This is a genomic window from Flavobacterium sp. LC2016-12 (assembly GCF_015351595.1).
Taxonomy (GTDB): domain Bacteria; phylum Bacteroidota; class Bacteroidia; order Flavobacteriales; family Flavobacteriaceae; genus Flavobacterium.
The window spans coordinates 1-57,671 of sequence record NZ_JADKPT010000008.1; the positions used below are offsets into that span (position 1 = coordinate 1).

Genomic DNA, 57,671 nt, shown 5'->3' on the forward strand with positions numbered 1-57,671 from the left:
GCTATAAAATCGTTCCAATATTTGTATATATGCTTCTACATTTTCTGGAATAGTATACATAAGATATCTTCTTGTGATACTGGTAATTTTACTTTTCAATATTATAAGCTTAGCTGTATTCTTTATCTCGTAAATATTACGAGAGAAATCTACTATATTTTTTAAATTCATTTTATAATTATTCAATTATCTATGGTAACCAGTTTTGCATAACCAATTTACAAAAAAAAAGAAGGTAATATTATTGAATTGATTTCCATAAAAAAAGTGAAATTAATGCTTATCGGATCATTAGCTTTTTTTAATTTTTCGAAAAGCTAGTTTTTGTATCATGTAAAAATGTGTTCGAGCACATTTTTTTTGTTTTTTTGTTATGAAGTGTGATTATTTTAATTATGTTTGCGCATATTTCGTAAAAAAATATACTCGTAGTTAATTTTATTAAATGAATCTACTCTTTTATTAAAAGATAAATGGCTCATGAATTGAGATGTATCGACTTATCCCCATCAGATCTTAATTGATTTGGGAAGTATTAAAAATATAGCGGAATGAAATTCCTTCACCGGCAAGATTCCCCTAATGGACGAATTAAAGATTACTAGGTCTTTATGAGCAATAATCTTTGTCCAGGAATATAAGTGTGAGAATATTTAATTATAAAAATTAAAAGGCATTATGCTTAAAATCGCGTACTATTTATTTGTATTGAATATCTTTTTTACTGTTTATTAGATATATATTAAAAAGTGGCCTCCTGTAAAGCTCTTAAATCTGAAGAAAATTCAACTTAATCGAAACCATATAAATCTATGAAAGCAAATACACGTCGTTCTTTTCTAACAAAATCTATTGTGGGTGTAACCGGAGCTATGGCGGCAAGTGCATTGCCTTTATCTGCTTTTGCAAATGAGACAGAGGTAGATTTTTCCTCTATAGAAGGATCTCATACTTTTTTGACTAAACCTTATTTACAGGCGCCAGGAGTTGACAGCATGACGATTATGTGGCTCACCAATTTAAAATGCCTGAATTGGGTAGAGTTTGGTGAAACTGAAAAGTTAGGCCAAAAAGCACAACAAGTTATAAACGGAATGCTTAATACCCATTCTAAGATAAATTGTGTAGAATTAAAAGATCTTAAACCTAATACACAATATTTTTATAAAGTTTTTTCAAAACAAATTATAAAGTTTCAACCTTATAAAATGACTTTTGGAGAAATTATCACAAGTGAAACTTATTCTTTTACAACGTTGGATCCTAAGGCCGAGAAAGTAACCTGGCTGATTTTAAATGATTTGCACGACCGACCGGAATCATTTGGAGAATTGATGGCAATCAATCAGAACAAACCGTATGACTTTGTTTTTTTAAACGGAGATATGTTTGATTATCAAATTGATGAAACTCAGGTTATCAATCATTTGCTGAACCCTTGCAGTTTGTTTTCAACTGAAAAACCATTTTTATATGTTAGAGGTAACCATGAAACCCGAGGAGAATTCTCCAGGAATCTTTATGATTATTACTATAATTATGATGACAGGGAATATTATTCTTTTCAAATAGGACCCGTCTTTGCAATGGTTTTAGATACTGGTGAAGACAAAGAAGATTCACATCCTGTTTATGGTGGGGCAGTTGATTTTGATCACTATAGGGAAGAACAAGCGATTTGGTTAGAGAGCCAAATGAAAATGAAAGCTTTTAAAAAAGCACCTTTTCGGGTAGTGATGATGCATATCCCGCATTTTCATTCTGATGATGCGCACGGTACTGTGCATTGCAGACAACTTTTTCAGCCTTTATTCGAAAAGTATAAAATAGATTTATTTATAGCGGGACATACACACGAATATGGATTGTATGCCCCCAACAAGGAGCATTCGTACCATTTTGCTATTGGAGGAGGTCCTGAAACCGGAACAAGAACATTGACCAGAATTGAGGCTACTTCAAAAAAATTGAATTTAACCATGTTTAAAGATGATGGAACAGAAATCGGTCAGTTTAATCTGGATTCGAAAAGATAGAACCTCTCGATCTCCTTTGATAATATCGAATTAACAATATAAATTAATTTCTCATCGAAATTAATTTTTGTAAGTGATTGATTTCTTAGATTTGTAGTATGCACCAAAAACTCTTTTTATCATGCCAATAATTGAACAATCAGAATATGATTCTCCTTCTATTATGCATCGTAACAGGCATATTTCTACTATTTATGCTGCTTTGTTTAAAAAGTTTGACGCTCCGGGATATATTAGGAAAAAACATGAGTTGAATGATGGAGATTTTATCAATATCGATTTTATTATAAACGATCCTAAAAAAGCAGTGATTTTATGTCATGGTTTAGAAGGAGATTCTCGTCGAACTTATAATAATAGCTGTGCGGTTTATTTTCAACAAAAAGGTTTTTCAGTTTTCGCATGGAACAATCGTACCTGCGGCGGAGAAATGAATCGTCTGCCGAGACTTTATCATCATGGAGCTGTCGATGATCTTGATGAAGTGGTTCAGTTTGTTTTGAAAAAAGGATTTGAAGATGTTTATTTGATCGGATATTCAATGGGAGGTGTGCAGCTTCTGAATTATTTGGGATGGACAAAAATCGATACGCGTATAAAAGCAGCAGTTTCGATTTCAGTGCCAACTCATATCGCTACAAGTGCAGAAGTACTTAAGCAAGGCTTTAACAGAGTCTATTTAAAGAACTTTACAATTGATATTAAGAGAAAACTCAAATACAAGGCAGAACAGTTTCCTGATTTTATAAACAGCGATCAAATTGATAAAATTTCTTCTTTTGATGAAGTTGATCATTATTTCACTGCGCCGTTGCATGGTTTCGCAAGTCGTGATGATTATTATCAGCGTGTCTCTCCGGAATTTTCCCTTAAAAACATTACAACTCCGGTTTTAATTATTAATTCTCTTGACGACCCTTTTTTAGGCGAAAGATGTTACCCCAGAGCTATAGCGCAAGATAGTGCCTATGTTTATCTTGAAACTCCAAAATATGGTGGACACTGCGCGTTTCCATTGCGTGATTCAGAGTATTCGTATGCTGAGAAAAGAGCTTATGAATTTTTTAAATCTTGTTGATCAAATGAGAGATTTTTAAAACTTAGTTAAAAAAGTATTGTACTTTTTAATTAAGATGCTCCGAATTTTTGAATCTTAGATAATCGTATCTATAAGGAGGGTCTGAAAAATAAATAAAATCAGGAATTTTAGTTAAAAAAATAGTAGTTATATATTTTTTTAAATTGTTATTAATATGTTGATAAATAATGGTTTATAGTTTATTTTGATGAAGGATTCAAAGTAATAAATATTTATATTTGAAATTAATTAACGGCTTATTAATTTAAAATATTTATTATGGAAAAAGCTATACAATTAAAAGTACGCAAGGAGTTAAATGGACAGCAGCAATTGAATATAATTAGATTGAAAGGGAGCTTAATTTCCAAAGGTTATACAGAAATTATACATATTCTGGATCAGGATGATGAATTTCATATCAATTCATTTGAAACTCCGGTTGAAACTACTAATGAAGTGCAAGAATATATTAAAGCATTCATAACAAGAGAAAATCTGATGGATACAATTTCACTATACAAATGATTATCAAAATAATTAACCAATCAAAAAAATAATGATTAAAGCAGTATGCGTTTATTTTATTTGAGACTCTATTGTAAGTATTTAAAATGTTAATTTATTAAAGAATATATAATTTTCTTATTCAAAAATATTATTATTTAGAATAGATAAAAATAGTTTTGTTTTGTAGGTGTTCAACACTTACATTTGCACAATTAAAATCAATTCTAAATAAAAATGAAAGTAAAATTTTTACTCCCGCTATTGAGCTGTTGCTTAATATTGCTTACTGCAGTAAGTTCCTTCGCACAGACAGGTACTTTAAGAGGTACAGTTTCGTTGTCTAATAATGAAGCTGCAGACAATGTGACAATAATTCTTAGAGGGACTCACATCGGGACGACTACAGATGCTCAGGGAAATTATGAAATCAAAAACATCAAGCCAGGTAATTATACTGTAAAAGCTTCTGTAGTTGGATTTTCATCAAAAGAAAAAAACATTACCATAACGGCAGGTAGTGAAGTTGTAGAAAATTTTACATTAATAACGACATCTGAAGCTCTTACTGAAGTTTTTGTGAAAGGAAATGCGAATAAGTATACCAAATCAGAAAGTCAGTATGTATCAAGAATGTCTGTTAAAAACCTTGAAAACTCACAAGTATACAATGTTGTAACTAAGGAATTGATCAAAGATCAGTTAGTTACAAACCAGGATGAAGCATTGAAAAATGTTCCAGGTTTATACCAGTTATGGGGTGCTACAAATCGCGCGGGTGATGGTGCTTCCTGGTATTCATTACGTGGATTTACTACTCAAAGTTTAGTGAGAAATGGTCTTGCCGGAAAAGTAAACAGTAATACTGATGCTGTCAATCTTGAAAGAATTGAAGTTATAAAAGGACCATCTGCTACACTTTTTGGAAATGTAGTTTCTTCATACGGAGGATTAATCAACCGTGTAACTAAAAAGCCTTATGAAAATTTTGGTGGAGAAATCTCATACCAAAATGGAAGTTATGGCTTTAACCGTTTAACAGCTGATATCAATACAGCAGTTAATGACGACAATACAGCATTGTTTAGATTAAATGCTGCTTTCGGTAATGCAAATACTTTTCAGGATTTCGGTTCTTCAAGAAGCTTTTTTATAGCACCATCTTTCTCTTATAAAGTGAACGATAAACTTACAATCTCTATTGATGCCGAAATAGGAAATCAGGACAATTCAGGTATGTCTTTGATTTATCTTCCTTACGGAGTTTCAATCGCTGATTTAGGAGTTAATAATGCTAAAGATCTTGATATTAACTTCAAAAGATCATTCTTAGGAGATGAATTTCTGACAAATACTAAAACATTGAATGTGTTTGCACAGGCTAACTATCAAATCTCTGAGGAATGGACTTCACAGTCTGTATTTAGCAGCAGTTCTAATAAAGCTGCTGGTTTACAAACATGGTTTTACCTAATGCCAAATCAAAAATTATCAAGAAATGCATGGGATGCAAATGGAAAAGATAATGCTATTGAATTCCAACAAAATTTTAATGGTGATTTCATGATTGGATCAATGAGAAACCGCTTTTTAGTAGGTGGTGATTTATATTACGGTTCAAATAAATTAGGATACCAAAGTTTACCAGGTTATGCTGCTTTTGATGATGTAAATTATACTGGAACAGCAGTAAATTATTATGATTTTAACCCAACCAATGTAAAGAATGCACTTGTTGGAAAGGGTAATTCTCCATATACTACTAACAGCTCTATATCAACATATAGCGCATATGTTGCAGATGCAATTAACGTAACAGAAAAATTAATCCTTTCTGCAGCAGTACGTTTTGATTATTTTGAAAACCAAGGATCATATGACGCTGTAACAAACACAAAAGCAGATACATTCTCTCAAACTGCATTTTCTCCAAAATTTGGTGTTGTTTATCAAATCGTAAAAGATCAGGTTTCTGTATTTGGTAATTACCAAAATAGTTTCACTAACAAAGGATTCTTGAATGCAAATGTTGACGGTGCTCTTCAAATGAAACAATTTGATCCGGAAAAAGCGAATCAGTTTGAAGGAGGAGTAAAAGTAAATGCATTCCAAAATAAAGTAAGTGCTACAATTAGCTACTATGATATTAAAGTTAAAGATATCGTAATCGCTGATCCAAATTTACCAAATGCAAGTATTCAAAATGGCACACAATATAGCAAAGGTTTTGAATTAGAGCTTACAGCTAATCCAATTCCTGGATTAAATCTTCTTGTGGGATACTCAAATAATAATTCTAAATTAAACGGTTTGAGACCAGTAACAGCAGGACCTGAGAATCTAATCAACTATTGGTTTAGCTATAACTTGCAAACAAGTAAACTTAAAGGATTAGGATTAGGTTTTGGAGGTAATTATGGAGATGCAACTTATATTTACAACAATGGACCAGGTGAAACTTTTGAACTTCCATCATATACAGTAGTAAATGCCGCATTATACTATGATCAGCCTAAATACAGAGTGTCATTAAAAGTTAATAATCTTACTGACGAATTGTACTTTAATGGTTACACAACAATAAACGTACAAACACCTAGAACGTTTATGGGATCTTTGGCATACAAATTTTAATAGATCCATTAAAATACTAAAAGCACCTTTTAAAATATAAAAGGTGCTTTTTTTGTTTTTATATGAACGTTGGTTTTTCTTTTGCGCCCATAATAAGAAGCCATAAGCAGATTCCAATTTCCCCTAATGCTGATGGCATACTTACATATTGTGAAATACCAAAAGTTGAATAGTTGGAAATTAAAGTATTGCCAATAAAATTGATTAGATAACCAATACAGCCAAGCATCAATAAAATGCCAAAGAATTTCGGTAAGATACCAGATTTATAAACCAAATAACCAAAAGGAAACAACCATAGTCCCCAAAATATCGAAACCATTAGAATTCCATTGTCATATTGGTTAAGATAAAACATCACTTGATTTTGGAGCTGCTCATTTGCATTAGAAATCGGACTATTATTAATAAGAGAAAGAACGGCAAATTTATTTTGGATGTTAATGAATGAAATCGGAACGCTAATTACAGCTAAAAGTACCATCAACTTTGCGTAGAATTCGTTTACTGGGTTTAGGAGTTTATAAAGTGCAATCGGCAATATCAAAAAGAAACTATAACAGACTAACCCGCTTACAATTCCAAATCGAAAAAGGGTTTCAGATTCTTTTATAGCATTAAAAGTAGCTGTTGGATTATCCCAAAAGATAACTTTAGAAGGTACGTACGCCAAACTGAAAACTCCTGTAAGCACTACAACAAGATATAATAATCCTGCAATTCTCGCCTTTTTTTTATTTGATGTCATTTCTTTAGATGATTATGTTAAGTCGGTTTTTTTTGGCCATTTAATAGCTGTCCAGACAATTACAAAAGTTAATACACTTTCTAAGATCGCATAAAAAACATAAAATGCCCGCCATTCAGAGATTGATGTGATTGCTATTAATAACATAATAGCGGTGAAAAACAAACCAACTAAAATGTTCAGCAACTTGTTTAATCGAGGTTTTGCAAGAATAGAAAAACAAACCATAAGTGCCGGAATTGCCAGTAATAAAGAAGCTAGAAATAGTTTTACAGGGCTGTTTAGTAAATTGTTTCCATCAATTAAGCCCGCTGTTTTTCCAGGTATATAAAGCTCAAAATAGTCACCATACAGATAAAAAAAAGTTACAGACGCCCATAAAAATGCCAGTTTAATTTTAATATTGATTTTGAAATCTTCAAGAACAGCTTTTTTCATCTTTTTGAGGTTTAGCTTGTTTTAAACTTTTAGTAAGACGATTAGGCGTTGATAATGTTACAGTTAGTGTTAGGATTAATTTGAACTAGTAAGAAGGAGGGCTGGAGAAGGGGTTAGAATGTTTTGATGTAATTAATCGCAAAACTTTTTCCATCATATGAAGGCGAAATAAAAGAGGTCGATTTATCCTCTTTTTTGCCAAATAGTTTGCGTGTCAAATAAGGATTCATCCAATATGCTGCTTTGGTACATAGTATTCCAATTCCGGCTCCGGCCGCTACATCGGTTAGCCAATGTCTGTTATTATACATTCTGAATATTCCTGTTCCGGCCGCAATGGCATAACCAGCTACACCATACCATATCGATTTGTCTTTATATTCCTGATATAAAAATTCGGCACCTGCAAAGGCAATTGCTGTATGTCCCGAAGGAAAAGAATCATTTGAAGTTCCATCGGGTCTTTCAACATTGGTGATCGATTTTAATCCGAAAACAGTTCCGACAGTTAGAATAGTGGAGGTAGCTAAAATAACAGAACGATCTCTTATATTATTTTTTCCTTTTACACCAAAAACGTTAAGAGCATATACAGAAACAGCGGGAACATATCTTGTAAAATCGTCTATTGTTACCTTGGTATCTATGTTTTCGGTAATCTCGTCACGAATCTGAAAATTAAAACTTTTTATCTGTCCACTTTCGATTCCCCAAAATCCATATCCAATTAAAAGACCGGGTATAATAAGTTGTTTATAATTGAAACGTATATTTCTAACAGTATCAGTCTGAATACTGTCTGTTATCTTTGTGTTTTGTGAGAAAGCATTATAAGATATCAGTGGTAAAAGTATAAGAAGACTAATTTTTCTCATTTATAAATTATTATATGATGATGGAATTTGATCTAAAACTTTATAAACAAACGTTTTCTGTGGAGTGATTTATTTTTTAATAGAATAAAGATGCTAATTTGCTACTTGCTTTGGCTTTCGAACTTCTTTATTTTCTCCTTAAGTTCTAAATTTTCTTTGGTTAAGAAATCAATTTGATCCAATAGTCCAGTTGGAACTGTTAAAAGTTGTTTTGTAAAATTTGTGGATATGTAATCCTTTTTGGAATTATCTTCAAAAACTTCGCTTCTGTCCACACCTAATACTTTTGCTATTTTATTCCATTCGTCTATATTAATTTGCGTTAAACCACGCTCTTTTCGGCTGTAAGTGGCTTGGGTCATATCGAGCAGATTAGCCATTACATCCTGCGTTATTTCTCGCTTTAAACGCATTTCTTGTAATTTGATCTTTTTCAATTTTTAAAATGAATTATAATTTAGATTAGTAATACGATCCGTAATTATTGGAGATTATTTTGCTTTTGCGGTAAGTATAAGGGGATTATAAATACTAAAATAGAGAAAAAGTGTGCACAAAATATTGCCTATGCGATATCTTAAGCAAAAATTAATTTTTGACAGAACTAAAGATAATCGGTTTAAAAAAGTCTTTTTTGTGTAGTAGAAAATAATAATGTAGGTAGTGTAACTTGTTTTTTAGGTTTTTAATTGTACTGATTATTGTTTTTTTTGGGGTATAAATCTTACGTATAAATACGCAAATTTTAAAATTAAGTTATCGGAATGTAATTTCTTAAGCCTATATAAAAAGTAATTTTAAAAAGAGGTAAAAAGGTAAATAAAACAGGTTGTTTTGCTTTAACAAATGTTTAATACATTTAAGTTTTTAAAATTCTAAAAGCCCTATTAAAGCAGATTTGTTTTTTGTAAGAAATAATTTGGCATTAATTTTGTAAAGTGCTATTTTTTAAGTGATTTATGTAACATGTGTAAATTAATTTTAAAAAACAACTATAAATAAAAAAAATAAATGCATAAAAATTTAACTAAAAAAAGTTCCACAAATTTGATAATAATTGTTAATATTGTTACAAAGAAAAAGCCTGTGAGATGCTCAGGATTATTTTTTTGAGTCTAAATTTGATTTTATTATGCGTTCACAAATTCACTATATGTCTATGATTTAAGCTCAGTGTATTCAAGTTAGTTAAATTGCTAAAGCCCCTCAGATTATGGATTTATTCTTTTCAATAAAGTTTGTAAAATGTATTTCTATATCTGCTAATCTATCACAAACCAAAACAACAACCAAACTAATAACCTATGGCAAAACGACTACCCAAACTACCTCCTTTACTACAAAGTAAAATCTACAAAACCGGACAAACCAGAAGCGCAAATGATGATGTGATTTTTCAAAACAGGGCCAATAGAAATGGTACTGTTTTGATACCTTTCGAGTCAATTCATTTGTTCGATATTTCCGTTTTCACTTCTGACAGATTTGAAAGTGGTTTTATTGTTGTCCTCAGCCCTGAAGAGTACTACACAAATCCTGAAACATTAGTTTTAATGAAAGCCAGGAAGTTAAAACTTGGCGTCAATGCCATCTTGCTTTATGAGACAAGGGCACAATGGAATGAATTTAATCCTTATAAAAATAAGCTTGCTATAGCCGAAAAAAGAACATCTCCTATAGATGGTCATTTTGTTGCAAGAATTCTATCGTCAACTTCAAAAGACGAAGAAAAGATTGTTCTTGGTTTTAATACCAGCAGTTGCAAAGGTGCCGGAATCAGAGTCGCAGAATATGCCTCTCTTTTAACGATAAAATCTTCTCACTTACAATTAGAATATTTATTCTGGCTCTGTTACAATTCCAAAGAAGTAGCACTTGGTGCCGGAATGACAGAAAGTGAGATAGAAAATCGAATGGCAGCTATAAATACTGCTTGTAGTAATCAAAAATTATCTAATACGGACCGACTTTACAAGACCCGAATTATTGATAATTCTAAAAACACGATTTGTCCGCTTTGTTTAAAAAAATTAAGTGCAGAGGCTTTTCTACTTAATTTTTTTGAATCTGCTGAAAAGTCAGATATGGATAAAGAGATTAGTCCTATAAACCTTTTTTACATTAATCAGCTGAAGACTGGAGAATTCAATCATGTCCCTTATAATTTGGCGTGGGGACATCAGAACTGCAATATGATTTGTAAAGAAACTGGTGTAATCGAAACTATTAAATGGATGAAAGAAGTGGTGGTAAATACCATTATTTTCAACAAGGATTCATCTAATTAAAGGTTTAAAATGGGTTAAGGATTACTTAAACGGATATTTTGAACGAAAATATTACGTTCTAAAAATCGAAAAAATCCCGCAAATAATAAATCAAGCTATTTAGAAAAAAGCCATTTGTACTCAAAAGTAATTTTTAGCCATAGATAGAAATTACAGTTTTTTAGGCTTTTCTGTATTTAGATTATAAGACATTTTTCAGATCAATTATTCAGGATTATAAAATATAAAATGCAATAACGATTTAAAAAAGCTGTCTTTTTGATTTATTTAAAGTGGTATCAAATATTGAAAAAAAATCATCAAAAAAAAAGAAAAAATGTTTAGCGACTTAAGAAAAAAATATATAGAAAATTATAGTGGTTTTCCAAAAGAAATTTGGATTCTGGCATTAATAACCTTCATAAACAGAACCGGGACAATGGTTATTCCATTTCTCTCAAAGTATATGAGAGAGAACCTGCACTTTGAATATAATCAGATTGGTTGGGTTATGGTTTGCTTTGGTGTCGGTTCTTTTATAGGCACGTGGTTAAGTGGGGTGTTGTCTGATAAAATTGGATTTTATAAAGTAATGATAGGAAGCCTTTTTGGAAGCGGACTAATATTCTTTGCTTTACAGTATACAACATCATTTGAAGGGTTTTGTATTGCAATTCTTCTTTTAACAACTATTGCAGATATGTTCAGACCGGCAATGTTGGTTTCTTTAAATACCTATACCCGAAAAGAAAATAAAACCAGAGCACTGGCTTTGGTAAGGGCGGCAACAAGCCTGGGATTTTTATTTGGCCCTCCTTTGGGTGGTCTTATAATTATACTAATTGGTTATAAATATCTTTTTTATGTAGATGCGGCCACCTGTATTCTGGCAGTTTTAGTTTTTGTTCTTTTAGTTAAAGAAAGAAAACTACCTTTTAAACTCAAAACACACAATATTGGAGTAGACAAATATGCAATATTAAAAGATAGAACTTTTATAATGCATATGTTCATTTCGCTCATAACAGGGATTATGTATTTTCAGGTATTTACAACATTGACACTATATCATAAAGAACAATTTAATTTATCAGAAATAAACAGTGGTTTGCTTTTAAGTTTTAGCGGTATATTAACGTTACTGTTTGAGTTACCAATTGTTAATTATGTAGAAAAGAACAAAATGAATAAGTTGAATGTTATAATGGTTGGTTTGTCATTTATGGTGCTTAGTTATGTTCTTCTGCTCTTGAATGATAAGTGGTATGGAATATTGTATGTGATGATGTTTTTTATGACTCTTGGAGTAATGTTAACTTTTCCCTTTTCAAACTCATTTGCTATGACCAGATCACATAATAATCAAGAGGGTAGGTACATGTCAGTTTTTACCATGAGTTTCAGTCTTGCACATATACTAAGTGCTAAAACAGGTATGGAAATTGTCGCGTACGCAAGTTACAGAGCTGACTTTATATTTATGAGTTTAATTGGTTTATTGGCTATTACGCTTTGCTATTGGCTGGTGAGGGCGGTTGAAAAAGAAACAATAGAAACTAAAATAAAAATAGTGCAATCCATTTTTGTCGATAAAAGCAAGAAGAGATAATCTGCTTTGATACGAGAATGAATTTATTTAATTTTTTTTCAATGTTTGAATAAAAATGAGCTTCTCATAATTATTAAAAAAACACCTTAAGATGAAAAAATATATTGCACTAAAAGTCATAATTATTTTTATTTTTTTAGTTCCGTCGAGTTTGATTTCGCAAGAACTCTATGCCGGAATTGAGGTAGGAAGTAAGGGAGTAAAAATGTCTGTAATAAATGTCCAAAACATTAAAAAAGGAAAATATGAAGTAGTTGATTTTTGGACAGAAAATGTCGCCATCGCAAAAGGGATAGCCGTAGATGGAAAATTAGCCGCAAATGATATTGATACTGCCTTTGATGTAGTGGTGAAAAATTATACGAAACTTGTTAAGGAATACAAAATTGAAGAGAAAAACATCTTTATTGTGGTCTCTTCCGGAGTTGGAATGGCTCAAAATGTAGATATTTTACTTCAGAGATTGTATGTTTTTACTAATATTAATGTAGGGATAATTACTGCAGATACAGAAGCAAAGCTATTGTTAAAAGGATGTATTCCGCCAAAAGAGTATTCTGATTCCTTGATTCTTGATATTGGCGGAGGAAATACTAAAGGCGGATATGTGGAGAAATTTAATGAAGATGATATTTTGGTATTTTACCCTGTAACTTTAGATTTAGGGACAGTAACTTTTACAGAGAAAATAAGCAAGAAAGCGAAAACCAATTCAATTGATGAGTTTAATGAATTGTTGTTGACAGCTTTACCTGAGTTAAAAGAGCAGACAGATCGTTTGTATGAGAAAAGTCCAAAAATTTTCAACAAAGATAAAATATACATGTCCGGAGGTGCAGTTTGGGCATTCTATACGTTGTATAAAGGAAATAGTGCAATAGAAAATTTTAGTCCATTTGAAGTTAAGGATGTTGAAGCTTATAATACAATGATAAAAACGGATTATGCAAAATTTGAAGCCTTAGCAACACAAAACAAGGATGTTGAAAAGGTATTGAAAACCTATTCTCAAAAATACTTAATTGCGGCCAATTCACTATTACTGACCTTATTAGAGAAAATGCCTGACATCAAATCTAAAAAGATCTATTTCACAAAACAAGGACAAATGGCCTGGCTGCTTTCTTATATTGCTGATTCTGCAAGAAGAGCAAAAAACATCCATTAGGATTAACTTATTTTTTAAGTAATAATTTGTTCTTGAATACGCCGAAATAAGCGATTTAAAGTGTTGTAATTGCTGATTTTGACAACAAGAAGGGCTTCAATGTATGTGGGAAATAAATGAATCAAATAATCAATAAAAAACCAGTAATCTCATCGATTACTGGTTTTTTATTGATTATTTGTAAAGAGCAATCTGGTAAACAACGCTCTCTATTCGCATCAAACATATAATTCTAGGTAAGCAGATAGTTTAATTTTTAATTCTAAAATCGGGCTTTTTTCTCATAGATGTGCTGGCAAAAAGCTGATCATTTTTAAGTTTTATAAAGTCTATTCCGAATTGCTTGTCCTGATACCAATTACTGATAAGGGAATTGAAGTCTTTATTTTGAGTTATTCCAATAACCTTGGTGTCATTAATGAGGAGATCTTTTAAAATTATTTGATCTAAATATTCATCGGAAATTGAAATTGCATCAGCAAATACAATAAGGTGACTAAATCCTGATATTACCGAATTGGTTAATGTAAGAAAGGTATTCTCCCTAATTAATATTGCTTCGTGCTTAAGTCCTTCAATTTCAGTTCCAATATCTTCCGTATGCATCATGGTGAAATTCGTAGCATTTACCCTTGTCATTTCTTTTTTGCTGTCTAAAACCTCTCCTTTTCTTGTGTCGACAGTTTCCATTTCAAAACATCGGGATCCATAGCTATCTGACAAGAATGGGCTCCTAATTGCAATACTGTTAGAGATATTGCATTGAACACCCTGAGTAAAATCAAAGTCATCATCGGCTGATCGCAGAGATACTAAATGACTGGTATTTATATAGCCTCCATAGAACTGAAAGGAATCCTCATCAGATGAGGTAACCTGTATATATTCTATTTTTGTTTTTGCTCCAACCCCTGCTAATGATAATCCGTTTATAGGCTTATTATGACTTGTTTTTTTTCCTGAAAATTCAATTCTGATATATTTTAAAATACCAGAGTCACTGTCTTTGTTATTTCCACCATAAAGTGCTTTTTGTTGGTCAAGCTCAAAATCCAAAGTACCAATTCCTCCAGTTTTATTTATTGGAGCATCCCCTAAAATAATAATACCTCCCCAGTCTCCAGGATTTCTATCTCCGGAGTTTTTGTTGGAGGTAAAAACGATTGGGTCAGTTTCAGTACCATCCGCGATGATTTTGGCGCCTTTTGTAATTACTAATGTGGTCAAAATCTGAGTGTCACACCTTATCAATGTACCTGGCTGAATGGTCAAAGTTACATTTGGGGCAACATAAACGGTACCAACCAAAACATAAACATTTTCTTTTTTTAATGTCATGTTTGAACTGATTGTTCCCGTTAATATTATAGAGGCTTCGTTATAGCTAGTCGTTTTGGGATTGAAATTTGTCCACATGTTCAACCAATTGGTATCACCATTAATACCTTTAGTATTCTGTGCTTTAATTAATAGTGTGAAAGTAAAAAATACAAGTAATAGTAATTTCTTTTTCATAACTTCTTTTTTTAAAATTTATTTAAAAAAAAAGGCCAGCCACTAAAAGCCAGCCATTTTACGATTTCAAAGCCATTATAATTTAGAAGCAATTTCTTTTTTATACTTGTTAAGAATTGATTTCGTCATCCCTAAGTTAGCTTTCGTTGAGTCAACTGCCAGATAAATCATATACATGTTGTTATCAGAAATATCAATAATATGAATTTGAGATGTTAAGGTAATCATGATATCTGATACAATCTGATTTTTTAGCCCTAAAGCACTAATTGCATTCATTTTTGCTTTTACAACTTCAAGGTTGAAAGCAGATGCTAATTCAGGATCAAAATCTGCAACGTCAGAAAGTGAAAAGTAAGACATTCCACTTTGAATTTCAGCAACTGAAACTGCGATAAATCCTGGTACATTTTTTTGAAGATCTTCTCCGAATTGGTTTAAAAAGTCTGACATAGTTTTAGTATTTAATTGGTTTTTTTTAATTTTTTTCATTTTGTTTTCAACTGCAGTTTTGACTTTACAAATATATTTTGAAAAACATTTTGAATTCTTTTATGTTTGAATTGATTTCTTACTTTTTTTACATTTTTTTTGTAAAAACATTTTGTTTTTAAAACTTTTTTTTGAAAAACGTTGATAATGAGGTATTTGAGTTTTGTTATTTTGTAACCATTAAGTGGTTGTTTTTAGATATATTTGAATTATTTGCTTTTTTGATCTAATTTGTTTGTAATCAATTGTTTATGTTTTATTTTTTTTACCATACAATGGTGCTATAATTTTATATATTTATTAATTATGTTTTGTTTAAGCTGTTTATATTCTGTTAGTTGTGTTTTGTTTTGTTGTTTTTTACCCCTTTAATGGTTTTATTTTGTTAAAAAAAACTTTTTTATTCTTACAAATTATAGGATGAAAGTAAAAACGTTATTTTCTGAATGATTTTATGTAAAAAGGGACATAAATTTTGGGTTTGATTTTAATAAAATTGATTCCCTCGCAGAGAGAAAAAATAATTCAAAAAGCTTGTGATAAAAAGGAAATCAATGTTTCTATCCTGAAAAAGAATAATTATCATAAACTTCGCGTGCCATAATTTTGCCACGATGACTTTGGGGTTTGTATAAATATTTGCAAAGTACTTTAAATGAAAAAAAACAAGGAACCTTTATATTGAAAGGTTTTAGGTATCCTTTGACTCTTAAATTTTACTAATCTTTTTTTGATTGTTGTCATATAAATTCTGCACATTTGTAGTTATGTTACTACAAGCTTTTGAATTCAATTTTTACTTTATACCATTATATTTGTAATAGAGAGATTTATTACGGTTTATGGTAGAAACCCAACTTGTCGACGTGACAAGTTGGGTTTTTTTATTTTCACTTTTGCAATCGTGCGATTAGTTGACAATGTTGTAAAAAAAAATCCTAATGTAAATTAGGACTTTTTTATAGAGTAATCAGCATTATAGGTAGAATGGTAATTTAATTAATTTTAACCAAATGCGCTTCAATAGCAGCTCTGTCTGATTCATATTGTTCAGGAAGTTTTAAGTTTTTACCTAATTCTTCTAAACTTTCATCAACAGTAAATCCAGGATTTTCTGTGGCAATTTCAAACAAAACTCCTCCTGGCTCTCTAAAATAAAGAGAGTGGAAATAATTTCTGTCAATCTGTGGTGTAATAGACAATCCGTATTCCTCAATTTTTTCACGGAAATGCATTAAAATTTCATCATTTTGTACACGGAAAGCCACGTGATGAACAGATCCGTTTGCTAGATGGCCACGTTTTTCTTCAGCCAATTCCACTAAGTCAACAATGGCTGCATTCTCTACAGCATCAGTTGCGTAGCGGTAGCGGTTGACATCTTGTTCGATCAATTTGTAACCAAAAATATCAGTTAAGATGGCAGCAGTAGGTTTGATGTTGTTTAAAGTCAAAGTAATGTTATGAAAACCTCTTGTTGCTACATCGGCTTTTACTTCATCAGTTTCCCAGGGTTTTCTGTCATCACCAGTTTTAGATTCGATTAATTCTAATTTTAATCCATCAGGATCTAAGAAAGTAAGATATTTTTCTCCAAACTTTTCAGCAGGTTTATTGTAAATAACATTGTATTGCTCAAAACGTTTTTGCCAGAAATCTAAACTTCCTTTTGGAACAGAATATCCAATTTCTGTTGCCATTCCAGAACCTTTTCTTCCTTGTTGAATTCCTTCTCCCCAAGGGAAAAAAGTTAAGATGGTTCCGGCACTTCCAACTTCATCTCCAAAGTAAAAGTGGTAGGTTCCCGGATCATCAAAATTCACCGTTTTTTTTATGAAACGTAATCCTAATATATTAGAGTAAAAGTTGAAATTGCGTTTAGCGTCACCTGCAATTGCAGTAATATGGTGTAAGCCTAAAATTTTATTTTCCATGGTTTCTATATTTATTATATTGTTATTGATTTTCTTATACAAATTTACGTCTGTTATACTGCTGCATCGATTAATCTAGATTAAGAAATAAAAAGCCGTTCAATTTTCATTTGTCAATTAACAACCAAATAATATTTCAATTGGGCTTTATCCTTGTTTATTATGTGTTTAGTTGTTGTTTAGAGTTTCTAATCCCACGATATATCGTAATTTTAAGAATTGCATTCCCTATATTTAGAAAAGCTATAGTAATTTAAAAGACCCATTTCTGGTACTACCGTTTCTTTTTCCAATTTTATAATTTTATAAATATTGATTTTCTAAGTTTTGGTTCAATATTCTTTGTTTTGTGTCCTTTTCCTGTTTTGTCTTCAACCAATAGAATCGACCCTGTTTCAAATGTTCTTTTTTCTCCTAATGAAGTTTCGATTTCGACTCCCCCCTCCAATAAAACAATATATTGTCGGTCTGGGGCATTATGAAAATCATAATCATAAGAAGGACTGACTTCTCTAAAAACAATTGACTTTACCGGTTCATCATCAGATAAAAAACCAATATCACCATAGTTTTTCAACGGAACTTCAAAATCCTCAAAATGACTTTCGCCATTTGCATCGCTATAAACTCGAGTAATCGTAATCATTATTTTTTATTGAAAATCAATGCATTTGCACAATCTACCTCGTCCTGACTTATAGTATGTCCCATATTTGGGTAGATTTTCTTGGTTACATCTGCGCCCATTTTTTGAAGAAGTGTTTCAGTCTCATTTACTCTTTCAACCGGAACATGAAAATCAGGATCGCTTGTTCCTATGAAAATTGGAGTGTTTTCGAAATTTCCTGTATAATGGTTTTCATAAACTTTATCACCGATAAGCCCGCCTGTAAAAGCGACAACGCCTCCATATTTTGCAGCATTTCTGGCTGTAAATTCTAAGGCAAGACAGGCTCCCTGTGAAAATCCAAGGAAATAGATATTTTCTTTTTCAATTCCGTTTTGCTGAACTGCGACAACAACCTGATGAATTGCTTCTAAGGATTTTGAAAAAGAAGGTTCGTTTTCGTTAATCGGCACTAAAAACGAATACGGATACCACGTTCTATTTTCTGCCTGAGGCGCAACCAATGCAAAATCAGCGACCTTAAGATGTTTTGCAATAGAAAGAATATCATGGGCACCTGCACCACGTCCGTGTATCATAATTAAGGCCTTTTTTGCTTCGTTTAAAGGCAAACCGTCTGTTAGGGTTTCTATATTCATAGTAGTATTTTTTTAAGATTGTTTTTTCCAAATATCCTGATACTCATCCGGATGTCTTTTGAATTGTGCATGCACGTATGGGCAAAGCGGTAAAACCATCATATGATTAGCACGTACGTATGTTGTCATTTCTTCCAAAAGTTTCTTCGCATAACCTTTTCCTTCGGCTTCCGGTTCAACTCCGGTGTGGTAAACAGTCAATAAATCATCTTTGATGCTTACCGTCATTTCGCCTAATTTTTTATCATCCACATAAAGATTAAAAGCGCCATGTTTTTTTTCGTTTAATTCCAGTTTGATAGTTTCCATATATTTTTAAATTATATTATGCTTTTTAGCAGATAAAAGTGAACTATTTTTCTTTTCTTAAAGATAGTATGATTATCAGAAATCTACAATTTTAAATCTGTGATTGCTTAGTTTTCACGGTGGTAGAGATAACAAATTATCATAGCAGTTCCCGGCAGAACCAAAGTTCCTAATCCCAAAAATTTTCCGGCAACGGCTCCTAAAAAACAGCCCACAAGAAATCCCATAATAGTAACTAATTGTTTCTTAAAACTTAATAGAATTTCAGGATCTTTTGTTCCATTTTTTAATAAATTTCCTAAATCCAGTGATGCCTGAGTTACATTTCCGGTCATCATGGTTGTAGGGCCGTGTGTTTCTTTGGCATATAATTTTCCAAAAGCATTCTGTAGTCCCATTGCAAAAACAGTTGCCATCGCAATTCCGTATATTGTCCATTCTGAAAATATTTCCAGAAAACCAAAAGCATAAGCAGCAATACCACTTAAAACCAGTATAATACCTTCCCAAAATAAGATGGTGTAATGATTGGTATTTTTTAAGGCAATTCTTCCTCCCACAATAACGGCTACAATAAATACGGGAAATGTAAGTAGTTTTACCCATGCATGTATATCAGAACCTTTGATAATCTGATAGGCAAAGACAATAAAGTTACCCGTAACGTGTGCCGAAAATATAGAATCTGCAGCGACAAAAGTTACGGTATCGCAATACCCTGCTATCATGGTTAGAAGCAGGGTTACGTACCAAATGTTTTTTTGAATTTCCATAATTTGATTATTTCAGGTGTGCGCGAAGCATCCAGGCCATTTTTTCGTGGTTTTCTAAAAGACCGGTAATATAATCACTGGTTCCGGCATCGTGAAGTTCAGTAGAAAAATTGTTGATGTTTTCACGTAAGTGTATTAAAATACTTTCATGGTCAGCAAGTAGCTCTTTGATGTAACCTGTACTGTCATTTTTTTCTCTTGATTCTTCTGTAAGATGAGTCAATGCCAGATATTCTTTTAGAGTTGCCGGTGCATAATGACCCAAAGTTCTAATTCTTTCTGCAACGTTATCTACAATTTCATCCAACGCTTCATATTGCTGTTCGAAGAAAATGTGTTTGTTATAGAAATCAGGACCTTCAACATTCCAATGTGCTTTTTTTGTTTTGGTATAAAGTACAAATTCGTCAGCCAGAACTTTAGTTAATACGTCGACTACTTTTGTGATGCTTTCTTGTTTAATTCCGATGTTTGCTTTCATTTTTATATAAGGTTTAATAAATAATAATCAAGTGAATATTTTCCGGCGCCAAGTGCCAGAATTAATAATAGAGATAAGGTGTACATATATGGAACGTCTCGCACTTCGAGTGAATCTTTTCTGTGTACCACAAAATATCCTACGGCTGTAACGCCAATGGTTGGCAAGACAACAAGTCGGGTTCCAATTCCTAAAATAATTAAAAATGGCACTACAGTATCAGAAAAAGTAGCTACCAATCCGTTTAGTTTTTCAGGCAAATGCAGCGGATTCGGAACATGTTCTCTCTGACCGTTTTCAACTCTGAATTTTTTCATTCCATGTACCCGAAAAAGTTCAATAGCCAATAATACTCTAAAAACTAAAAACGCAGCATTATTGAAGGATGTTCCTAAATCAGAATAAAGGATTTGTTTAATAATTTCAGTCATTACTTTAAGTTTAAAAGGCAAAGCAGGAACAGCCTAGTGCGCCCCAAAATGCGTTATAGTTGTTTATTGGTACGTTGCTTAATCTGGCAACATCATGACTGTGAGCATGAACATCGCAGCTTCCGCTACAGCTGTGTATTTGAGAAGTCAGACCCGGTTTTGCATCTGCTTTTGAATTTTTCTCAATCGCACTCTGCAAATTATTTCTCACAGGATAGCCATTGTAAATATTAGTTGGAGACCAGTCTGGCAAAATTGGAATATGTGGCAGCGAAAAGGATGAAAAATCGCCATTAGCATACACAATTTTTCCATCGACAATAGTCAAATCAGCTTCAATTTTTTTGATGTCTTCATCTTTAATAGTAAAATAATCACGATCCAAAACCACCAAATCAGCAAACATTCCGGTTTTAATATCTCCCTTTTTAGCTTGTTCCTGAGAAAACCAGGCGCTTCCTCTTGTGTACAATTCTAAGGCGATTTCCCTGCTTAATCTGCTTTCATTGTATAATTGAAGACCACCAACCGTTTTTCCAACCGTCATCCAATACATTGAAACCCATGGATTATAACTGCTTACTCTTGTAGCATCAGAACCTCCACCAACGGGAACTTCCATTTCAATCATTTTTTTGATTGGTGGTGTGCTTTCGGCTGCCTTTGCTCCGTATCGGTCTGTGAAATATTCTCCCTGATACGCCATTCTGCTTTGTATGGCAATACCGCCACCTAAATTTTTAACTCGCTCACTATTACGTTCATCGATTGTTTCAGCATGATCAAATATCCAGGGCAATCCGTTAAACGGAATTTCCTGATTGATCTTTTCAAATACATTCAAAAATCTCGTAATACTTTCGTTGTAAGTCGCATGAAGCCTAAACGGCCAACGGTTTTCGACTAAAAGACGGACTACTTTTTCCAATTCTGCTTCCATAGTTTCAGGAAGGTCAGGTCTTGGTTGAAGGAAATCTTCAAAATCAGCTGCAGAAAAAACTAACATTTCACCAGCACCATTATGACGGTACATATCATCTCCCTGATATAATTTTACAGTATCAATCCAATCTTCAAAATCTTCAAATTCGTGTTTTGGTTTTTGAGTAAAAAGATTATAGGCAATTCTAACGGTTAATTGTTTCTTTTCATTCAATTCATTAACTACTTTATAATCGTCCGGAAAATTCTGAAAACCTCCTCCGGCATCAATAACACTTGTAATTCCGAAACGGTTCAATTCTTTCATAAAATGACGTGTCGAATTGATCTGGTGTTCGTAGGAAAGCGTTGGACCTTTTGCTAAAGTCGAATACAAAATCATAGCGTTCGGAGTAGCAATAATAAGCCCGGTTGGTTCACCATTGGAATCACGCTCAATTTGCCCTCCAGGAGGTGCCGGTGTATTTTTGGTATAACCAATAGCTTTTAACGCTGCTCTGTTCATTATTGCTCTGTCATATAAATGCAGAATAAAAACAGGAGTTTCTGGCGCAATAGTATTAATTTCTTCCAGAGTTGGCATTCTGCGTTCTGCAAATTGAAATTCTGACCAGCCCCCAACCACACGAACCCATTGCGGATTTGGTGTGCGATCCACTTGTTCTTTTAGCATTCTGAGTGCGTCTGCGAGAGAAGGAACACCGTCCCAGCGTAATTCTAAATTATAATTCAATCCACCGCGAATAAGATGAATGTGTGAATCGTTAATTCCGGGTACAACTCTTCTGTTGTGGAGGTCGATTATTTTTGTTTCTTCAGATGCAAATTCCATTACATTGCTATCACTTCCAACAGCAATAAACTTTCCGTCTTTGATTGCTACGGCAGTTACATTTGGTGTTTCAGCATTGAAACTATGAATTTTGCCGTTGAATAAAATTAGATCTGCTTTCATTAAATTAAGTTTTAGTGGGTTGAAAGTTTTCGAATCATTTCGGCAGAAACTGAATCGGCATAGATTCCAAAAGCGCTTGTTAAAACACCTTTTATATTATAAATCTCAGATATAATGCCGTAGACTATATCTTCATCACCAGGATCTGTATCGCCTTCAAAACGGAATAAATATTCAATTTTGAATTCTTCCGGAGACATGGTTTGTGTGTTATTATTGTAACGTATACAGTTTTCATCAAGATTAAAATTTTCTGTAAAACCTTGCTGACCGAGCCATTGTAGCGCTTCTGTAACGGTGTCAAAAGAGGGTTGTTGAAGTAAACTCATATTGGGAAGGTATTAACTGCCAACAAATAAGTCATTGGCAGTTTTGGTTACTTTTAAGAAAAGGTTGCCTACTTATGCTTTAATGAAAGCCAAAATATCGTTATTGATTGTTTCAGCCTCTGTAGTTGGCATACCATGTGGAAATCCTGGATATGAAATCAGTTTTCCGTTTTTCAAAAGTTTTGCTGCTCTTGGTGCCTGATCAAAAGGTACAATCTGATCATCTTCTCCGTGAAGAACTAAAACAGGAATGTCTAAACTCTTAAGATCTTCCGTGAAATCTGATTCCGAGAAAGCTTTAATCCCTTCATAATGAGCCAAAACAGACCCCATCATTCCCTGACGCCACCAATTGTGTTTAATTCCTTCCTGAACGGTTTGTCCTTCGCGGTTCCATCCGTAGAATGGTATTGGAAAATCATAAAAATACTGCGCTCTGTTAAATCCGGTTCCTTGTCTTATTTCATCAAAAATAGATAATGGCACACCTTCAGGATTTGATTCATTTTTTATCATGATTGGTGTTACGGCACTAATTATTATCGCTTTTGCAACGCGTTCTTTTCCGTATTTTGCAGCATAACGAATCACTTCACCACCTCCGGTTGAGTGACCAACATGAATCGCATTTTTTAAATCAAGAGCTGCTGTTAATTCAGCAATGTCTGATGCATAGGTTTCCATATTGTTTCCTTCAGCGCTTTGGCCAGAACGTCCGTGTCCGCGACGATCATGTGCAATAACTCTGAATCCCTGTTTAAGGAAAAACATCATTTGTGCATCCCAGTCATCACTAGATAAAGGCCATCCATGGTGAAAAACAATTGGCTGACCATTTCCCCAATCTTTATAATAAATCTCTGTTCCGTCTTTTACTGTAAATGTGCTCATTGTTTTATGGTTTTAAATTATTAATTTTTTAGTTGTTAAATTTCTTTTACAAACTTACTGAAGGTTCGAAAGTCTGTTGATTAATGTAGATTAAGAAAAAAAACAATCTGTTATTTTTTTAGAAGTGTAGTTTTCATATTGCGCCTCTTTTAATTATAATAGATTCCAAACGGTAGCCAAATAATATGCCTCAAATTAAAAGGTCAATTAAGTCAGGGGGTTAAGTATATAAGGCAGTATTTTTTGTTACGATATTTCGTGAATTTATTAATGCATTATTATTTTAACGTATAATTCCGGAGATTGAAGTTGTTGGTTATCAAAGAGACATCACGTTACTATTTCCAATTTTCTGTATACTTTGAAGACATTTTTTCTGGTTAAAGGCGGTACTTCTTCTTTTATTATTTCTTACTTTTAATGTAATAACTGCTTAAAAAGAAATAAAACCATGAATATAGATCTTAGACGTTTACTGTTTTATTTGTTGTTGCTCCTATTTCTTATGCCCAATAGAGTAGAAGCCCAGCTTCTAGGTTCGGGTAAACCCACAATTGAAGAACCTGCAAAAACTCCAGAAGATTCTTTGGGAAGAAGAACACCTCAGGGAACTGTTAATGGTTTTATTAAAGCCCTAGGCGATCAAAATTATCTTCGCGCCAGCCAGTATTTTGTTCTAAGTAAACGCTCCTATCGCAAATCAGCACAAAGGATAAGAATTGCCAAGACTTTTCAACAATTGTTGGACCAGGGAGGTAATTTCTCACCATCTTCTATTATAAGTAATAAAGAATCCGGAAAAACAGATGATGACCTACAAGCAGGCGAAGACATTGTAGGAAATATTACTGATGGTAAAACGAACCTCCAGATTTATGTAGAAAATCAGTCAGATGACAATGAGCCTGCATTATGGCTTTTTTCTGCTGAAACCGTAGAGTCAATTGCGTTAACTGATCTTTCAGGCGAAAAAACATTTTTGGACAGGGTACTGCCAGCCGCTTTAATAGAACGAAAACTAGGAAATGTTCCTATAGGTCATTGGGCTGTGGTGGTGGTCATGACGGTTGTGTCTTATTTACTTTCAAGGCTGTTAATTTTTATAATTGCTTTCATCATACAAAAACTGTGGAAAAAAGCAGCAACTGAAGAGGGGCAGGCAATTATTGATGCATTTACGCTGCCGGTCCATTTGTATCTTACTGTAATTTTATTTGTAGCACTAACGAAGAATATGGGAATTTCTATCGTAGTTCGACAGCGCTTTAGTATTATCATACTCACTATTGGTATCGTAGCTTTTTTAATACTCCTCTGGAGAATGACCGACTTTGTAAGTGGGTATACGCGCAGCAGAATGAACAGTCGCGGGCGCATATCTGCGGTATCGGCTATACTATTTTTAAGCCGAACCACTAAGGCGGCCATTGTTTTCATTGGTATTATTGCCCTACTCGGAATTATCGGGGTAGATGTAACAGCCGGAATTGCAGCTTTAGGTATCGGAGGTATCGCATTGGCGTTAGGAGCACAAAAAACCATAGAAAACTTTGTAGGAAGTGTGAGTCTTATTGCTGACCAACCACTAAGAGTGGGAGATTATTGCCGCGTAGATGAGATTAAAGGTACGGTAGAAGCTATCGGAATGCGTTCAACCACACTTCGCACCTCTGCACGTACTATAGTGACTATTCCTAATGGTCAATTATCTGCCAGTAAAATAGAAAATTATGCCCATCGTGACCGCTTTATCTTTAATCCGATATTTAATTTTAGGATGGAAACGACTCCGGATCAAATGCGTTATCTATTGGTAGAACTTAAATCATTATTGTATTCGCATCCGGCCATATTAAATTCACCACCGATCGTGCGTTTTACCGGAATCACAGCTGATGCCTTAAAAGTTGAGGTAACCGCCTATATTGAAGCCGTAACTTTTGAAATTTCTCAGGAAGTACAGGAAGATATTTTGTTACGAATGATGGATATAATAGAAAACAGCGGAACATCTTTGGCTTATCCTTCTCAAACACTTTATATGGCACGGGATACTTCGCTATCAGATGAAAAAAAGGTGGCAGTTTCAGAAACTGTTAAAAATTGGAAAGAAAATAACGAATTGCAGCTACCTCAATTTGATCCGAAACGCATTGAAGAATTAAAGAATAGTATAAAGTACCCTGGTGACGGTAGTTTTAAATCTAAAGAGGAGGAGTAGATCCGTTTGGACTTTTAAATCGAAATTTACCCATAAAAAAAGTCCTAATGAAAATTAGGACTTTTTTAAATAAAACCAACGATGTGTAAATTAGATTGGTCTTTTGTAGACAGTTACATCATCTACCCACATCATTGCGCTTGTAAATAAGTTAATTTTATTAGGATCAATGAAATTAGAGTCTTTAGATCCAACGTTCATATTTAACATAATCGAGTGTGGTCCGAAATTATTTAAATTAAGATTAGCTACGCTACTATTGGTATAGGTTGCAACTGTTACATTATCTACCATAATAGTAACTGTTACGACATTGTTTTTCATCTTCCAAAAAGATTCATATAAATGCCATCCGCCATTTCCGTTTATATCAAAATTACCCGGATAGTTTCTCTCTGCAGAATTTCCTAATTGATTTGCTCCGCTCGAAGTTCCATAAAAAAGATTTGAAGTAAAACGACTTGTATTAGGTGCAAAAGAGTAACCTTCCATGATATCAATTTCTCCTTTGGTTGGCCAGGCATTTCCTTGTACAGACCAAAAGGCAGGCCAGGCACCATAAGTATCTGTGAAAGATTTGTAAGTTGCGCCATCCATGGCTATTAATTTAATATTTGCAGAAAGCATATACTCTGTATTGTTTTCCGGTTTGTATTGGTAATTGGAAGTTATGAAGCCAGACTGATATTTATATGTACTCAATTTTGTAGTCTTGATTTCTAAACATTGTCTTCCATCTCGCCATTGTGTAGTTGGCACTGAGCTGTAATAATCACAATACCATGAGTTATAATCCGCTCGTTGCTCTTTTGTCCATTGTGACAGATTGGAACCTACATCGAATGTATCTTCAAATTGTTTAACCCATGGTGCAGCAGCTACTTTGCCTGTACTATTTTTTGTACTTGCACTTGCTGATTGGTCTTTTGTTATTGGACTAGCGTCATCTGCGCAGGATGTAAATCCTAAACCTAATACACATGTCACTGTTAATGCGAACAAATTTAATTTTTTCATAATTTAATTTTTTGGTTAATTAATAGTTGAAGTAAAGTATTATGTTCAAAAATTTAATCTAAACCTTCCAGAAATCCAGTATGCGAGCTTTTAATTGCAAAATTTGAATCGTACAATAAAGGCCAGTCATTTCCTGGGTGGTTCAATTCTGTACTAAATGGAATCCATGATTCATTATCTTTCATTCCCCAAACGGTTAAGGCATATTTATTTGCTGCAGGAAGAGCGTTGTAGATTTTTACGATTTCTTTGTATTTTTCCTTTTGGGCTAACCTTCTTTCATTAGTAAAAGTAGAAATGTCATTAGACTGATTCACTTGTATATCCAATTCCGAAACATGAATTTTCAAGCCTTTTGCTACAGCTTTGTTTAGATCAGTTTCTATCTGCGCTTTGGTTGGACTTAAATAGGTATTATGCATTTGAAAACCAATACCATCAATAAGATTGCTTGCTTTTAAATCGTCAACAATGCTAAAAACTTTATCTTGTTTTGGAATATTAGTTGAGGTTGCATAATCATTATAAAACAAAAGTAAAGTGTTATCACCAGCTGCAATTGCTGCATCTTTTGCCCATTGAAAACAATCTTTTACATAGTTAGCACCCATTCGTTGAAGAAAAATTGTATTTCTCATAGTACCACCATTGTCATCAACTGCTTCATTAACTACATCCCATGATTTTACTTTTCCTGCATAATGAGTAACTAAAGCTGTAATGTATTTTTTTACTTCTGCTTTAAATTCGGCATCAGTACCGGAAAAATCTTTTAGCCATTGTGGCACAGAATTATGCCATACCAAAGCATGACCGTGAACATTGATGCCATTGGCATTTCCGTAAGCAACAATTTTATCTGCCACAGTCCAGTTGTAAACACCACTTGCGGTAGAAATTTGATCCATTTTCATTTCGTATTCGGCAGAAATACTGCTGAATTCATTTTTTAAAATAATATCATAAGGGCTTCCGCTGGTTAATTGCGATGCCTTTATTGCCATACCAATAAAAAAGGGATTAGTCAGTTTATTAGCTTTTACTTTTAGGAAAGTTGGATCTTCAGGGATATTGCTGGAACCTGTAGTTACAACACTAATAACATTTGAATAATCTGAAATTTGTGTTTCATTTTTTGCTCTCACTCTGTAATAATACTGCGTGCCTCCTGTTAAACCCACTACAACTTCGTTTAAGTCCGTAACTTCTTTTGAATTGTAATTAGGTATAAGTGTCGCAAAATTTTCGCTGGTTGAAACATCCAAAAGATAACTTTTAGAATTGGAAACGTAATTCCATTTAGCTTTAAAACCGCCATCATTCACGTCTTTTGCCGGGTTGGCTACGGGAGTTTCTAAAGTATCAGCTACTTCGCTGTCATCTTTAGAGCAGGCACTTAAAAAAAAGAAGAGGCTGGTTAGTACTAGTAAAAATTTAATTTTCATACTGTTTTGTATTATAGAATATTCTTCTACTTGGAGAGAATACGCTTATTTATGGTTTCTGTTTTATTATCTATTGTATGATTTACGTTAGTAAAGAGGCTGCTATACGACAGCCTCTTTTTTTTAATGTACAACTATCAATTATTGGTAACGAATTTTGATATTATCAAATTTAATTGCACTAGGATTAGGCGTGTCACCCTGAGCGATTCCTACTTTGATTTCATTAACTTTAGAAGCATCCAATGTTGCGGCAGTATTGGTACCAAAACCGTAATTGTCTTTAAAATCAGCTAATGTTATCGTTTTGGTTGTCCAATTGACATCGGTTACTTTAAAATTATAACCATAATTTACACCATCAATAGTATTTAATTGTATTGCAAATTGAGCACCGACTACGTTGGCACTTACATCAATATCTATGAAAGTTTTTGTAGCATCATTGTTAGTTGCACTTAAGAAATTAGTTCCACCTCCGGCGCTGCTTCCGTTATAACCATTGGCCGTTGAGCCAGCCCATGTAAGTGTAGCATAACTTCCTGTTGGGCCACCTGTAGTATTTGCGTTAAAACTATCAATATCGCCATAAGCGCTCCAACTGGTTCTGGTGCCATTCCCGTCAAAATCAGATACGAGAATTAGTGTAGCAAATTCTATTGTTTTTTTTGCAGTACCTCCTGGTGTAGTAATTACCAGCTCTGATCCCGAAACGGCATTTGCAGGTAAGCCAATAATCAGGGAAGAAGAAGATTTAAGCGTATAACTCAGTGTTTTTCCTCCTAATGTAACAGAAGAAATATTATAAAACCACGTACCTTCAATTTCTAGCGAAAATCCTGGAGTTGCTACTGCAGGTGTCGTTTTTGTGATAGTTGGAACAGGCTGTAAAATCTCAATGTTTTTGGTAACTGAACCAGTAGCAGTTACAAATGTTATAGGTTGTACACCAAATCTACTTCCTAGTTTTTCATCAAAGGGAATAGTAAAAATAAACGCTTTATCTGAATTATGATTTGGATTGAAACTAATATCAATCTTATTGTCCAGTGTGATCTTCTTTAATCCTGTTAAACCTTCACCTTCGACTCTGACTTTATTAAGTGGAAAGGCCTGGTTTAGTAAATCTCCCGGTTCAGCAACCATTGCGTCTATATTTGCAGTGGCCATGTCATCATTTTGGCAAGCTGTAAATGATACTAATGCCAAAAGAATTATAATGCTATATTTTATTTTATTGATCATAGTATAAAAATTAATTGAAGTTAAAAGGAACTGGCGTTTCTAATAATGATGGATTGGTATCAATTGCAGATTGTGGTAACGGCAATTCAAAATAAGTAGTTCCAGGAGTTATCTTTCTGGAAACTAATTCTGTTCTGGCAGGGTCAGAATAAAAACCGACTTCCTGCTGTGAAATAATTGCTGTTGCCTCGGCAAGGCCACGACGTTTTAAATCAAAGAAATATTGTCCTTCAAGTGCAAATTCAATTCTTCTTTCGTTAAACAATTCATCTCTTGTAAGTACTGTTTTTACTGGTAATCCGGCTCTTAATCTCACTTCATTAAAAGAACTTAAAGCTGCTGGAGAAGTTGTTGAATTCGCTCCTGCCAAAATCGCTTCAGAATTCATTAATAGAATGTCAGAATATCTTAAAATAATGGTGTTTTGTGACGTTCTCATAAAAAACACATCGTTTCTTTCTGCTGCAGAGCCTACAATGTATTTTCTGAAATTAGCTCCTGTAGAAGAGAGGATTTTTTTGTATGTGAAACCACCTTGATTTTTTAATAATTCAGGATAAAAATCACCATCTGTCATAATCGTGTTCTTTTTTCTTGTATCCTTTGGCTCAAATCCGTCTTGTAATGAGATAGAAGGCAGGTAAACTCCCCAGCCGTCGCCGCCACCGGTTATTCCTGTGTCTCCCGGAACGATATAGGCCTGGTTGGTATTTTGTGTTCCCCATTCTGTAGCAATAGCTTTCCATTGCAGGGCAAACATACTCTCTGCACTATTATTATTTTCCGGACTGCTAAATAAGTTTCCGTAATCCTGAATTAAGGTATATTGGTTTCCAATAATTTGCTGGGTTAAAGCGGCACTTTCTGTATATTCATTTAAAGTTAAATGCACTTTTGCAAGAATACCCATAGCGGCATATTTAGTAACATACCCTTTTTTTACTGATCTTTCAGGCAAATTTTGAACGGCATATTCCAAATCCTGCTTTATGAATTTATAAATATCTGAAATGAGATTCCTTTTTGGCTGTTTTGCAGACCCTGCTTTACTAATAATTGGAACTGCGCCAAATGTTCTAACTAAATAGAAATAGGCATTTGCTCTCATAAATCTTGATATTGCTATAGCATTTTTATAAGATGCTTCAGGCAATTCGCTTTTTCTGTCTTCAACCAATTTCATTAGGTTATTGGACTGATCGACAACCGAAAATAGCGAAACATATCCTTCTGCCAGGATTGGGTTTTGCGAGGTTACCTGTGCATCTTTAAATTGCGCGTACGCACCATCAAATGAAAAAGCATTTCCTGCATACATATCTCCTACAGCAATCAGGAATTTATCATTAAAAGTAAACCACGGCTTGAAGTACAAACTCTCCGCTATCCCGTCAAAAGCGGTAACGCCTTCGGGTAAGTCAGCCGGGGTCAATTGGTTTTCAGATGGTGCATCCAAAAAATCATCTGAACAGGAAAATAAAGACAGCAATGGTATTAGCATTCCCATCAGAAAAAGTTTAAAAAGTTTTTTCATAACTATTTTTTTTATGTTAACGATTATGAATCATTAAGTTAAATTTGTTTTTTTTATAAATCTTAGAATTCTAAATTCATTCCAATAGAAGTCGTTCTTGGCACAGGATATCTACCTAAATCAATACCACTCAAGGTTATATTTTGATCTAGATTTCCAAGGGCAGGATCAAAACCGGAGTATTTTGTAAACGTGTATAGATTTTGGACATTGGCATACAATCTAATTTTAGAGAAAATAGATTTTTCGAATATCTTTTCTGGTAAATCATAGCTCAAAGAAACATTCTGAATTCTTAAATAAGAACCATCTTCTACAAATCGATTCGAAATTCTGCCATTCCCATTTGGATCATTAAGTGTGATTCTAGGAACATCAGTATTTTCATTTACTCCAGGTTCAAAAGCCTGTAGTGCCTGCGTAGTAACATTTCCAAAACGGTCTCCAAATCCAGGGTAAACACCATCAGTATAATGGCGGGTAAAATTATAAATTTCGTTACCCTCGCTTCCTGTTACTACAACTGAAAAATTAAAGTTTTTGTATCTCAAATTATTGGTGAACGAATACGTAAAATCAGGAATTGCGCTTCCGATAGCAGTTTGATCTTTAGCATCAATTTTTCCATCCTGATTAAGATCTTTAAAACGAATATCCCCAATTCCGGTTCCTGTTTCCTGAGTTGGCCCTGCAGCTAAGTCGGCAGCATTTTTAAACAGTCCGTCAGTAATATATCCATAAAATTGGCCTACTGGCTGTCCTGCTGTTGTTTTAGTAACGGTATAGGCATCGAACTGTACTTTTCCTAGTAAATATTGGCCTTCATTTTGAAAAGAAGTTAATTCATTGTTGTATTTTGATATAATAAGCGTACTGTCCCAAGTGAAATTTTCTGTTACAATGTTTCTTGTGTTCAATGTAAATTCCACTCCTTTAGTTACAATTTCACCTGTATTAAAGTACAAGTTAAGCGCACTTTGATTGGATTCGTCATTGATTTGCTTGGTAAGGAAATCTGAAGAATTTTTAATATAATAATCAAAATCTACTTTTACTCTGTTGTTAAATAATGCTAATTCAAAACCGGCATTGAAAGACTTAAGTGATTCCCATTTAACATCAGGATTACCTAAATTATCAATTGTTGGAGAGACACCTCCAAATGGAGATGCAGTTAATGTTAACATGGTGTCATATCTATTAGGCGGAATATTTTGATTTCCAACCGAACCGTAACCAGCTCTAAATTTTAAATAATTTATAGTCTTTGATAAAGGCTCAAAGAACTTTTCGTTACTTGCTGTCCATCCTCCTGAAAATGAAGGGAAATAACCCCATTTGTTATTAGGACCAAAATTTGACGAAGCATCTGCTCTTAAAGAAGCAGAAAAAGAATATCGATCAGAAAAGCTATAGTTTAATCTCGAAATATAAGAGGCCATAGACCATCTTCCAGAACCATTTCCGTTAAGAGCAGTATCGATATCACCAATGTTTAAATTAGTAAAATCTTTATTTAAAAATTCGCCTGTTCTGTAACCGCTTAAATATTCGTAACGGCTTTCTTGTGCTTCCTGACCTAGTAAAAAGGTAAAATTATGATTGTCGTTTATCGTTTTATTGTAAGTCAGGTAGTTTTTAATATTCCAGTAATAGCTTTGATCCTGCTGCTTAAATGATTTGTTCAAAAGTTCGGACACAGTTCCTAAAGTATATTTTGGTACGAAAGTTCTGCTTTTTGCAAAATTCAGGTCATAGCCTAACTCAGATCTAAAAACCAACCCCTTGATAATCGTAAAATCTGCAAATAAATTACCATTAATTTTAAATCTTTCTGTAGTAGAATTGTTGTATTCCGACAAAGCAATTGGATTAGTAGCTTCATTTGCAGAAGACCCTAAACCAGTAGTTGGTCCTGCATAAGAACCATCGGCTGCTCTAACCGGTAATTCTGGCGATTGTCTTAAGGTGTTCATCACCAAACCACCTCTGTCATCATTTCGGACTACCTGCTGCGATGATTTGCTTACGGATAAGTTATTACCAATCTTTAGCCATGATTTCACATTAGAATCTACATTTAATCGCATAGATAATCTGTTAAAATCTGAATTCAAAACAATTCCTTCCTGATCTAAATAATTTAAAGAGGTATAGTAACGTGTTCCTTCTTTTTCACCTGAGAATGACAGCTGATGATTATACATAGTAGCTGTTCTAAAAAGTTCATCTTGCCAGTTTGTTCCCTTTCCTAATAAATCAGGTTTTTGATATTGGTACGGAACAGGCTCACCGTTTAATTTGAAAATTTTAGACTGATAAGCAGCGTATTGTGGTAAGTTTAAAACATCAACAGTATTATTTACTTCCTGAGTAGCCAAATAGGTTTCATAGGTTAGCTTTGATTTTCCTTTTTTTCCTTTTTTGGTTGTGATCAAAACGACACCGTTTGCACCATTTGCACCATATATTGCCGTTGCTGATGCGTCTTTTAAAATATCAATAGTTTCGATATCCGAAATATTCAAACCAGATAAAGCCGAGTTTTTCGTTTGTCCGCTTCCTCCGCCTAATGCACTAAATGCAAACGAGTCGTTGTTTTTATCTGCAAAAACTGGTGTTCCGTCAATAACATATAAAGGTTCATTACCATTGATAGAAGTAATTCCTCTAATCTGAACAGAAATTCCTCCTCCGGGTGTTCCTGAATTTTGAGTAACGTTTACACCCGCAGCTTTACCTACAAGAGCCTGGTCAATAGAAATAAAAGGCTTGTCCTGAATTTCTGAAGCTTTAATGGATGAAACGGCACCATTTATATCTTTCCTTTTGGAAGTTCCATATCCGATTACGACTACTTCATTTAATTTTTCCAGGTCATTAGTCATAACTACCTGCATCACCGATTTTGGATCTGCTGGCAATACTAAATTTTTATATCCTATATAAGTAAAAAGTAATGTAGCTCGTGGCTCTACATTGTTTAAAACAAATCCACCATCAAAATCTGTGATTGTTGCGTTTTTTGTTCCTTGTACCAGTACACTTACACCGGGCAAGTTGATTCCCCCGGATGTTACTTTACCTTTAATAGTTTGAGCGAAGAAAAAATTCCCCCACATAAATACTATTAAACACAATAGTTTTTTTAATGTTCTTTTCTGCATAAAATTGGTTGTTAGAGTTTAGTTTAAATAATTAGTTTTTTTTGGTTTGTAAAACATCTAATACGATGGTCTTTATATGCCAAACACCTGAGTTAAAACAAGAAGACTATTTCTTAAATATTTCTTAACGAAAATAAAATGTAGCGCTATGCTATTGTAGAACAGATGAAGCATATTGTGCAACAAATGATGCAAAAAAACAGAACGAAAACGATGTTATGGCTAAAAAAGCCAATTACGGTAGTAAAAGCGCAGCTGAGGTATTGCTAAAAAAAAGACTTAAAAAATATTGTTTGTTTAGAAAAAAGGCTAAAATATTTTGTTTATGTGATTTTTATTATAATTCAAATAAGGGTCTTTTTGAAAAAATTGACTTACAAAAAAAAGAGCTTCCGTTTATAAAACAGAAGCTCTTTTTAACTTGCTTTTTTTTTAATGCCTGTACTTTTTTTTAATTCTTTTTTTCTTGCGTTGGAAGATATCCGTATTTAATTTTATAACATTTAGCAAAGTAGGAGGGAGAGGTAAAACCTACTTTATAACTTATTTCATTAATATTATTGTTTCCTTTTTCAATTAGCTGTTTTGCTTTTTCTAAGCGGACATTTCTAATAAACTCGTTAACAGAAACCCCTGTTAATGTTTTTATTTTTCTATACAACTGACTTCTGCTCAGGAAGATTTTAGCAGATAAAAGTTCGACTGTCAGTTCAGGTTCACTAATGTTTTCATTGATAAAATGCAGAATTTTTTGAATGAAATCATTATCGAGTGAAGTCGTTTTTTCTTTTCCGTCTTTTGTGATTCCCGTATAAAATTTCTTAAACATAATTTGCCTGCTTGTAATAAGCTGCGCCAGACTGGATTTTAAAATATCTAATTCAAAAGGTTTACTCAAATACATATCAGCACCAGAATCGATACCTTCGAGCCTGTCATTTACCATGGCTTTTGCAGAAAGCATTAATAAAGGAATATGACTTGTTTTTAAATCACCTTTTATGTTTTTGCACAATTGCAAACCGTCCATTACGGGCATGATAACATCTGTGATGATGATATCCGGCAATTTCTGAACGGCAAGTTCGTAACCTTTTTTACCGTTTTCGGCTGTAATAACTTTATATAATTTACTTAGTTCCTGTTTTAAATAATTTCTTAATTCAAGATTATCTTCAACAATCAAAACGGTATAGGCTTTTGCAGTATCTGCTATAATTTCTTCATTTGTGGTCGTAATTTCTTCTTCATCCGTTTGATCTGTATCCGGTTCAAATAAGAATTTATTTTTGTTTTTTTCTACCTCAAAAACTTCATCAATTATTTCATTTTCCTTATAAAAAGATTTGCCTAAAGGAAATGTAACAGTAAATTTTGTACCCTCTCCCGGTGTACTTTCAACGTCAATTTTTCCTTTATGGAGCTCAACAAATTCTTTTACAACCTCTAAGCCAATTCCGGTGCTTCCGTAGTAGTCTTTATTGACATTATTGACTTGATAAAATCTGTCAAAAATTCTTTTTAGATCTTTTTTATGAATCCCGGAGCCGGTATCCGTAATTGTTATTGAAAATGACGGAACTTTATTTCCATTGATTAACAATTCATTATCAATTTCTGATTTTTCTACAGCAATGGTAATAAAACCATTATCGGGAGTAAATTTAAATGCATTTGAAATAATGTTAAATAGTATTTTTTCAAGCATTTTTGGGTCTAGCCAATCTTCTAGTTCTTCAAGTGATGAATCAAAATTAATCGTAATATTTCTCGCTGCTGCTTCTTCATCAAAATAGCCTATAATTCCCTGTGTAAAGGTGAGTACTTCTATTTTCTTAGCCTGAAGGGAAATTTTGTTAAACTCTAATTTATTAAAATCCATTAGCTCATTGATAAGCCTGGACAACCTGTCTGAACTTTTGTGTACGATTTTTAATTTATTATGTAATTCGCGAGATAGATTCTTACTCCTTAAAATATCTTCCAGCGGATTAATAATTAAGGTTAAAGGAGTTCTAAATTCATGCGAAATATTAGTAAAAAACTGTAGTTTATTATTGTTTAGCTTTTCTAATTGAATCGTTTTTTCTCTTTGTAAAATGATGGCCTGTCTGGCTTTAAAGCGATTCTGATAAATTTTGTTGAAATATATAATCAGGAAAACTAAAATAGATACGTAGATTAAATAAGCCCAGAAGGTTTTCCACCAGGGCGGAAGTACAGTGATTTTTAGTTCTAGTTGAACATCACTCCAGGAACCATCGGCGTTAGCAGATTTCACTTTAAAAACATAGTCACCGGCTTCCAGATTTGTATAGGTTGCCGAGCGTTTATTTCCCACATAATTCCAATCCTTTTCAAATCCTTCAAGATAATAGGCATATTGGTTTTTTTTGGAATAGTTATAGTTAATTCCCACATATTCAATCGTAAAAACGGATTGTGCATGGTTGAGAACAATTTCTTTAGTTTGAGAAATTACTTTTGTTAAAGGAGAAGAATCTTCATTTGGCTTTATGGATCGATTAAATAATTTGAAATCACTGAAATAAAGCCTTGGCGCTTTTTCCACTTTTTTGATTTCGTTAGGATTGAAATAATTTACGCCTTCGTAACCACCAAAATACAGTTCTCCGTTAGCATCTTTAAAGACGGCATTATTATTAAAATCGTTGTCGATAAGACCATCATCCTTATTAAAATTGGTGCTTTTTTTATTTTTAAAATCAAGCTTTGTTAATCCGGCTCCGCCGCTTATCCATAAAGATCCATTATTATCAGATATTATAGCACGCACCGATTTCTCCTCCAAGCCAGGAAAATTATCGTAATTAGAAAATAGTTTGGTTTTTTTATTATAACTAAACAATCCTTCACCATCTGTTCCTATCCATATTCGTTTATCGTTAGATTCATAAATTGATAAAATAGTCTGAATACTATTGTATTTGATCTTATCCTTAAACATTTCATCCCGCATTTTTGTCACTCTAAAACCGGAGTCATCTTTTAAGCTGACCTGATATAGTCCTAAGATAGTTCCGACCCATAAAATATCATCAGAATCTACAAATACTTTACGAATAAAAGCTTTATTAAGCTCATTTTCTGCAAATGGTCTGGTGTCGCAATGAACAAACGTGTTACTCCTATTATCATAATAATGAAGTCCGCTTATAAAAGTTCCAATCCAAATTCGGCCTTTTGAATCTTCCGAAAAACTAAAAATTCGATTTGATTTTAATCCTGCCGTATTTGCTGTATTGTAATTTATAAATCGGGTAGTGCCATTTTTCAAAAAGTAGATGCCACGATCCCAGCTCCCTATCCAGATATTTTGTTTGCTGTCTATAAATATGGTCTGAATGTCAGTGGCGTCAAGGCCTGAATAATAAGATTGATTGTTTTTATTTACATGAATATATTGCTTAGTGTTGAGATTGTAGATATCAAGTCCTCCGCCTTCATTGCTTATTAAAAGATTTCCTTTTTTATCTTTTATTACTGAAGTAACGTAGCTGGTTTGTAAAGAGTTATCGTTATTTACAAGTGACTCAAGTGCATTAAATTTGTTGTTGGGCTTATCAAATACACCAAGTCCTTTATTAAAATATCCCAGCCATACCCGTTTTTCTTTGTCTTCGTATAGAGACCAGACGGAATTAGATTTTAGACTGAAATTGTTATACTTAGTGTGTAAATATTTTTGGAGTACCTGACCTTTATAATTTACAACTAGTAACCCATCATTTTCGGTGCCACAAATTATGTAATCCAGGCTGCTTTGTACAATAGATAAAATTTTATTTTTGGTAATGGAAAAATTTTCAAATTGATAATTATCAGTTTCAGGTTTAATTTTAATCAGCCCATTTTCAGTTGTTCCAAGCCATAAAAAACCAAATTTATCAATAACCAGATTTTCTATATCATCTAATAAAGGTTCTCTTTTAAATTTATCCTTATAAACCTGCTTAACTTTTCCATTTAAATCAATCTCTAAAAGGCCATAACTGGTTCCTAAATATATAATTCCCTGTTTGTTTTTTGCCGAACATTTTATTAAAAAATTGGGTCTTTGTAATACTTTTGACTGAACTAAAGAAACCTTTAAAGTTTTAATATTAAGTTTGAATAGCCCAAAACCATAAGCTCCTAAGATCAGGTTACCATTATTATCCTCAATAATTGTTTTTATGGTAATAGGCTCGTCATAACCTTTTTCGATCGCATCCTGTATATTGACTTTGGTAAAATTATCAAGATCCCTATTGTATAAACACAAGCCTTCGTCGGTACCAATCCATAAGTTATTATGAGTATCAATAAAAGTGTTATAAATGAAATTGCTGTTTACAGATCCTGGTTTTGTGTCATATTTATATCCAAAATAATTTACCCCGTCATATCGATATAAACCGGCACCATTTGTTCCTATCCACATAAAACCATTCTTATCCTGAATAATAGAAGAAATAGCTCTTTTTGAAGTGGTTTCCTGTATGCTTCTAAATTGGTAGTTGTCAAATTTATCCTGAGAAAATAGACAATTTACAAGCGCAAAGAAGCTTAAAAGAATATATAGGATATTTTTCATTGTACGATTATTGATCAACTTTATTGAAAATAAAATTTATAACTGATTTTGTTTTATGCATTTGTGAAACAATATTAATAAAACTAAACAGAACACTTAGCTTTTTCATCCAGATTTACCATATTGCTGAAAACCTGAGTCCGATTAATTACCTTAAAAAGGATTAATCGTACTCAGGTTATAAATTGTTTAAATAAGCAATATCTTGAAAGATTATTTTTTCATTTGTGCTTTTTTGAATGTTTATTTTAGTTCAAACTTACTGGTAAGTCCGTCGTTAGAATTCCACCCAATCATTATATTAAATTGTCCGGATTCTACTAAAAATTGACCTTCATTATCATAAAAACCAAGTTCCTTCTCTGTCAATGTAAATTGGACAGTTTTAGTTTCTCCCTTTTTTAGTGAAATAAGCTCAAAACCTTTTAATTCTTTAAGGGGTCTCACTATACTTGCAACAGGATCATTTATATACAATTGAACCACTTCTTTTCCATCATAATTTCCTGAATTTGTAACGTCAACACTTACTTGGATTTTTTCTCCTTTTGCAAAAGATGTTTTATTTATTTTAAGATTTTTATAATCGAATGTGGTATAACTCAATCCGAAACCAAAAGGGAATTGAGGTGTTTTTTCTACATCCATATAATGTGACCAAAAAACATTTTTATCACTGTCAATTGGTCTTCCTGTACTGTATTTGTTGTAATAAATTGGAACCTGACCTACATTTCTAGGAAACGACATTGGCAATTTTCCGCTTGGGTTGTAATCTCCATATAAAACCTGTGCCACTGCATTTCCTGTTTGGGTTCCTAAATGCCAGGCTTCTACGATTGAAGGTATGTGTTCTGCCGCCCAAGGAATAGAAAGCGGACGACCATTATTTAAAACTAAAACTATATTCGGATTTACGTTGTAAATTTCTTCTAATAATTCCTGTTGAACTCCAGGCAAATTTAAATCGGTTCTGCTTCGGGCTTCTCCGCTTTGAAAACCGTATTCGCCTAAAACCATTACGACAACGTCGGCATTTTTTGCGGTTGTTTTTGCTGCTTCAAAACCACTTTTATCTGTTGTATTGAAAACGGTTTCTGTAAGGAAAGTAGCTTTTTGCGAAAGCAAATCGGTACCTTTTTCAAAAGTCAGCTGATTGTCTTTGTATTGCTGCATTCCTTCTAAAACCGAAACAGCAGTATTATCATCCGCAGCAATTCTCCAGCTTCCCAACGGACTGTTTTTATCATTTGCCAAAGCACCGATCAAAGCAATTTTTTGCCCGGATTTCTTCAGTGGAAGCAATTTTTTATCATTCTTCAATAAAACAATTGACTTCTTAGCCATATCTAAAACGCCGTCATTATTGGCTTTGCTTCCAATAACTTCTTCTTCACGCTTTTCGTCGCAATATCTGTAAGGATCATCAAATAAACCCAATTCAAATTTTACACGTAAAATTCTGCGAACTGCATCGTTAACCAAAGCTTCTTTTACTTTTCCTTCTTTTACAAGTTCAACTAATTTTGCTACATACAAATAGGATTCCATATCCATATCAGAACCTGCAATGACTGCTTTTGCCGTTGCATCGGCTTCGTCCTTTGCATAACCGTGTGCAATCATCTCGCGAATAGAAGCATAATCCGAAATGACAAATCCGTCAAATTTCCATTTTCCTTTTAAAATATCTCTTTGCAAAAAGGCATTTCCTGTTGCCGGAATTCCATTCAAGGTATTAAACGAATTCATAAACGTACGAATTCCTGCTTGTATAGTAGCTTCGAAAGGAGGCAAAACCGAGTTGTATAATTTCGAAGTACTAATGTCTACACTATTATATTCTAATCCTGCTTCAACAAAACCGTATGCTGCAAAGTGTTTTGCACAAGCCGCAATCGTATTTACTTTAGCCAAATCAGCAACAGTTTCTCCCTGAAAACCTTTTACTCTTGCATAGCCTATTTTACTTCCCAAATAAGGATCTTCACCGGCGCCTTCCATTACACGTCCCCAGCGCGCATCATTTGAAACATCGACATTGGGTGCAAAAGTCCAGTTAATACCAGACGCTGAAGCCTCAGTTGCTGCAATTGCCGCCGACTTTTTAATAGCTTCCAAATCCCAGCTTGCTGCTTCTGCCAGTGGAATAGGGCTTAACGTCTTATAACCGTGAATAACATCAAAACCAATAATTAGCGGAATTCCTAAACGAGTTTCTTCTACAGCGATTTTCTGTACGGCACGAACTTCTTTTACACCTCGAACAGTAAGCATTGATCCCACAAGGCCTTTTCGTAAGTGTTCGTATTTTAATTCAGCACTTCCGCCTTTCGGTGCGGGTCCCGTTACATCCCAAAAGCCATTGTATTGATTCATTTGCCCTACTTTTTCTTCTAAAGTCATTTCTTTCATCAAAAGCGAAATTCGGTCCTCAGTAGTCTTACTGGTGTCCATATGCTTTTTTGTTTGAGCATACCCGTTTCCGAAAATAATTAGAAATAGAAAGACATATTTTTTAATTTGTTTTTTCATCATTGTGGTTTTGGTTTTTATAGAAGTTATTAAATTATGTAAAGCATTATTTTTGCCGATTTTATTATCGCTTATAAAATTCACAAATTTGTGTGTATTCAAATCTGATCAATTTTTTGGATTGTAAATGTAGTTTTACAGTAGTACCGATAGTAATACATTTGAAGCATTCTCTAAAACAAATGATGCAATACGCAGAGTCAATGCTAATAAAATAGAGAGATTTCTACTAAACTTTTTAGCTTCAATCCTACTAGGGGGAAAACTTAAAAATGGGATTCTCTTAAGAGATTCGACAAATTTTAATTTTAAACCTAAAAAAGAATTAATGAAAATTAAATTGTTTTGGAATTGATATATTTCAAATTAGAGGTTGGAAATCTATAGAATTTTTGTTTTACGGAAAATCTCAAAAAACGGCCTTAAGTTTTTGTGGTAAACTAGAAAGTAAGTTCAAATTATAGTATACAAAAAATGCCAGACTCTTGTAAAGGAATCTGGCATTTTTAAGACAAGTAATTTCTTTTATTTTTTGATTATTTTATCAATAAATAATATTTTGTTTCCAGTACTTAAAGTGTAAATATAAATGCTTCTTCTAAGACGGCTAACATCTATTTGAACTGTGTTTTCAGTTGAGTTTCCTGTTATTTCTACTGGTGCTGTAACTAAAAAGCCAAAGAGATCATACAATTTTAACGTCAGATTTTTTGGGTTATCCATTTTTATGGTAAAATTGACAAAATCAGTTGCAGGATTAGGATATGCTTTTATTGAACATCCTCCGTTTCCATGATCTGGTGGCAAAGCTTTTACAATGTTTATGGTAAAAGAACAATTGGTTGTATTTCCTGCTGCATCAACTACTTTGAAAATGTTTGTAGTAATACCCAATGGAAAAACACTTCCTGATGCCAATCCTGATGTTTGTGTAATAGTAATTCCTGAGCAATTATCAGTTGCTACAGGAGTAGAATAAGTTACTATCGCTCCATGTAATCTACCATCTTTTTTCTGGATAATATTTTCCGGACAAATTATTATTGGTAGCTCAGTGTCATTTACAATTACATTAAATGAAGATGTTGCTGTATTGCCAGACGCATCGGTTACTTTAAAGGTATTGGTTGTTGTTCCAACTGGGAATACAGCACCTGAAGCTAATCCTGCTGTCTGAACAGTAGTTGCTCCCGGAAAATTGTCGGTTCCTATAGGGGTGATGTAAGTGATTTTTGCTCCGCATATTCCTGTATCATTACTTTGTGTTATTGTTGCCGGTGCTACAATAACAGGTAATTTTGTGTCAGTAATGTTTAGAGACTGATCAACATTAGTAGCAGCTAAATAATATTCGTCTCCTACTTGAGAAGCCGTAATGGTTACCGTTCCTGCGCTAAAGATTTGGATTTTTCCGTTACTAATTTTGGCAATAGCTTCATTAGAACTTGCATAGGTAACCGCCAAACCAGATGTGGCTGTAGCATTTAGATCATAAGAGGTAGCATCTGTAATAGTAATAGTTGGGAAGTTGATGCTTTGTGCTGCTTTTTTAAGATCAAAACGCGCAATAACAGGTCCGTGATCGGAGGTTGTATTTACATAATTTGCAATATCTGGACGTGGATCATAAACCGCAATAGAATTTGGAATGTACTCGCTTGTAAGTTCATTAGAAATAATAATGTGATCTAAAAACCCTCCAGAAGCTAAGTAACTATAGGCTCCTGCTTTACTGATCTCTAAAGTTAAAGCATTATAACGATCAGTGTCTTCTACTATTTTTTGATAAGAAGAAGGATTAGGAGTAATAACAGATACATCGACATCATCATTATAATCTCCAAGAATCATAAAATTTGCATTTGGATATTCTGCATCTAAACTGTCCTTTAAAAGTTCAGCGTCGTATTTACGCATATTGTATTTAGAAATATCAGTTCCACTATTGGCACGACCATGAAGATCAATAATGTTCATTTCTTTTTTAACCCCGTTAATGTTGGTTTCAATATTCACTAAATAAGGCAAACGTCCTGAGGCAAAGAAACTAGAACTGTTACCTCCTGGATAATTAGGTAAACTGGCATTTCCGGCACGAATATTATCATACAATTCGGTAAACATAACGCGGGTTTTGTTTACTTTGGTAGTTTGCGTATTGTAAATAACCACTAATTTTTGAGGAGGGAATAGAGGATCTGGTGGCGAAAATGAATACGACCACGCTGGAGAAATGCTTTTGTCAAATGTTTTGCCATTGATGCTTATTTTTTGAATCAAAGTTTCCAGAGCAGCGTCATCAGACACTTCCTGAACTACGTAAACATCGGCATTTAATTTATTCATTACTTTGGCTACATTATCAACTTGCAAAGCATCGTCAATTGGACCAAATTCCCCACTTGTTCCAACTACATCACTTCCAAAAAACTCTAAGTTGTAACTTACAATATCGAAGGTTTCAGCTTTTGGAAAAGAGGAACCGGTAAAATGACCTATTTGCTGATTTAGTCCAGTAGAGGTAACCGTCAAGGAGCCTTCTAAATTTAATGCTTTTACCGAAGGGGCAAAACGCGCATAAATAGTTTTACCAGCTAATGCATCGTTTGCAGAAATAACAAGACTGGATTGAAAATTGGTATTATTAAGAGCTAATTGATAGTTAGAAGGAGCTGTGATCGTAAAATCACCATAACCCCCAGCCATGAAAACAAAGGATTGACTATCTGAAGTTGAATTTGCGTTTGTTTCACTAAAATTTAAATTAGGGTTAGAAGCTAAAAATGTTGCTTCATTCGTAATACTTACGTCATCTATTGTCCATTCGGCTGCATTATCTCCACCTGAAGCGGTAGTTTCATATACCCATGCTACATAAGTATTATCGGTTTTATAAGCACTTAAATTGATGAACTGAGAAACCTTAAATACTCCGGTAGTTGAAGGGAAATCACCTTCAATTTCTGTCCACGTAGCAGTTTCTGGGCTGCTTGTTCCGTCGTAATTAACAGAAATCATTAATTTTAAGTTTGGACCCGAATAAAATTTACGGGAATAAAATGATAATAATGGGAATTTATCGAAACTATCTAAATGTAATTTAGGTGAAATTAACCAATCCTTACTTGCTCCGTTTTCAGCATAGCCATTTATCGATACTGCTGCTGGTGAACTATTAAAACGGCTGCTTGTACTAGCCCATTTAATTTTATCACCTGCCACACTATAAGCAGTCCAGCCACTGTTTGTAAGTACATTTACATCATTAAAATTTTGAGAATAAGGATTGATTCCTATACCGGATAATAGTATCATTTTAGTACTTGCTCCTAAAGTTTGGTGGTCGATTTGTCCTGAAAAGTTACCCGTTGCATTAGGCGTAAATCGTACATAAACTGTAGGAGTGTTATTAGTATCAAAATCGTGCATGTCAAAGACCAAAGAAGATTGAAAGTTATCATTTGGATTTTTTGAAATTGTAAAATTATTTGAAGCACTAACAGTAACTACATCATTAAGATGCTGTGCCTGAATTTGATAACTGCTTGTTTTTGATGCGAAATTTTGTTCTGAAAAGCCAAAATCCAATGCAGTTTTTGTTGTTGATAGTGAAGGAACTAAAACATTTGAGGTTTTAATATTTAGCTGATTACTGTCAGTTTGAAGATTACCATAAGAATCTTCTGATATAGCATAAATAACATAATCAGTACCAAGAGTTAAATTAGAAATACTTTTAGTATAAATCAAAGTTTTGTCCGTAACATCAAATATACCAGATTGTAAAGCGGTGTTTCCATTAGCATCTAAACCTAATTTTAATTGAATAGCACTTGGTTTTGAACTTGCTGAGGCCAATAATACAAAATACGTTTTTCCAGTTTCATTCAGTTGAATAGAAAAATCAAAACCATTAGATAGGATATTTTCTATTTTAGGATATCCATCAGCGTATGCAGGCGGCGTAAGGTCATTTTGAATATTAATATTATCAATAGCAAACGAAGGACGTGAGCCTGCTCCTGAATTTTGTTTAGAAATCCATCTTAACTGTACAACCTCCTGATTGTCACATTCAGCTGGTAAAACTACAGTAATAGTAACAGGATTTAAAGGAGAAATAACCCCAGAAGTCGTTTGTTTAACTGTATTACTTAAATACGAGGTTGTAGGCAAAGTATTAAAAATAGAAGAATCACCTATTCGATATTGCAAAACCATTTCATTAATACGAGTGTTCGCAGTTCCATCATAAGGATTGCGAATTACCATAGCATCATATTGTACTACAATGCCTGACTTTGTCAATGTGTTAATTGCTAAACCAATCGTTAAGTCTAATGAACCGGAGTTTAAAAATCCAATTTTTCCATTATAATTATGAATATTACCGCTTGTAGTAGAAGCAGAGCTGCTTGCGGTTAAGGTTCGGTCTCCTACTAAGATGGCGTTCGTATTGTATGAACTTCCGGGAATTGCACTTGCTGTCCAACCCTGTAACCCTGAAGGATATGAGGTTGAGGTAGGTTCTAATAAAGAAAAATCTTGTACATAAGGCAAATTTTGAGGTGCCGGAGATGTTCCCTGTGCAAATAAGGACAGGGAAAAGCAACAAAAAAGACTTACAAAAGCCATGAGGTGGCGAGTTTGGTAGAAGTGTTTCATTTGTTAAGAAATAAGGTTGTTAGAAATCAAATTTAAAGCCTTTAAAGTTAAGCTATTATTATAAAATTTATAAGTTTATGGAACTTTTTTACGGATTTTTCATATAAAACTATCTCGCTTGGTACTGGAAAAAACTTATAAAAATATCATTTTTTAACTAAAATAATCATTAGATTAAGGAAGCTGATAGCTTTAACGAACTCATTTTTTTAAGGTGTTTTATTCTTAATAAGGCCCATTTAAGGAAGAATTAGATTAGGATCAGAAATAAGATAATGTTTCATATTTACGGATCTTAGATTTTGAACTTATAAAAAAAATAAAATAGAATAAATATTAATGCTGTATCAGACCTGTTGGCGGTTATTAATTCCACCTCACATTTACAGATGATTTATATTTATAGTAAGTATCGTATAAAAAAAAAACAACCTTATGGTTGTTTTTTTTCTTTTTTTAAATTCCCAAGGGGTAAATGCCTTTCTCTGAGAATAATAAAAATTTTCGATGTACTCAAAAGTTGATTTTTTTGTCTGCTCTCTTGTTTTATATTTATTTTGATAAATGCAATTATTTGATTTTTATATTGCTACTGGCTTCATTGATATATTTTGGAAATCTCAGGAGCCATTTATATTAGTCTTTGAGTAAGGAATAAGTTTTAAGAGCAAGTTATAAAGAGTAGGCTTGTAATGTTTTTTTTGCCCATTTTCCCCAATCTTTCAAAGCATCCAAAAGTATTTTGTTTAGTCCTTTATTGTCAGTTGGTTTGCCTTTAATTGGTGGAGCTAAATCTTTGTCAGAAACTGGAATTTCTGTAACTTTTGTAGCAAACCATGTCATATTTTCGTGTGGCATGGCCAATCCTAAAATTGTTCCGGGTAAGCCTGTAAAAGATTCAGGGCCTCCTGAGAATGGAATTTGAATTGTGTAATAAGCAACAACATAAACAGAATCGATAATTATAGCATTTGCTCTGCGGCATTCATAACCCGCAATTTCTCTGGTTTCATCGGTAATTTTCCAATCAATTTTGCGTAAACTGTCTTTAACTAAGTATAAATCATCATAAACATTTTTTTGTGTAATACTGGTTTGAGTATCAAGATCTGTGGCGATAACATTTTTTAAATTAGCCATTGCATCGTCAGCAATCCAATTATTGCTTGCTGATTGATTTGTTTCATCCCATTTGTATAAACTCTTGTTTTTTGAGAAACTGAGAATACTTTTTGTAGTTTTAAATTGTGGATTGTTTTTTTTATAACTTTCAAAAGCAGCTTGATAATAACTATCAGTTTCTCCTTTTATTTTTTTTGTAATCAAAGCATACATATTCGATTTTTTCTCAAATTCGATTACGCCATTTTGTACAAAGTGTTCATTTTGTGCAAAAGTATTGCAGCTTGTCAATACAATTATTAAAATTAGGATGCGATTTATTATTGTTTTCATGGTGTTAGTTTTGTTTAATTTCTCCTCCGCCCATTTTGCTGAAATCCCAGCTTACAGAGAACATAAAGTATCTTTGGATAGTGGTATAAGTACTTTGGTTGATATTTCCATTATACGCCGAACGATTAAATCCTACATTTTGGTTCAAAAGATCTCTTCCCGTTATAGAAACTCTTAAATTATCGGTTTTGAAGAATTTTTTGGTGATAGATGCATTCCAAATAAAACGTTCAAAAGTTTCCTGAATCACTTGCGTTTTTCCATTATATTGATAATTACCATCTGTGCTAATTTCTAGTTTGAAAGGTAATTCTACACTGGTCCAGAAATTTCCATTAAAACCCCAACCATTACTATCACTATTTTCGTTGATGCTTGCATCAGCAACGTTGTAAACAGGTCCGAAGCTGGTATTAAAATTGTATTTTTTTTCTTTATACTTTGATAAGTTTAAATTCAAAGAATAACTTGAATTTTTAGTTTGATTCAGTTTTGTATTGATGTAATTATAGTTTACATTTTTGTTGGCGCTTAAACCAATTCCTGCTGTCATGTCTATGGCTTTGATTGTTTTGCCAAAATTACCATTCAAGTAATAACTTGTTGTAGCTTTGTCTTTTAGGTTTACAAATTTTGATATACTTTCTCCTCTGTCATTTGTAACCACATTACTTATTATTGGATTTAGCGTAAAATTATACGATCCATTAACCGAAAAATATTGATTGGTAAGTACTTTATACGAATAATAATTTCCTCTAAAATTATTTCTAAAAGAAGGATCTAAATTTGGATTACCCACAACTGTATTCAATTGATTTTGATTATTTCGTATCGGTTGTATTTGATCTAGTGTCGGCTGATCAGTGTTTCCGTTATACGACAAACGCAATGATTCTCTTTGTTTAAAATTATATTGATAGTTTATCTGAGGCATGTAGTTGATAAATTTTTGCTTAAAAGTACTATCTGTATAAACATCATATTGTTTAAAGTTTACACCGCTAAATTTAGAACCAAAAGAAAAAACAGTTTTATTTTTTTTGTAATTAAAAATCGCTCCAAGTTGGTTTATCGTTTGGTCTAATTCATAATTATTACTAAAGATAGAATCCAAAACAGTATAATCGCCGTTTGGAGATTGATTAAAAGATTTACGATCAGCTTTTCCGTTACTTAGGTTGAAGCCATAATTAAGAATTACAGATAGACTTTTGGATAAGGGTTCGGTATAGATTAAATTTGATTTAAAAGCTGTATTGCTAATATTATTGACCTTGTTTTGATCGACTACTTTGGTGCTATCCGGACTAATTACGGATGCTGTAAAAAATTCAGCTCTAGAATTTAAATAACCGTCACTTTTACTATCTGTACTTGATTGGTTTAGATTTAGTGATATTGTTCGACCCGTTTTTTTAAGTCTTTTGGTTAATAAAGTATTTATATTAAATGCTTTATCATCAACATCGTTTGTAGTGGTCTGTTTCAAATTATTCAATTGGTTACCTTGTTCGTCAGTACCTTTTCGCATTTCTGCTTCACTTGAATTACTGTTTTTAAATAATGCATCTACATTTAATTTTAAAGTTAAAGTAGTGTCAATTTTAATTTCATATGCCAGATCAAGTTTATTTTTAGTCATGTTTTTTTCAAAACTCTTGTCTGAAGTATTATAAATGCTGCTTGAACTTAAATTTTGCTGGTTAATATCATTACGACTTCCTGAAAGTTTGATATCACCAATTTTATAATTTGCATTGATAGATTCTTTATCGTTGTTCCATTTATTGTCAAAATGTATTCCGCCAGTTTGAGCTACTGGAATTCCTTCACCATTAAATTGTCCATCCCAACTTTCAAATTCATCATTTCCATTGTTTGAAAAATTAATACCGCCGTCATCAGTTACCTGATAACTGCTTTGGCCATATTTATCTTTATCTCCCCATCCTAATCCTACTTGTCCGGTATTACCTAAAATGCCGTAAGCTGCTAATTTTTTCTTATCCCAAAACTTATTAAACATGGCTTGACCTTTGTAAAAATTATCAGTTCCTCCTCCGAGTTCTACTTTACCGAAATGACCATTTTTTTTGTCTTCTTTAAGTTTAACATTTAGTGTTTTGGTTTTCTGACCATCATCAATTCCTGTAAAAGCGGCCTGATCACTTTTTTTGTCGTACAATTGTACTTTATCGACCATGTCTGCACGCAGATTTTTTGTAACTAAAGTAGGATCATCACCAAAAAATTCTTCACCATCAACCAAAACTTTGGTTACGGCTTCGCCTTGAGCGGTAATTTTTCCATCTTTATCAATTTGTATTCCCGGGAATTGTTTTATCAGATCTTCCACTTTTGCATTAGGTTCTATTTTAAATGCTTTTGGATCAAATTCTAACGTATCTCCTTTGATTTTCATGGAGGCTCTATTGCCTTTTATAATTATTTCGGATAGTAATCTTCCTTTATCAGCCAAATTAATTTTACCATAATCTTTGATTAACTTTGTGGAATCAACAGAAAATTGATCTACAAAATCAGCATATTTGGGATAAGAAACTAGTAAAATAAATTTACCGGATTTAATATTATTAAACTCAAAATAACCATTTTCTTTGGCTCGCGTAAATTTTACTAAAATGGAATCTTGTGCTCTTAACAAAGAGACTGATGCTTTCGTTAAAGTAGAATTGTTTATGGTATCTGTTACATATCCTTTAACTGTGCCTGATATTTGTGCCTGTAAAGTATTTGATAAAAAAAGAAAGCAACATAACACTAGAATTGTTTGTCTCATTAATTGTTTGTGGTTTTTTGAAAAAAGGCATTATTGTTCTATTCTATTTTTTGAGTAATAGAAATAAAATGCATTTGTTGTGTGATTTGTTTTTTGAGGAAGTTAAGGTTGTAGATTCTATAGTAATTGAAATAGTAGCTTTTGATACAGATTTACTGAAGTAGAGTGACTTGATTTTATGAAATTCATATTTTTTTTGTGAGGTTTTGGTTGTTAGCGGTGTAAATTTTAACGATTTTATTTAGTGATCTTTACTATAACAGTTAAATGTGAATATAGGTCAAAAGTAAATAAAAATACTACAATATTAAAAAAGACTTTACTTTTATTGTCATGATTAATTATTTACATTAACAAGCATGTTTTTTTTTTAAGTATCTTTCAATGTTAAGCCGATTTTAAAATATAGAAAGGAAAACAAATGATGAATCGCTCCAAATAAAATATTCAGAGTAAATAAAGTCTGTAATAATAGGAGGAGAATTTCTTAATTGCAGGTAGGAGAGTTGCTAATGGTTACCACTTTTTGAAACCGGCCGTGATTGCTCACAGAAACATACTGAATCCTATTTTGAAAAGGATTGAATAAATACGGATGGCCATTCTTGTCTTTTGAGGTAACTTCTTCTTCAATTTCTATTATTTTATTCAAATCCTCAAAATGACTAACCGCAATAGTATGAATATAATCCTGAGATAGAATAGTGCTAGTGTGGAAGGTTTTACCGGAACAAATGACACTTCCTTTAATGCTATTGTTGTTTTGCGATACTAAAGAGCAAACCAGCTTTAGGGGTATATATTCCCTTATTTTTGTCTGACGGTTGTACACTTTATATGCAGCTTCTTTCATGCTCCATAGTATCCAAACCATGATTTCGGGATCTGTAGCGCTTGCAATAAGCAATTGCTCGTCAAGGGTGAATATTTTTTCGATAAGCCCCTTACGCCGCCAATTACTTTCTTTGCGGGATTGCAGAATATCAATCACGTCATTGCCAATCATTTTTGAGCTAGTTTAGTTTCAATAATTTCGACAGCCGTTTTAACATCAAGCATGCGTTCCATATCACTATTGTCAATTACAACATCAAAAGCTTCTTCAATATCAAGAACAATGTCTACTAGGTTAGCCGAATTAATACTTAGATCGTTAATAAAATCAGTATCCTCGGTAAGGTTGTCATATGCTTCTGTATTAGTAGTGTAAGGCTTTATGATCAGTTTTAATTTGGCAATAAGTTCTTCTTTGTTCATACTATTATTTTTGAAATTTTTTAAAAATTATGCAGGCATTTACATCACCAAAACCAAAACTTGCTTTGGCAATAATATTGGGGTTACTATCAATTGTTTTTAAAGGTACTTTTGAAGGATCTATAAGAATGCTAATTTCGGGATGAAGATCCTCACAATTTGTATTTCCAAATATGAAACCTTCATGAAGCTGCAAAACGGTTGCTACGCTTTCGATACTTCCGGCAGCGCTTAAGCAATGACCGGTCATGTTTTTTAAAGAATTGATATATGGAAAATTATTTTCCCTTCTATTAAGTGCTTTTGTCCAGTTTTCAATTTCAAGGCTGTCTTTTATGGTTGCTGTTAGATGTCCATTTATAGCATCAATTTGATCAGCTGAAATACCCGAATTAGAAATTGCGTTTGTAATACAGCGTTGCACGGCTGTGCTGTTGGGTGCCGTCATACTGCCATTACCACGTTGTCCGCCCGAGTTAACACTTCCTCCTAAGATTTCAGCATAAATCGTTGCGCCACGTTCTATAGCACTTTCTAAATCTTCTATAACCAAAGCCCCGGCACCACTTCCTGGCACGAAGCCTGCAGCTGAAGCACTCATAGGTCTTGAACCTTGCTCCGGATTATCGTTGTATTTTGAACTGCAGACACGAAGCGCATCAAATCCTGCCCAAATGTAAGGGCCGCTGTCGCCTGTACTTCCTGCTAATATTCGTTTTGCCTGTCCAGCCTGTATGCGATCATAAGCCATCATAATAGCTTCGGTTCCTGTTGCGCAGGCAGACGAATTGGTGGTAACCTGATTACCGAGGCCCAATTTTCCTCCCAGATAAGCGCTGACACCGCTATTCATCGTTTGTGCCACAACGGTACTGCCTAATCTGCGAGTTTGTAATTCGTCAATTTTATAAATGCTTTCGCGGAATTTATCTATGCCGGATGTTCCGGATCCAAAAATAGTTCCGCTGTCCCAGTCTGGTTCGTCGTTTATTTCGATTGGTAACGCGGCATTTCTCCAGGCTTCTATTCCTGCAATAACGCCATACAAAATACCGGTGCTGTTAAAACCGCGAAGTTCCAGCTCAGTAAAATACTCAGCTTTAAGTTCTTCAGAAATTTGAGGTTTACCCGCTATCTGGCAGGAAAACTGTAATTCCTGTAGTTGTTCATTATGCCGAATTCCTGATATTCCGTTTTTTATGGCGTGACTAAAGGCTGCAATACCAACTCCGTTTGGAGCGACGACGCCCAATCCTGTTATTACAACTCGCTTACTCATAATTTATTGGTCATCATGCCAGCCAAAATACCTTTGCAAACTTCTTGTCCGGCTTCGTTTTTCATAATTACATCACACTTCAATTTTCCAAACCTGAAAAATGTTTTTTGAGAATTAACGGTTATTTTTTCGTTAGGATAAACGGGTTTTAAAAACTGCACATCGGCAGAGGTAAAAGCGATTACAGTATCTTTAGTAAAAGTATCGCCCAGAAGATGGATGCCGAGACAAACCAAGCCAATCTGAGCCATCGTTTCGGTCAGGATTACGCCCGGAGTTACCGGATTATCTTTAAAATGACCTTTGTAAAAATCCAGCTCTTCGCTATACGTATAGGTGCCGCTAATACTATTTTCGTCTACGTGAAGTAATTCATTTACAAACAAAAAAGGTTTGCTATAAGGCAGTTTTGTTAAAATATTAGTCAGTTCCATGTTTTTTTTTCTAAATAATTACCATTGTAATAAAACTCTTTGTGCTGAAAATCCAGGACCAAAACTCAGCATTAAACCTTTTTCTCCCACTTTCGGATTTCTATCCATAATTTGTTCTAAAACATACAATACCGTAGCACTCGACATATTGCCGTATTGTTTCAGCACTTCTTTGGTATCATCAATATTTTTTCCTAATCCTGAAAAAAGTGCTTCAACGGTAGTAATGATCTTTTTTCCACCCGGATGAAAAATCATGTAGTCAATGTCTTTTATTTCTAATTTGTTTTTTTGTAGAAATGGATGTATAATATCTCCAAAATGAGAGGCGATCGTGTCCGGAACTTCTATATCCAATACCATTTGCAGTCCGCTGTTGGTGAGTTTAAAACCCATCATGTGTTCTGCCTCATAAAAATGATACATTTCTTCATTCACTATTTCGGGGCCTTGATCTTCTTTGTGGGAAGATAATAAACAACAGGCGGCTCCATCTCCAAAAATGGCGGCGCTTACAATATTAGGCATCGAAAAATCATCAAGCTGAAATGTCGCCGTTGGAGACTCCACAGCGATAACCGCTGCACGTTTTCCGGGATTCGCTTTCAGAAAGTTCTTCGCGTATATAATACCCGATATTCCAGCTGCGCAGCCCATTTCGGTAACCGGAAGACGTACAATGTCCTGTCTCAATTTCATTTTATTGATGAGGTAAGCGTCCAGGGAAGGAATCATAATTCCGGTACAGCTCACCGTAATGATATAATCCAAAGTCAGCGGATCCCAATCTGCTTTTTCGAGTGCTTTTTGTAGCACCTGTTCGCCTAAAATAATGACTTCACGCGTATAAATATCGTTTTTCTCTTCAAATGATGTTGCGGTAAAAACTTGTTCCGGATCCATTATTGAATACCGTTTGTCTACTGCAGCGCCTTCAAAAATCTTTTTAACTTTTTTTATAAAACGATCATCTTGTTCATGCAGCCATCCATCCAGCATTGGAAGTATATCAGCCGTTGCACGTGAATATTTTGGAAGTTGCCTGGCAACCGTTATTATTTTTACACTCATTTTTTTGTAATTATCCACTGGTAGCGAAAAGCCCATTTCCAGCTTATGGTATAGTTTTTAAAATTTAGTTTTTTAGAGAATTCAACGAGTTCTTTTTTTCTAAATCCTCTCAGGATAGAAATCAGCCCATCTTCCCGTGACATGGTGTTCAGATTAAAAACAATACAGATCAGTTTAAAAAGCCTGTAGGCAGTTTTACTTCGATGCAAATCGTTGATAATGACGCCGGTTTCAGCATTATTACTAAAGATACTAATTATTTTTAATATCTGCTCGTTGCTAAAATGGTGAAGCGTCAGGGTACATAAAATAATATCATATTTCATAGCTGTAAAATCTTCGCTAAAAATATCCACACATCTATATTCGATATTGGAGTATTCTTGTGATAATTTTTTGGCATAATTGATAGTAAACTCATTGGCATCAATACCGGTAAGCTGAAAAGTAAGTTTGTTTTTTTTGCCAAATTTTGCCAGCATACGAAGCATATCTCCATTACCGCAGCCTATATCGACTATAGAAATAGCTTTCGCAGGATGAGCATGTTTTAGTAATTGTTTTATTCCCTGCAGAATTACCTTATTACCACCAAGCAATTGATTGATACGGGCAATTTGATCGAGTGCCTCTCTGAGTTCTTCTCCCTGCAGCGAAAAATCGTCCATTATCTCGGCTTCCTGTGTTCTGTATTTGGTTTTTACGGCCATTTAAGTGATTGCTATAGGTTTACCGTGAGTTTTTTTAATTATCTCAGGAAGCATTTTAGGAAATGATACTACTACTGAAATGAGCATATTGGTTATTGTTTTGTTGGTTAAGATTCGAGCCAGAATTCTGCCCATAAATATTCTTTTTCCAAAATGTTTATTCCATTCTTTTTTATAATTTCTTTCTAATTGATCTCTGGAAATACTTTTATCAACATAAAACGCTAAGATTAATTCTGATGCTATTTTCGCACTATGTATTGCCATCGCCATTCCGTTGCCACAAAGCGGGTGTATAAGACCGGCTGTATCGCCAATCATTATCATATGATTTTCTACAGGTTGTTTTTTTTCAAACGAAATCTGACTTATGGTAAGTGGTTTATCAAAAAGAAGTGTACTGTTTTCAAAAACAGATTTAAGATGTTTGTTTTTATAAAGCACATTCTGCTGATAATCCTCAATATTTTTATATTGCTTGAAAGTAGCGTAATCGGCCAGATAACAAATATTTATAATGTTATTTTCAACCTTGGAAACGCCACAATAACCTCCGTTAAAATTGTGCAGTGCTACAAGATTAGTATCTAAATTACCAGAATAATGGGCTTTAACTGCCAGCCATGGCGATTTTTTATGGAAGAAATTACGATCTAAAAGTTGATCGACATTGGAGCGTTTCCCAAAAGCACCCAGTACTATTTTAGCCGTTACAATTTGATTTACAGTCGTAACATTGAAGATATCATTGTTGAAAGATACATCAGTAACATTTTCTTTAATTATGGTACAATTGACCGATGATATTGCCTTTTGATACAAAAAATCATCAAGTGCATATCGACTGATACCAAATCCGCCGAGCGGAAGTTGTGCCTTTGCCGTTTTTCCGCTATTGGTGCTAAATTCAAACTTAGAGATTTTTGTGGGATTAAGTTCAGAAACATTGATGCCAAGCGATCTGAGATAAGGTAAAATCTCATTCGAAATATATTCTCCACAAACTTTATGTCGCGGATAAGAAGATTTTTCGATTAGGGTTACTTTCAAATTCTTTTGGGATAGATGAATAGCCGCTGTCAAACCAGCAAGTCCGCCACCAATAATCAAGACATCTGAATTTGTTTCCATATCACCAATTTAGTGATAAAATTTCAGGATTCCAATCAAGTTGTTAATCTTTTCTTTCTCACCTTCTTAAAGCAGCCTTAAGTTTTTGTGGCAAAAAAGGTATCCACTCCACATCGAATTGTGCACCGAATGTGCCACAAAACTTTTGAGCGGTTTTAAAAAATTTGAAAAGCAGTATAAAAGAAAAAAACCTGCGAATCTTACGATTTGCAGGCTTTACCACGTTTTTTGAGGCTTTTTGAAAAGATTGAAAACTTTAAGTTTTTCGCCTTTTTGGCCTTTCCGTGGGGAGAGCAGGATTCGAACCTGCGAAGTTCACACAGCAGATTTACAGTCTGCCCTCGTTGGCCGCTTGAGTATCTCCCCGATCTCAGCATTGATGCGCTTTGTTGTTCTAAGCGGTTGCAAATATATAAACGTTTTTGATGTTTACAAACTAAAATCGCACTTAATTTTAAGTTATTTTTCAATTAATTTTTAAGTTGTTGGTATTGAATAAAATAAAAAAGTCTCAATTAGAGATTTTTTTTTGATTCAAACGGAATGTTCTCCTTATTTGTCGAAAAGGAGGACTGTTTTTGCTCATAATTTACGAATTCATAAGTCTCAAATTAGTGTTTTTTTCCTGATGTATCCCGTACAAAAATTACCAGAAATTAATTCAATTTGAAATTTAGTAGTAATTTGTTCTTCTAAAAAATATAGATTCTAAAAATGCACGTCCAGATTAAACAATCTTTTTTAATAGTGATTTCTTTGTGCTAGTTTGTTTATCTTGCTGTAGGCGGACGTTATTTAATCCTTTAGAGTGAATTTCTTTTAAGAAGTAACAACATTCATTTAAGTTGTTTTAATTAATTTACAATTCATAGGCAGGTATTAATAAAAACAAAAAAATCTCCACCAGGGAGATTTTTTTATTATGCTGAGTATATGTTCTTATTTGGCTAAAAGCTCTAAAATTTTCGCTCTTAATTCAGGACCTCTTAAGTCCTGAGCAACTACTTTTCCTGATGCATCAAGAATAAAAGTTGCCGGTATTGATTGAACTCCATATTGTGCAGCAATTGGTTCGTCCCAAAATTTTAGGTTCGAAACATGTGTCCAGGTTAAACCATCTTTTTTGATTGCTTCTTTCCACTTGCCAGCTTCTTTGTCTAAAGAAACTCCAATTATATTTAATCCTTTAGCGTGTAATTCTTTATAAATAGCTACAACATTCGGATTTTCTTTTCTGCATGGTCCACACCATGAAGCCCAAAAATCAACAATAGTTACTTTTCCTAAGCTTTCCTTAAGTGAAACTACTTTGCCTTCAGGATTTGGAGCAGAAAAGTCTGATCTTCATTTAGCGCTGCCAACTGGAGGAGCTGTTGCACCAACCGCAGGCATTTTTGCTTGACCTATTTTAGATTTTGCTTCTTTTC

Annotated in this window: 44 protein-coding genes, 1 tRNA gene and 1 pseudogene (1 of these 46 running past the window's edge); 9 read left to right on the top strand and 37 right to left on the bottom strand. The window is 33.6% G+C overall.

Annotated features, from left to right (window positions below; all coding sequences use genetic code 11):
* The first annotated feature begins 812 nt into the window (after positions 1–812).
* The 4 genes from IRZ99_RS13625 to IRZ99_RS13640 all read left to right on the top strand — a co-directional run bounded on the left by IRZ99_RS13625 (position 813) and on the right by IRZ99_RS13640 (position 6,255).
* Positions 813–2,036 carry an FN3 domain-containing metallophosphoesterase family protein gene (locus tag IRZ99_RS13625; protein ID WP_194657789.1) on the top strand — a complete coding sequence of 408 codons (1,224 nt, stop codon included), beginning with the start codon at positions 813–815 and terminating at the stop codon, positions 2,034–2,036.
* Between the two features lie 121 nt (positions 2,037–2,157).
* Positions 2,158–3,114: a YheT family hydrolase gene (locus IRZ99_RS13630; RefSeq protein WP_194657790.1), complete on the top strand. Its 957-nt coding sequence runs from the start codon at positions 2,158–2,160 to the stop codon at positions 3,112–3,114.
* Positions 3,115–3,393: 279 nt separating this feature from the next.
* Positions 3,394–3,642, top strand: coding sequence for a hypothetical protein (locus IRZ99_RS13635; protein WP_194657791.1), 249 nt, complete (start codon positions 3,394–3,396; stop codon positions 3,640–3,642).
* Between the two features lie 216 nt (positions 3,643–3,858).
* The gene (locus IRZ99_RS13640) at positions 3,859–6,255 is read left to right on the top strand and encodes a TonB-dependent receptor (protein ID WP_194657792.1); all 2,397 of its coding nucleotides are present in this window, start codon (positions 3,859–3,861) and stop codon (positions 6,253–6,255) included.
* A gap of 58 nt (positions 6,256–6,313) precedes the next feature.
* Here the strand turns inward: IRZ99_RS13640 and IRZ99_RS13645 are convergent, their stop codons facing one another.
* The 4 genes from IRZ99_RS13645 to IRZ99_RS13660 all read right to left on the bottom strand — a co-directional run bounded on the left by IRZ99_RS13645 (position 6,314) and on the right by IRZ99_RS13660 (position 8,729).
* Complete coding sequence (locus IRZ99_RS13645) at positions 6,314–7,003, bottom strand: DUF4386 domain-containing protein (protein WP_194657793.1); 690 nt, start codon at positions 7,001–7,003, stop codon at positions 6,314–6,316.
* Positions 7,004–7,015: 12 nt separating this feature from the next.
* Positions 7,016–7,441, bottom strand: a complete 426-nt coding sequence (locus IRZ99_RS13650) for a DUF6326 family protein (protein WP_194657794.1) — start codon at positions 7,439–7,441, stop codon at positions 7,016–7,018.
* 113 nt (positions 7,442–7,554) lie between these two features.
* Positions 7,555–8,316: a phosphatase PAP2 family protein gene (locus tag IRZ99_RS13655; RefSeq protein ID WP_194657795.1), complete on the bottom strand. Its 762-nt coding sequence runs from the start codon at positions 8,314–8,316 to the stop codon at positions 7,555–7,557.
* 101 nt (positions 8,317–8,417) lie between these two features.
* A complete protein-coding gene (locus tag IRZ99_RS13660) occupies positions 8,418–8,729 on the bottom strand; it encodes a helix-turn-helix domain-containing protein (protein ID WP_194657796.1) in 312 nt (103 codons plus the stop codon).
* Positions 8,730–9,620: 891 nt separating this feature from the next.
* Here IRZ99_RS13660 and IRZ99_RS13665 point away from each other — a divergent pair.
* From IRZ99_RS13665 to IRZ99_RS13675, 3 genes are all read left to right on the top strand, one after another.
* The gene (locus tag IRZ99_RS13665) at positions 9,621–10,604 is read left to right on the top strand and encodes a BstXI family restriction endonuclease (protein ID WP_194657797.1); all 984 of its coding nucleotides are present in this window, start codon (positions 9,621–9,623) and stop codon (positions 10,602–10,604) included.
* 316 nt (positions 10,605–10,920) lie between these two features.
* A complete protein-coding gene (locus tag IRZ99_RS13670) occupies positions 10,921–12,192 on the top strand; it encodes an MFS transporter (RefSeq protein WP_194657798.1) in 1,272 nt (423 codons plus the stop codon).
* A 91-nt stretch (positions 12,193–12,283) separates the two neighbouring features.
* On the top strand, positions 12,284–13,360 hold the full coding sequence (locus IRZ99_RS13675) for an exopolyphosphatase (protein ID WP_194657799.1): 1,077 nt from the start codon (positions 12,284–12,286) through the stop codon (positions 13,358–13,360).
* A gap of 249 nt (positions 13,361–13,609) precedes the next feature.
* Here the strand turns inward: IRZ99_RS13675 and IRZ99_RS13680 are convergent, their stop codons facing one another.
* The 12 genes from IRZ99_RS13680 to IRZ99_RS13735 all read right to left on the bottom strand — a co-directional run bounded on the left by IRZ99_RS13680 (position 13,610) and on the right by IRZ99_RS13735 (position 23,678).
* Complete coding sequence (locus IRZ99_RS13680) at positions 13,610–14,875, bottom strand: hypothetical protein (RefSeq protein WP_194657800.1); 1,266 nt, start codon at positions 14,873–14,875, stop codon at positions 13,610–13,612.
* Positions 14,876–14,950: 75 nt separating this feature from the next.
* Entirely contained in the window at positions 14,951–15,328 is a 378-nt protein-coding gene (locus IRZ99_RS13685) for a hypothetical protein (RefSeq protein WP_194657801.1), read from the bottom strand.
* A 1,034-nt stretch (positions 15,329–16,362) separates the two neighbouring features.
* Complete coding sequence (locus IRZ99_RS13690) at positions 16,363–17,301, bottom strand: ring-cleaving dioxygenase (RefSeq protein WP_194657802.1); 939 nt, start codon at positions 17,299–17,301, stop codon at positions 16,363–16,365.
* Between the two features lie 295 nt (positions 17,302–17,596).
* Positions 17,597–17,947, bottom strand: coding sequence for a hypothetical protein (locus IRZ99_RS13695; RefSeq protein WP_194657803.1), 351 nt, complete (start codon positions 17,945–17,947; stop codon positions 17,597–17,599).
* Positions 17,947–18,567, bottom strand: coding sequence for an alpha/beta hydrolase (locus IRZ99_RS13700; protein WP_194657804.1), 621 nt, complete (start codon positions 18,565–18,567; stop codon positions 17,947–17,949). The genes IRZ99_RS13695 and IRZ99_RS13700 overlap by 1 nt, the downstream gene beginning before the upstream one ends.
* Before the next feature lie 12 nt (positions 18,568–18,579).
* A complete protein-coding gene (locus IRZ99_RS13705; RefSeq protein WP_194657805.1) occupies positions 18,580–18,876 on the bottom strand; it encodes a GNAT family N-acetyltransferase in 297 nt (98 codons plus the stop codon).
* 107 nt (positions 18,877–18,983) lie between these two features.
* Positions 18,984–19,649 (bottom strand): YoaK family protein, encoded by a 666-nt coding sequence (locus IRZ99_RS13710; RefSeq protein ID WP_194657806.1) that lies wholly within the window; start codon positions 19,647–19,649, stop codon positions 18,984–18,986.
* A gap of 7 nt (positions 19,650–19,656) precedes the next feature.
* Entirely contained in the window at positions 19,657–20,130 is a 474-nt protein-coding gene (locus IRZ99_RS13715) for a Dps family protein (protein WP_194657807.1), read from the bottom strand.
* A 2-nt stretch (positions 20,131–20,132) separates the two neighbouring features.
* The gene (locus IRZ99_RS13720) at positions 20,133–20,561 is read right to left on the bottom strand and encodes a DoxX family protein (protein ID WP_194657808.1); all 429 of its coding nucleotides are present in this window, start codon (positions 20,559–20,561) and stop codon (positions 20,133–20,135) included.
* Between the two features lie 10 nt (positions 20,562–20,571).
* Positions 20,572–22,458, bottom strand: coding sequence for an amidohydrolase (locus IRZ99_RS13725; protein WP_194657809.1), 1,887 nt, complete (start codon positions 22,456–22,458; stop codon positions 20,572–20,574).
* An 11-nt stretch (positions 22,459–22,469) separates the two neighbouring features.
* On the bottom strand, positions 22,470–22,787 hold the full coding sequence (locus IRZ99_RS13730; protein ID WP_194657810.1) for a phosphoribosylpyrophosphate synthetase: 318 nt from the start codon (positions 22,785–22,787) through the stop codon (positions 22,470–22,472).
* A 72-nt stretch (positions 22,788–22,859) separates the two neighbouring features.
* Positions 22,860–23,678 carry an alpha/beta fold hydrolase gene (locus IRZ99_RS13735; protein WP_194657811.1) on the bottom strand — a complete coding sequence of 273 codons (819 nt, stop codon included), beginning with the start codon at positions 23,676–23,678 and terminating at the stop codon, positions 22,860–22,862.
* 451 nt (positions 23,679–24,129) lie between these two features.
* Between IRZ99_RS13735 and IRZ99_RS13740 the strand changes: the two genes are divergently transcribed.
* Positions 24,130–25,899 (top strand): mechanosensitive ion channel family protein, encoded by a 1,770-nt coding sequence (locus IRZ99_RS13740; RefSeq protein ID WP_194657812.1) that lies wholly within the window; start codon positions 24,130–24,132, stop codon positions 25,897–25,899.
* Between the two features lie 90 nt (positions 25,900–25,989).
* Here IRZ99_RS13740 and IRZ99_RS13745 read toward each other — a convergent pair whose 3' ends face one another.
* The 5 genes from IRZ99_RS13745 to IRZ99_RS13765 form a co-directional block, all read right to left on the bottom strand.
* Positions 25,990–26,916: a family 16 glycosylhydrolase gene (locus IRZ99_RS13745; RefSeq protein ID WP_194657813.1), complete on the bottom strand. Its 927-nt coding sequence runs from the start codon at positions 26,914–26,916 to the stop codon at positions 25,990–25,992.
* A 53-nt stretch (positions 26,917–26,969) separates the two neighbouring features.
* On the bottom strand, positions 26,970–28,361 hold the full coding sequence (locus tag IRZ99_RS13750; RefSeq protein ID WP_194657814.1) for an endo-1,4-beta-xylanase: 1,392 nt from the start codon (positions 28,359–28,361) through the stop codon (positions 26,970–26,972).
* A 141-nt stretch (positions 28,362–28,502) separates the two neighbouring features.
* Positions 28,503–29,606, bottom strand: a complete 1,104-nt coding sequence (locus IRZ99_RS13755) for a hypothetical protein (protein WP_194657815.1) — start codon at positions 29,604–29,606, stop codon at positions 28,503–28,505.
* A gap of 10 nt (positions 29,607–29,616) precedes the next feature.
* Complete coding sequence (locus tag IRZ99_RS13760) at positions 29,617–31,140, bottom strand: RagB/SusD family nutrient uptake outer membrane protein (protein ID WP_194657816.1); 1,524 nt, start codon at positions 31,138–31,140, stop codon at positions 29,617–29,619.
* 62 nt (positions 31,141–31,202) lie between these two features.
* The gene (locus tag IRZ99_RS13765) at positions 31,203–34,307 is read right to left on the bottom strand and encodes a TonB-dependent receptor (protein WP_194657817.1); all 3,105 of its coding nucleotides are present in this window, start codon (positions 34,305–34,307) and stop codon (positions 31,203–31,205) included.
* Positions 34,308–34,525: 218 nt separating this feature from the next.
* On the opposite strand from IRZ99_RS13765, the gene IRZ99_RS13770 reads away from it, so the two are divergent.
* A complete protein-coding gene (locus tag IRZ99_RS13770) occupies positions 34,526–34,762 on the top strand; it encodes a hypothetical protein (RefSeq protein ID WP_194657818.1) in 237 nt (78 codons plus the stop codon).
* On the opposite strand, the gene IRZ99_RS13775 is transcribed toward IRZ99_RS13770, so the two are convergent.
* The 16 genes and pseudogenes from IRZ99_RS13775 to IRZ99_RS13850 all read right to left on the bottom strand — a co-directional run.
* On the bottom strand, positions 34,759–38,904 hold the full coding sequence (locus IRZ99_RS13775) for a two-component regulator propeller domain-containing protein (RefSeq protein WP_194657819.1): 4,146 nt from the start codon (positions 38,902–38,904) through the stop codon (positions 34,759–34,761). The two genes, IRZ99_RS13770 and IRZ99_RS13775, sit on opposite strands and share 4 nt — an antisense overlap.
* 243 nt (positions 38,905–39,147) lie before the next feature.
* The gene (gene bglX / locus IRZ99_RS13780; RefSeq protein ID WP_194657942.1) at positions 39,148–41,439 is read right to left on the bottom strand and encodes a beta-glucosidase BglX; all 2,292 of its coding nucleotides are present in this window, start codon (positions 41,437–41,439) and stop codon (positions 39,148–39,150) included.
* A 525-nt stretch (positions 41,440–41,964) separates the two neighbouring features.
* Positions 41,965–46,074 carry an HYR domain-containing protein gene (locus IRZ99_RS13785; RefSeq protein WP_228519088.1) on the bottom strand — a complete coding sequence of 1,370 codons (4,110 nt, stop codon included), beginning with the start codon at positions 46,072–46,074 and terminating at the stop codon, positions 41,965–41,967.
* A 413-nt stretch (positions 46,075–46,487) separates the two neighbouring features.
* Positions 46,488–46,670, bottom strand: a complete 183-nt coding sequence (locus tag IRZ99_RS21300; RefSeq protein WP_194657943.1) for a hypothetical protein — start codon at positions 46,668–46,670, stop codon at positions 46,488–46,490.
* A gap of 106 nt (positions 46,671–46,776) precedes the next feature.
* Positions 46,777–47,559 (bottom strand): GLPGLI family protein, encoded by a 783-nt coding sequence (locus IRZ99_RS13795; RefSeq protein WP_194657821.1) that lies wholly within the window; start codon positions 47,557–47,559, stop codon positions 46,777–46,779.
* Between the two features lie 4 nt (positions 47,560–47,563).
* Positions 47,564–50,362, bottom strand: a complete 2,799-nt coding sequence (locus IRZ99_RS13800; protein ID WP_194657822.1) for an outer membrane beta-barrel family protein — start codon at positions 50,360–50,362, stop codon at positions 47,564–47,566.
* Positions 50,363–50,849: 487 nt separating this feature from the next.
* The gene (locus IRZ99_RS13805; protein ID WP_194657823.1) at positions 50,850–51,368 is read right to left on the bottom strand and encodes a 4'-phosphopantetheinyl transferase superfamily protein; all 519 of its coding nucleotides are present in this window, start codon (positions 51,366–51,368) and stop codon (positions 50,850–50,852) included.
* Positions 51,365–51,619 (bottom strand): acyl carrier protein, encoded by a 255-nt coding sequence (locus IRZ99_RS13810; protein ID WP_194657824.1) that lies wholly within the window; start codon positions 51,617–51,619, stop codon positions 51,365–51,367. The genes IRZ99_RS13805 and IRZ99_RS13810 overlap by 4 nt, the downstream gene beginning before the upstream one ends.
* A gap of 4 nt (positions 51,620–51,623) precedes the next feature.
* A complete protein-coding gene (locus IRZ99_RS13815) occupies positions 51,624–52,898 on the bottom strand; it encodes a beta-ketoacyl synthase (protein WP_194657825.1) in 1,275 nt (424 codons plus the stop codon).
* Entirely contained in the window at positions 52,895–53,332 is a 438-nt protein-coding gene (locus tag IRZ99_RS13820; protein ID WP_194657826.1) for a 3-hydroxyacyl-ACP dehydratase FabZ family protein, read from the bottom strand. Before IRZ99_RS13820 ends, IRZ99_RS13815 begins: the two co-directional genes overlap by 4 nt.
* A gap of 18 nt (positions 53,333–53,350) precedes the next feature.
* Positions 53,351–54,403 (bottom strand): type III polyketide synthase, encoded by a 1,053-nt coding sequence (locus tag IRZ99_RS13825; RefSeq protein WP_194657827.1) that lies wholly within the window; start codon positions 54,401–54,403, stop codon positions 53,351–53,353.
* Positions 54,400–55,113 (bottom strand): methyltransferase domain-containing protein, encoded by a 714-nt coding sequence (locus IRZ99_RS13830; protein WP_194657828.1) that lies wholly within the window; start codon positions 55,111–55,113, stop codon positions 54,400–54,402. The genes IRZ99_RS13825 and IRZ99_RS13830 overlap by 4 nt, the downstream gene beginning before the upstream one ends.
* Positions 55,114–56,244, bottom strand: a complete 1,131-nt coding sequence (locus IRZ99_RS13835) for an NAD(P)/FAD-dependent oxidoreductase (protein WP_194657829.1) — start codon at positions 56,242–56,244, stop codon at positions 55,114–55,116.
* Between the two features lie 285 nt (positions 56,245–56,529).
* A tRNA-Tyr gene (locus IRZ99_RS13840) sits at positions 56,530–56,610 on the bottom strand.
* A gap of 573 nt (positions 56,611–57,183) precedes the next feature.
* A pseudogene (locus IRZ99_RS21305) lies at positions 57,184–57,570 on the bottom strand (peroxiredoxin family protein); the annotation flags it as partial.
* An 18-nt stretch (positions 57,571–57,588) separates the two neighbouring features.
* Positions 57,589–57,671, bottom strand: partial view of a DUF4369 domain-containing protein gene (locus IRZ99_RS13850; protein WP_194657830.1) — the final stretch only. 679 nt of this gene lie beyond the right edge of the window; only the last 83 of its 762 coding nucleotides appear in the window; its start codon lies off the right edge, out of view; its stop codon occupies positions 57,589–57,591.

Coding starts and splice junctions, on each gene's coding strand:
- IRZ99_RS13695 (WP_194657803.1), bottom strand. CDS start 17,947: ATGATTACGATTACTCGAGTTTATAGCGATGCAAATGGCGAAAGTCAT.
- IRZ99_RS13825 (WP_194657827.1), bottom strand. CDS start 54,403: ATGAGTGTAAAAATAATAACGGTTGCCAGGCAACTTCCAAAATATTCA.
- IRZ99_RS13765 (WP_194657817.1), bottom strand. CDS start 34,307: ATGCAGAAAAGAACATTAAAAAAACTATTGTGTTTAATAGTATTTATG.
- IRZ99_RS13635 (WP_194657791.1), top strand. CDS start 3,394: ATGGAAAAAGCTATACAATTAAAAGTACGCAAGGAGTTAAATGGACAG.
- IRZ99_RS13715 (WP_194657807.1), bottom strand. CDS start 20,130: ATGAAAGCAAACATCGGAATTAAACAAGAAAGCATCACAAAAGTAGTC.
- IRZ99_RS13705 (WP_194657805.1), bottom strand. CDS start 18,876: ATGGAAACTATCAAACTGGAATTAAACGAAAAAAAACATGGCGCTTTT.
- IRZ99_RS13755 (WP_194657815.1), bottom strand. CDS start 29,606: ATGATCAATAAAATAAAATATAGCATTATAATTCTTTTGGCATTAGTA.
- IRZ99_RS13650 (WP_194657794.1), bottom strand. CDS start 7,441: ATGAAAAAAGCTGTTCTTGAAGATTTCAAAATCAATATTAAAATTAAA.
- IRZ99_RS13640 (WP_194657792.1), top strand. CDS start 3,859: ATGAAAGTAAAATTTTTACTCCCGCTATTGAGCTGTTGCTTAATATTG.
- IRZ99_RS13795 (WP_194657821.1), bottom strand. CDS start 47,559: ATGAAAACAATAATAAATCGCATCCTAATTTTAATAATTGTATTGACA.
- IRZ99_RS13750 (WP_194657814.1), bottom strand. CDS start 28,361: ATGAAAATTAAATTTTTACTAGTACTAACCAGCCTCTTCTTTTTTTTA.
- IRZ99_RS13745 (WP_194657813.1), bottom strand. CDS start 26,916: ATGAAAAAATTAAATTTGTTCGCATTAACAGTGACATGTGTATTAGGT.
- IRZ99_RS13670 (WP_194657798.1), top strand. CDS start 10,921: ATGTTTAGCGACTTAAGAAAAAAATATATAGAAAATTATAGTGGTTTT.
- IRZ99_RS13660 (WP_194657796.1), bottom strand. CDS start 8,729: ATGCGTTTAAAGCGAGAAATAACGCAGGATGTAATGGCTAATCTGCTC.
- IRZ99_RS13735 (WP_194657811.1), bottom strand. CDS start 23,678: ATGAGCACATTTACAGTAAAAGACGGAACAGAGATTTATTATAAAGAT.
- IRZ99_RS13810 (WP_194657824.1), bottom strand. CDS start 51,619: ATGAACAAAGAAGAACTTATTGCCAAATTAAAACTGATCATAAAGCCT.
- bglX (WP_194657942.1), bottom strand. CDS start 41,439: ATGAAAAAACAAATTAAAAAATATGTCTTTCTATTTCTAATTATTTTC.
- IRZ99_RS13625 (WP_194657789.1), top strand. CDS start 813: ATGAAAGCAAATACACGTCGTTCTTTTCTAACAAAATCTATTGTGGGT.
- IRZ99_RS13630 (WP_194657790.1), top strand. CDS start 2,158: ATGCCAATAATTGAACAATCAGAATATGATTCTCCTTCTATTATGCAT.
- IRZ99_RS13775 (WP_194657819.1), bottom strand. CDS start 38,904: ATGAAAAATATCCTATATATTCTTTTAAGCTTCTTTGCGCTTGTAAAT.
- IRZ99_RS13690 (WP_194657802.1), bottom strand. CDS start 17,301: ATGGAAAATAAAATTTTAGGCTTACACCATATTACTGCAATTGCAGGT.
- IRZ99_RS13685 (WP_194657801.1), bottom strand. CDS start 15,328: ATGTCAGACTTTTTAAACCAATTCGGAGAAGATCTTCAAAAAAATGTA.
- IRZ99_RS13655 (WP_194657795.1), bottom strand. CDS start 8,316: ATGAGAAAAATTAGTCTTCTTATACTTTTACCACTGATATCTTATAAT.
- IRZ99_RS13770 (WP_194657818.1), top strand. CDS start 34,526: ATGGCTAAAAAAGCCAATTACGGTAGTAAAAGCGCAGCTGAGGTATTG.
- IRZ99_RS13725 (WP_194657809.1), bottom strand. CDS start 22,458: ATGAAAGCAGATCTAATTTTATTCAACGGCAAAATTCATAGTTTCAAT.
- IRZ99_RS13835 (WP_194657829.1), bottom strand. CDS start 56,244: ATGGAAACAAATTCAGATGTCTTGATTATTGGTGGCGGACTTGCTGGT.
- IRZ99_RS13805 (WP_194657823.1), bottom strand. CDS start 51,368: ATGATTGGCAATGACGTGATTGATATTCTGCAATCCCGCAAAGAAAGT.
- IRZ99_RS13760 (WP_194657816.1), bottom strand. CDS start 31,140: ATGAAAAAACTTTTTAAACTTTTTCTGATGGGAATGCTAATACCATTG.
- IRZ99_RS13730 (WP_194657810.1), bottom strand. CDS start 22,787: ATGAGTTTACTTCAACAACCCTCTTTTGACACCGTTACAGAAGCGCTA.
- IRZ99_RS13820 (WP_194657826.1), bottom strand. CDS start 53,332: ATGGAACTGACTAATATTTTAACAAAACTGCCTTATAGCAAACCTTTT.
- IRZ99_RS13830 (WP_194657828.1), bottom strand. CDS start 55,113: ATGGCCGTAAAAACCAAATACAGAACACAGGAAGCCGAGATAATGGAC.
- IRZ99_RS13720 (WP_194657808.1), bottom strand. CDS start 20,561: ATGACTGAAATTATTAAACAAATCCTTTATTCTGATTTAGGAACATCC.
- IRZ99_RS13680 (WP_194657800.1), bottom strand. CDS start 14,875: ATGAAAAAGAAATTACTATTACTTGTATTTTTTACTTTCACACTATTA.
- IRZ99_RS13710 (WP_194657806.1), bottom strand. CDS start 19,649: ATGGAAATTCAAAAAAACATTTGGTACGTAACCCTGCTTCTAACCATG.
- IRZ99_RS13785 (WP_228519088.1), bottom strand. CDS start 46,074: ATGGCTTTTGTAAGTCTTTTTTGTTGCTTTTCCCTGTCCTTATTTGCA.
- IRZ99_RS13740 (WP_194657812.1), top strand. CDS start 24,130: ATGAATATAGATCTTAGACGTTTACTGTTTTATTTGTTGTTGCTCCTA.
- IRZ99_RS13700 (WP_194657804.1), bottom strand. CDS start 18,567: ATGAATATAGAAACCCTAACAGACGGTTTGCCTTTAAACGAAGCAAAA.
- IRZ99_RS13815 (WP_194657825.1), bottom strand. CDS start 52,898: ATGAGTAAGCGAGTTGTAATAACAGGATTGGGCGTCGTCGCTCCAAAC.
- IRZ99_RS13800 (WP_194657822.1), bottom strand. CDS start 50,362: ATGAGACAAACAATTCTAGTGTTATGTTGCTTTCTTTTTTTATCAAAT.
- IRZ99_RS13665 (WP_194657797.1), top strand. CDS start 9,621: ATGGCAAAACGACTACCCAAACTACCTCCTTTACTACAAAGTAAAATC.
- IRZ99_RS13675 (WP_194657799.1), top strand. CDS start 12,284: ATGAAAAAATATATTGCACTAAAAGTCATAATTATTTTTATTTTTTTA.
- IRZ99_RS13645 (WP_194657793.1), bottom strand. CDS start 7,003: ATGACATCAAATAAAAAAAAGGCGAGAATTGCAGGATTATTATATCTT.